Below are 55,722 nucleotides of genomic sequence, written 5' to 3'. Positions count from 1 at the left end.
CGAGGATGATGTCGGCGCCACCCTGCTGGGCTACACCGTCAAGGCGGACGTCGGCGGCAAGATCGCGCAACTCGGTAGCCGGCTGATCGATTCCACGGCCCGCAAGCTCGCCCAGCAGTTCTTCAGCAACCTTGCCAACCAATTGTCCCATCAAACCGCCTCGGCGTGAACAGACAATCTGGCGGTACGTATATCGACGTGAGGCGGCGAGACGGCGCTGCCGAAGTGCCGATCCTTCGGCAGCGAGGCGGCGCACGCATTCAATCGAGCGGCCTTGCGATGTCGCTGCCCGCCCGCGAGAGGTCGTTCGCTTCTGCAAGTCGATCGCCACAAAGGGCGCGGGGCCGCTGTCGGCCCCCTTGTGGCTGTTCACCAAGTCGCAGATGTCGCCCCAATGGATGATCCCCTGCGGGGAAGAAAGCTGGCAGACTGGCGTCATTGTCGAGGGGCCTCGCGACGAGTTGGACCAAGGGGCCAGCCGACCGGATTCTCAGTTGGGTTCAGAATTTCGGATCGAGACCGAGGCTGAGCGTCGAGACCGTCGCTATGCGCCCACACCCTCGCACAGACGGGCTGCGACGGCCGCATAGTGCCTGACATGCTCTCAGAAAAAGTCGGGGCGACGGCGCGGCTTTGTTCGAAGCGTGCAAGCAAGACGCGGAAGCTGTCGGACGTGGCCAAGGATTTCGACGCCGACATGAACCGGTGTCGAAAAAAAAGCAGTCAAACTAGGCTGCGAAGACCGTCAAACCGGAAAATCGGCGCAACGACATGACCGCGCAACCGGATAATAGGACAATATGTTGGAATGGTGCCCAGGGGCGGATTCGAACCACCGACACGCGGATTTTCAATCCGCTGCTCTACCAACTGAGCTACCTGGGCTTTTCTGTCTCCGCGACCGGCGCCGCCGAGATGTCCGGAGGCGCATCGCCTCTCGGAAAGCGGGTGCGTTATAGCACGGGAATTCGGGCTGTCCAGCGGCCTTTGAAGGGAATTTGACGCCGCCGGCCGACGCCGGCGTTTCGGTCCCAGTCAGGCGTCCCGCGCGTCGGTTTCGGGCGCGCCGTCCTCGTCGTCCTCTTCGCGCACCGGAATGGCGTAGGCGCCGGTCAGCCAGCGGCCGAGGTCGACGTCCTTGCAGCGCGCCGAGCAGAAGGGATAGGCATCGCGCGTCGACGGCCGGCCGCATTCGGGGCAGGGGCGTTTCGGCCTCAGCGGGGTCACGGTCGCACCGCCCTCGGTCACCGGACGGTCATCCCCGCGCCCCGGACAGCCAATTGAAATGCACCTGGTAGCCGTCGCCGTTGAGCAGCGCCACCGTCTCGTAGAGCGGCAGGCCGACGACGTTGGAGTAGGAGCCGACCAGCTTGACGACGAAGGTGCCGGCAAGCCCCTGGATGGCGTAGCCGCCGGCCTTGCCGCGCCATTCGCCGGACGCGAGGTAGCTTTCGAGTTCCTCGCGGCCGATTCGCTTGAAGCGCACGCGGCTCTCGACCAGCCGCAGGCGCACCTTGCCGGACGGGGTGACCAGGCAGACGCCGGAATAGACGCGGTGGGTGCGGCCCGACAGCAACTGCAGGCTGTTGGAGGCCTCGTCGATCATCTCGGCCTTGGGCATGATGCGCCGTCCCAGCGCGACCACGGTGTCGGCGGCGAGCACGAAGGAGGGCTGGTAGTCGGCCTCGCTCTTCAGCGAGGCGAGCGCCTTGTCGGCCTTCTCGCGGGCGAGCCGCTTGGCGAGCGAACGCGGGTGCTCCGAGCGCTGCGGCGTCTCGTCGATGTCGGCCGGCAGCAGCCGGTCGGGCTCGATGCCCGCCTGCTGCAGAAGCTCGATGCGGCGCGCCGAGCCCGAGGCAAGCACAAGCTTCTGGAAAACGCTCATCCGGTTACCTGATCAGACCCGAGGTGGGACCCGTGCCTACTTGAAGCGATACGTAATGCGGCCCTTGGTCAGGTCGTAGGGGGTCATCTCGACCAGTACCTTGTCGCCTGTCAGCACGCGGATGCGATTCTTGCGCATGCGGCCGGCCGTGTGAGCGATGATCTCATGCTCGTTTTCGAGCTTCACCCGGAACATTGCGTTGGGCAGCAGCTCGGTGACCGTTCCAGGGAATTCAAGGACTTCTTCCTTCGGCATTCTTTACCTTCGTTTGGACAAGATTTTCCGGCGCCCCGTCCGGAATTTGCGCGGAACCTATATGATTGTCGCGGCTTTGTGAACAAGCTTAATGCCCGCCGGCCCCGACCGGTAGCGGACCGAAACGTTCGCCGATGCGCGCCTTGAGCCGATCGAGCATGTCCCGGTAGGCCGCCAGCTTCTGCTCGCGCGACCCTTGCGTCGCCGTCGGGTCGGCCGTCGGCCAGTACTCGACGTCGACGGCAAGCGTCCGGGTCAGCTCGAGGGCGGCGTGATGCGCCTCGGGCGACAGCGTCACGATCAGGTCGAAATAGTCGTCCTCGAGATCGTCGAGCGTGCGCGGCGTGCGCTCGGCGACGTCAAATCCGGCTTCGGCGAGAACCGCGTCGACAAAGCCGTCGGGTTCGCCGACATGCACGCCGGCCGAGGCGACGAAGGTCGAGCGCGGCAGCGCCGCGCGCGCCAGACGCTCGGCCACCGGCGAGCGCACCGCGTTCATGCCGCAGAGGAAAAGCACCGAGCGGGGCAGGCGGGATGCCGTGGTCATCCGCGCCAGTGCAGCACGCAGACGAGGGTGAACAGCCGCCGGGCGGTGCCGAAGTCGACGTCGATCTTGCCCGCGAGCCTGTCCTGCAGGGTCTGCGAACCCTCGTTGTGAAGACCGCGGCGGCCCATGTCGATCGCCTCGATCTGCGACGGCGTGGCGCTGCGGATCGCGTCGTAATAGCTCTCGCAGATCATGTAGTAGTCCTTGACGATGCGACGGAACGGCGTCAGCGACAGGATGTGGGTGACGACCTCATCGCCGTTCTCGCGGGTCACGGAGAAGACGAGCCGCGACTCGGCCAGCGACAGCTTGAGCCGGTAGGGGCCCTCGCCGGCGTCGTTGACCGGGCGAAAGCTGTTCTCCTCGATCAGGTCGAAGATGGCGACGGCGCGCTCGTGCTCGACATCCGGCGTCGAGCGGCCGATCGTGTCGTCGAGTTCGACGTCGATCAGGCGCGCGCGCTGCGGATCGGCCCCGGTCATGGTTTACATGTTGAGACGGATGGAGACGGAACGGCCATGCGCGTCGAGGCCCTCGGCCCGGGCGAGCGCGATCGCCGCGGGCGCCAGCGCGCGCAGCTGCTCGGGCCCGAGCTTCAGCACCGAGGTGCGCTTGACGAAGTCGAGCACCGACAGCCCCGACGAGAAGCGCGCCGAGCGCGCGGTCGGCAGGACGTGGTTCGAACCGCCGACATAGTCGCCGATCACCTCGGGCGTGTGGCGGCCGAGGAAGACGGCGCCGGCGTTGCGGATCCTGGCAAGCAGCCCCTCGGCGTCGGCGACGGCGAGTTCGAGATGCTCGGCGGCGATGCGGTCGACAAGCGGGGTCGCGGCGAAGAGATCGTCGACGAGGATGATGGCGCCGAAGTCGCGCCAGCTCGCGGCCGCCGTTTCGGCGCGCCCCAGCGACTTCAGCTGGCGCTCGACGGCCGCCTCGACCTGCCTGGCGAAACCGGCGTCGTCGGTCATCAGGATCGACTGCGCCGAGACGTCGTGCTCGGCCTGCGCCAGGAGGTCGGCGGCGATCCACTCCGGGTCGTTGTCGCGGTCGGCGACGACGAGCACCTCCGAGGGACCGGCGATCATGTCGATGCCGACGGTTCCGAACACCTGGCGCTTGGCGGCCGCCACATAGGCGTTGCCCGGCCCGACGATCTTGGCCACCGGGCGGATCGTCTCGGTGCCGTAGGCGAGCGCGGCGACGGCCTGGGCGCCGCCGACGCGATAGATTTCCGTGACGCCGGCGAGGTCGGCGGCGACCAGCACCAGCGGGTTGATGACGCCGCGCGCCGCCGGCACGACGATGACGATGCGCTCGACGCCGGCGACCGCGGCTGGAATTGCGTTCATCAGCACCGAGCTCGGATAGCTCGCCGTGCCGCCGGGCACGTAGAGGCCGACGGCCTCGATCGCCGTCCAGCGCGAGCCGAGCTCGACGCCGGCCGCGTCGACGTAGCGGTCGTCGCGGGGCATCTGCCGCTCGTGGTGCGAGCGGATGCGGTCGCGCGCGAATTTCAGGGCGTCGACCGTCGCGGGATCGGCTTCCTGGTGGGCGCGGGCGATGTCGTCCTTCGACACGGCGATGCCGAGCGCGGCGAGGTCGCCGCCGTCGAACCGCCTCGTATAGTCGACCAGCGCCGCGTCGCCCTCGGCGCGCACCCGGGCGATGATGTCGCGGACGGTCGCCTCGACATCGGGCGAGGCCTCGCGCTTGGCGCCGAGCAGGGCGGCGAAGCGCGCCTCGAAATCCGGTTGCGCCTGGTCAAGCGTGACGGCCATGCGTTCAGTCCTTGTGCGCGGGGCGGGCGGAAGCGCCCCATGCGCCGCCGAGATCGGAAAGCCTGGCCTCGATGCACTCGACGTCGAGCCTGATCGTGCCGCCGCCGGCGAAGACGAGGTCGATCGTGCCTGCCGGCGCGTCGGTCGCGGCGTAGGTGACGGCGAGCAGCGACAGCACCTCGTCGGGCTTGCCGCGCGCTATGCCCGCCTGCTTGACCGAAAGCACGCGGCCGAAATGCAGCATGCTGTTGCGGCGCTCGGGCTGCGGCTGCGCGAGGCTGGCATCCTTTTCCCAGGCGAAGCGGTACATCGGCACCACGAACTGCCTGGACGCCGCGATGAAGTCGAGGTCGCCGACCTTCATCACCGCGTCCTGCACATGGGCGGAGACGATCTTCAGGTCTTCCTCGTCAAGGGCGAGAAGCTTGAGCAGGTCCATGGCCTTGCGCCTGTCGGTTCGGTTTCGGCCTAGTTAGGCGGTCTTTGCGGGGCGCGCAACCGGGAGCGGCGCTTGATCCCGTCCCACCAGGCGCCTGACCTCGGCCTTGATCTCCTCGCGGTAGGTTTCCATGATCTCGCGGTCGAGCGGCACGCAGGGCGGGTAGACGAGCAGCGGCAGCCAGTAGCGCGTCTGGTCGCGGACGCCGGCGCAAACGCCGTTTCGCCGGCAGGCGCCCTCGCGACACGCGCGGTGGTTGCCGAGACCGGTGCAGATCCGCTGGCAGAGGCCGAGCCAGACGGCGTGCGCGCAGGTGAATCGCTCGAAGCAGCGCCGGTAGATCGCATATTGCTCGTCGGTCTCGTGCGGGCGGCGCCTGGCCAGATGGAGGTCGAGGCGCGGCCATTCGGCCGCGGGCCGCACATGAAGGTAGTGTTGCGGCGCGCCCGGCGCGTAGTCGTTTCGCGACCAGGCCGCCTCCACGTCGGTGTCCGCGGCGAGGGTCTCGTCGACCAGCACGGGCCGCAGCCCGGCGGGAAAAGGGTTGCCGAGGCGCGACCGGGCGGGGCTCGACTGGTCGGGGCGCGAGCGGCTGGGAGCGGGCTTCTTGTCTTTCCGTCCTGGCGAATGCACAAGCGTCTCCGTTGCCGCGCCCGGAACCCGAGCCGGGCCTTGCAGGTGGTTCTTGCCCATGACTTGCTATCAGACACGGCTTCGCCGGTCGGGCGTCATGGGTAGTCCGGGAAGACGGGCAGCCGCGGGGTCGCCAGTCTAGATTTTCATGCGACCTCGCGGCCGCCCGTCCGGCGATTTCCGTCCGCGTCCGTTCCGCTCCGCCTTCGATACACTCTGCCTCCGGCTTTTTGGCCTTCCGGCATCGGCCTCTCCGGCTATGTGCTCGTCCAGCACGCGCCGCCCGTAGTGGCGGCAGGGGAACCCAGGACGCGGCCTCCCCGGGCGGCAGGTCTCGTCAACCCGCCACCGGAGGCGCCGGTCCTTCCCCGCTGTCGAACGACTCCGGAGCGTTCCCGGCAGGAAGGACGGGACGGATTATGCGGGAGGTTTTTGGGGTGTGGATAAAGGTGGGGCGATTTTTTTGGGGGTGGCGGCTATCCTGCTCCCCTGGCGCCGCGCGCTATACCTCCCGAGAATGGAGCGCGGAGCTTGATCGGGCCTTTACACAGGACCGAACGTCGGAATGCGGTGTCACGACCGAAAACCGTAGATCAATCGATCAACCAAGCAGACCGCCTTGCGATATGCTGTCCGGTACGGGTCCTGTTTAAAATTGCCAGAATTGGCGTGAAGGAACTGACGAAGTTCGTGCGGATCGATTTCTCGGGGAGGTTGGAACGGAACCATCAGAAGTGCCTCGATAGGGTCAGTGGCCTTCTCGATAATCGCTTTGGTTGACAGGCCTGCAAAGGACGACTTAAAGCGCTTTCCGTATGATGGCAGCGTATAATCTGCTTTTCGCAACTTCTCGACGACCTTCTTGGCTCCTTCGTAGCTCGACGCTGCCAGTTCCTTCTCAGATCGAATTTTCGCAGCGTGCAGATACCGGAAGACTGGAATGAACGTGCGGTTCGATCTGGCATAGGCCGGAAAAGCGGAGCCGAGTAGGTCGGAAGCGTCGAATTTCGATTTGGTCTGGAGGCAATCGACGAATACTTCGTCAGGCGAAACTCCTGCATAGCCCTTCTTCGCCAGAGCACTTTCAGCTGCCTTGTCGACTTTCTTGCCTAGGTCTTGCTGACGCTGGGCAACACCAACTCCGACCACGAATTCTACCGACTCCGCAGATCCGATCTCGTCATAGTCTACGACCGCGATCTTTTTCTCGCTGTCGACGGGCGCATGCACCAACTCATACAGCTGTTCCTTGAAGAAACGTAGGACCCTTGCTGGCATCTTCCTCTTCGACTCGGATAGCGCCGCGTAGATCTCACCGAAATCCGTAAACTTCGCCACCATCATCGTCACACTGAACTCGCCAGATTGTATCGTCGTCTTTTCAATGACCGGCTGCTCATCGCCATCAGTGCGCTGAATGAAAATGAGGTTCTGCTGAAATGTGTCGATCTTGTGCTGGGGCAAACATCTTGCGATTGAAGATATAAGCGCGCGGATATGAGGATCTGTGATCGAGTATCCGAAAAAAATTATCGGATGCTCGACAAATATTGTTACCAGCTTTGCTGCGAGGTACGGGTTTCTCGCGTTAAATTCAGCGTAGTCTTCAGCTGTTAGAATCAAGCTTCGAGGGTCGCTCGCGGATCCGTGGATCTTGTAGATCTCTCCAATCGACTGTGGGTTTGAGAAGAGCAGCTCCTCCTGACCAATGAAGACTTTGTAGTCCGGGAAAAGCTCCTCAAGAAAGAAGTCCCAGTTCGTGGTGATCACCCCGTCCACGGCGATCTTGGACAATGCAGCGATCTCGCCGCCGAATTCAGAGTTGCGCGCATCCTCCAGCGAATACTGGCTAAGATATTTAGCAATCTCGACCTTCAAGGCGTCGGCACTGCCCTTTATAAGGCCTGCGAACTGCGACCGACTGTCGGCCATGTCGGGCGCAGACCACCACCATTCGTTGTAATCTTGTGCCATGTTTGATGCGGCTTTGGGCAGATCGCCGTTGGCCTTCGATATATAATAACCGAAATCTCGAATTGGCTCGCAAAAGCGCTGTAGGAGTCCTGCCCAATCGCTTAGGCCCAGATAGCGCCGCGAGAAGCCCGAGCCTATGAAGAGGAACGGAGCCGCAGGATGTTTCTGCAGGATAGATTGCAACTCTTCAATAGGACGAGCCACATCGATTCTCTATTATTTCGCCGAGGCAGTCCTGCCACAAAATCCGCTCACCACCAAAGTCATTTGCGTTGTACGACAGCTCTCGAACGGTGCTTCTTAGAGAAATTCGAAGCTGGGGATCGAGTTGACAGACGCGGCTGACGGTGATTTGGCGCCAAGCTGGAGCACCCCTCATCCGTCCTCGCTCTCGCTTCGCTCGGCTAGGCCACCTTATCCCTCAAAGGGGAGAAGGAAGGGAACGCGCATCGCAGCCACAATCGCGGCGAAGCTGCTATGAAGGACGCTTCCCGTGATTCTCCCGTGCCTTGCCGATGCCCGCCCTCGAAATCCTCAAGACCGTCTACGGCTACGATGCCTTCAGGGGACCGCAGGCCGACATCGTCGCGCATGTGATCGCTGGCAACAACGCCTTCGTGCTGATGCCGACGGGCGGCGGCAAGTCGCTCTGCTACCAGATCCCCGCCATGGTGCGGCCCGGCATGGGGCTGGTCGTTTCGCCGCTGCTGGCGCTGATGGCCGACCAGGTGGCGGCCTTGCGCCAGGCCGGGGTGAGGGCCGCCGCGCTCAATTCGGACCTGCCCGGCGACGAGCGGCGCGCGCTTTGGCGCGCCATCCATGGCGGCGACCTCGACCTGCTCTACGTCGCGCCCGAGACGCTGCTCAGGCCGGGCGTGCTGGAGCAGCTGGACGGGGTAAGACTGTCGCTGATCGCCATCGACGAGGCGCACTGCCTGTCGCAATGGGGGCATGATTTCCGGCCGTCTTATCGCCAGCTCGACGCGCTGGCGGAACGCTTTGCCGGCACGCCGCGCATGGCGCTGACGGCGACCGCCGACGAGCCGACGCGCCAGGAAATCCTGTCGCATCTCGACATCGACGAGGCCGACGCCTTCATCGCCGGCTTCGACCGGCCCAACATCCGCTACGCCATCGAGGAGAAGGACAATCCGCGCGCCCAGCTGAAGGATTTCCTGAAGCGGCACGAGGGCGAGAGCGGCATCGTCTACTGCCTGTCGAAGCGCAAGACCGAGGAGACGGCCGCCTGGCTGCAGGGCCTCGGCTACGACGCGCTCGCCTATCACGCCGGCATGGACAAGGCCGCGCGAGAAGCCAACCAGGCGCGCTTCCAGCGCGGCGAGGCGGTCGTCATGGTCGCCACCATCGCCTTCGGCATGGGCATCGACAAGCCGGACGTGCGCTTCGTCGCGCATCTCGACCTGCCGGGCAGCATCGAGGCCTACTACCAGGAGACCGGGCGCGCCGGGCGCGACGGGCTGCCCTCCGACACGCTGATGCTCTACGGCTCCGAGGACGTGGCGCTGCGCAGCCGCTTCATCGAGGAATCGGACGCGCCCGAGCAGCGCAAGCGCATGGAGCGCCAGAAGCTCGACGCGCTGCTGGGGCTGGCCGAGACGGCCGACTGCCGGCGGCGGGTGCTGCTGTCCTATTTCGGCGACCATGCCGGGCCGTGCGGCAATTGCGACACCTGCGCCGAGCCGCCAAAGCTGTTCGACGGCGGAATCGCGGCGCAGAAGGCGCTGTCCTGCATCTACCGCACCGGCGAGCGCTTCGGGCAGGCCTATGTGGTCGACGTGCTGCTCGGCGTCGAGAACGAGCGCATCGCCCAGTTCGGCCACGACCGCATCTCCACCTTCGGCATCGGCCGCGAGCACGACAACCGCACATGGCGGGCGATCCTGCGCCAGCTGATCACACTGAGGCTGGTCGAGGTCGACCTCGCCGGACATGGCGGCCTGTCGATCGCGCCCGCCGGCCGCGATTTCCTGCGCGACAAGCCGGCGCTGATGCTGCGCGTGCCGCCGCCGCCGCGCGCAAGGCGTGGCAAGGTGGCGCGCGGCGCCGCGCAGGCGGCCGTCGGCGAGGCCGACCAGGACCTGTTCCAGGCGCTGAGGCAGAAGCGCACCGAGATCGCGCGCCTGCAGAACGTGCCGCCCTACGTGATCTTCCACGACAGGACGCTGGTCGAGCTGGCGGCGGCAAGACCGTCGTCGCGCGCCGCGATGGCCGAGGTATCAGGCGTCGGCGATGCCAAGCTCGACCGCTACGGCCCGGCCTTCCTGGCGGTGATCGCCGAGCACGCGTGACGACGCGGCGGGCTTTGCCCGCGGTTCGATCGGGGAGGGGACGGGGGCCTTCCGGGCGGTCAGCCGGAGAGACGCTCGACGATGGCGCCGCAATTGCCGAGCTTTTCCTCGAGGCGCTCGAAGCCGCGGTCGAGGTGGTAGACGCGGCTGACCGTGGTCTCGCCTTCCGCCGCGAGGCCGGCGATGACCAGCGACACCGAGGCGCGCAGGTCGGTCGCCATGACGGGCGCGCCCTTCAGCCGGGAGACGCCGTCGACGATCGCCGTCTGCCCGGCGAGCGAGATGCGCGCGCCGAGCCGCGCCAGCTCCTGCACGTGCATGAAGCGGTTCTCGAAGATCGTCTCGGTGATCCTCGACTGGCCGTTGGCCATCGTCATCAGGCCCATGAACTGCGCCTGCAGGTCGGTCGGGAAGCCCGGGAAGGGCTCGGTCGCGACATCGACGGCGCGCAGGCCGTTGCCGTTGCGCCTGACGCGGATGCCGTCGTCGACGGCGGTGATCTCGGCGCCCGCGTCCGACAGCGTGCCGAGCGCGCGCTCGAGCAGGTCGGCGCGCGCGCCCTCGAGCACGACGTCGCCGCCGGTCATCGCCACCGCCATGGCGTAGGTGCCGGTCTCGATGCGGTCGGGGATGACGCGGTGGCGCGCGCCCGACAGCGAATCGACGCCCTCGATGGTGATGGTCGAGGTGCCCGCGCCGGTGATCCGCGCGCCCATCGCGTTCAGGCATTCGGCGAGGTTGACGATTTCCGGCTCGCGCGCGGCGTTTTCAAGGACGGTCTCGCCCTTGGCCAGCGACGCCGCCATCAGAAGCACATGGGTGGCGCCGACGGAAACCTTCGGGAAGACGTAGCGGTTGCCGGTCAGCCGGCCGTTCTTCGTCCTGGCGATGACATAGCCGCTCTCGACGTCGAGATCGGCGCCGAGCGCCTGCAGGCCGTCGAGGAACAGGTCGACCGGGCGCGTGCCGATGGCGCAGCCGCCCGGAAGCGACACCTTTGCCTCGCCCATGCGGGCGAGCAGCGGGCCGATCACCCAGAAGGACGCGCGCATCTTGGAGACCAGCTCGTAGGGCGCGGTGGTGTCGACGATCTGGCGGGCGGTGAAGTTGATGGTGCGCGAATAGCCTTCCTGCTGCTTCTCGCGGCGGCCGTTCACGGAATAGTCGACGCCGTGGTTGCCGAGGATGCGGATGAGCTGCTCGACGTCGGCCAGGTGCGGGACGTTCTCCAGCGTCAGCGTGTCGTCGGTCAGCAGCGAGGCGATCATCAGCGGCAGCGCGGCGTTCTTGGCGCCGGAAATCGGAATGCGGCCGTTGAGCTCGTTGCCGCCCTTTACCCTGATGCTGTCCATGGCGATGTCCCCCGCCGGCGCTCCGGCTCTGGTCTGAACGGCCCCTCTAAACCATCGTCTCAATCGGTTCAAGGAACAGCTGATGCACGTTTGCCGGCGCCGCGGGCCGGCGCCTCGTCACTCCTCGGCGTCCGCTTCCGGCCTGTCGGCCACGCCGAGCCCTTCCGGCCGCTCGTCCGCCCCGCCGGTGCGCCGCGAGCGCGCCTGCGCCTTGCGGCGCTGGAGGTTGGCGCGCAGCTCCTCGGCCAGCCGGGCCTTGCGGTCGCTCTTGCCCGCCGCACCCGCGCCGGTCGCGTCGCCTGCCTTCACCATGTCACGCTCCACATGCGCCGAGACTAGCGGGCGTGGCGGCCTGCGTGAAGGGCAGGCGTGCCGATCCGGGCCCGCGGCGGCAATTGGCTCTCCGTGATGTCCTGCATCGCCGCGCTTTGCGCTGGCTTTGCTCCTCGCGTTGGCGCCTCAAGGGCCGCTACGCGTGGATGGCCGTCCAAAATGGTGACCGGCCCACCTGGCTTGTTGCCAACCGCCGCGAGGAATGATATTAATATTGGAATGATGTGAAGATAACAACAATGTGCACGAATCTGCAGCAGGCTGCATCCGATTTGTGCTGACTGCGATGTTCAGGCGCTGGGGCCCAGACGTAAAGCCAAAACCCGAGGGTGAGGGGGGATTGGCTGTGGGTTTCCTTCAGATGCCGAAGGTTGTGCGACCGAGCGCGGACGCTCAGTCGCGTTGGAGGAACAGGCGCCCTTTCGCGTTCAGGCTTCGTGCCGCGAGCGGGAGGGCCGTTTGAACAGGAACGCAGGGAGGAGAAGTATTGGATCAGCTGCTGCAGCACCTCGTCAATACGATCATCATGGGAGGTACGTATGCCCTTCTCGGCATCGGACTGACCCTGATCTTCGGCATCATGAGGATCGTGAATTTCACGCATGGCGAACTCTACGCGTTCGGCGCGTACATGATGTACTTCTTCGCCACCATCATCGGCATGAACTTCTTCGTCTCGATCGCCTTCGCCATCGCCGCAGGCATGGTGCTGGGCGCGATCATCGAGTTCACGCTGCTGCGCCCAAAACGCGGCGCCGACATCGACACGACGATGCTGATCATGATCGGCGCGTGGATCGTCATGCAGAACCTGGAGCATCTGAGCTGGGGCGGCATCGCCAAGTCGATCAATTCGCCGCTGCCTGAGGCGCCGCTCGTAATCGGGCCGGTGTCGGTCTCGTGGCTGCGCGTCATGGTGCTGATCATCGCGCTGATCCTGATCGCGGCCACCTACATCGTCATCAACCGGACGAAGATCGGCAAGGCGATGCGGGCGACCTTCCAGGACAGCAGCACGGCCGCGCTGATGGGCATCAACATCAATGCCATCTACACGATGACCTTCGGCTTCGGCTCGGCCCTGGCCGCCGCCGCCGGCGCGCTGCTCGGACCGGTCTTCGTGGTGACGCCGACGATGGGCGACCTGGCATCGCTGAAGGCGTTCGCGATCGTCATCCTCGGCGGGCTCGGCAACATCACGGGAGCGGCCATCGGCGGCTTCATCCTGGCTTTCGCCGAGGAGATCGGCGCCGGATACATCTCGTCCGGCTACCGCGACGCGATGGGCTTCGTGATCATCATCATTGTTCTTCTCTTCAAACCCACGGGTCTGTTCGCCCGGGCGGAGCGCGTCGGATGAAACAGGTCTTTCCCTTTGTCGCGCTTGCGTTCTTCGCAACCGTGCCGCTCTGGCTGCAGGACCAGTACTATCTGCACACCCTCGTCGTTGCCGGCATCTTCATGCTGGCCGCGATGAGCCTCAACCTGCTGCTCGGATACACCGGGCAGCTCAGCCTCGGTCATGTCGCCTTCTTCGGCATCGGCGCCTATGTCAGCGCGCTGACGTCGCTGGGCTTCAGCCTCTCGGTGTTCGGCTTTCAGATCACGCACGAGCCCTGGCCCGCCTTTGTCGGGCTCATCCTCGGCGCGATGGCCGCCGGGCTGTGCGGCTACCTGATCGGCAAGCTCGCCTTCCGGGTGCGCGGCGCCTATTTCGTCATCGTCACCATCAGCTTCGCCGAGGTGGTGCGCCTCGTCTCGCTCAACTGGGTCGAACTGACGAACGGGCCGCTGGCCCTGCCCGGCATTCCGCCGCTCACGCTCGGCTTCGAATGGACGGGCTATGTGACGCTGTGGGGCAAGGCGCAGAACTACTATCTGGTCCTGGTCCTGATCGCGCTCGCCTATCTCCTGATCAAGCGGCTGGTTGAGTCGCCCTATGGACGGGCCATGATCGCGCTGCGCGAGAACGAGACGCTGGCGGTGTCGGTGGGTATCAGCGTGACCAAGTACCTCGTCCTCGCGGCCATCTTCTCCGGCGCGCTGGCCGGTCTCGCCGGCGGTCTCTACGCCCATTACATCCAGATCATCGATCCCATGATCTTCATGTTCCTGAATACGGTGACGATGGTCATCATGGTGATCACGGGCGGCAAGGGCACCCTGGCCGGTCCGCTGGTGGGCGGCCTGATCTTCGGTCTCGCGCCGGTGTTCCTGCGCAACTATGTCGGCCCCGAGGTCCAGTGGATCCTGTACGGCGTCCTGATGATCCTCGTCGTCTTCGTTCTGCCCGAAGGCATCGTTCCGGCGATCGAGCGCTGGTTCAACCGTGCTGCCAAGCCGAACCGCAAGAACGGCTCGGCAGGCAGCAAGATCGAGCAAGGCGGTTCGACGCTGGCCATGGCAGGTTCGGGAAAGGTCAACTCGTGATGAATGCACACACCCAACCATCCGGACCGATCCTGGCGGTCGAGCATGTGGCCGTGCATTTCGGCGGCCTGGTGGCGATCTCGGACATGAGCTTCGAGGTGCGCGAGGGCGAACTGGTCAGCCTGATCGGCCCGAATGGCGCCGGCAAGACCACGGCCTTCAACGTGATCACCGGATTCCACAGGCCGACAAAGGGCCATGTGAGCTTCCGCGGAACCTCGCTCGATGGGCTGAAGCCGCATGAGGTGACCGGCCTCGGCCTGGTGCGCACCTTCCAGCGCACCAGCGTGTTCGAGAAGATCTCGGTGTTCGAGAACGTGCTGATCGGTCTCCACCGGCGCACGGCGCCAAACCTGCTCGGGACGCTCCTGGGGCTGCCCGGCGAGCGCAAGGCGGAGGCCGCGCTGCGCGAGCAGGCGTGGGAGATACTGCGCCTCGTCGGCATCGAGCATGAAGCCGACGAAATGGGCGGCAGCCTGCCTTACGGCGACCAACGGCTGCTGGGCGTCGCCCTGGCGCTGGCCGCCGACCCGCGCGCGCTCCTCCTGGACGAACCGGTGTCCGGCATGAATGCGTCGGAAACCGGCCGCTTCATCGACCTGCTCAACCGGCTGAAAGCCAAGGGCATGACGATCCTGCTCGTCGAGCACGACATGCCGATGGTGATGAAGATCTCAGACCGCATCGTCGTGCTCAACTACGGGCGCATCATCGCCAACGGCACGCCTTCCGAGATCCAGAACGACCCCGAAGTGATCGCGGCCTACCTGGGAGGAGGTGTCAAGAATGCTTGAGATCAAGAATCTCGTCTGCCGATACGGCAAGGTGACGGCGCTCGACGGCGTCTCGCTGAAGGTGGACAAGAAGCAGCTGGTGGTGCTGGTCGGCGCCAACGGCGCGGGCAAGAGCACGACGCTCAGGGCCATTTCCGGCCTCGTGCCGGCGGCCTCCGGGCAGATCATCTTCGACGGCGAGGACATCACCAGCATGGCCGCCGGCCGCATCCTGGCGAAGGGCATCGCCCATTGCCCGGAGGGGCGGCGCGTGTTCGGTGAAATGTCCGTTCTCGAAAACCTGGAGATCGGCGCCTATCTGCGTCGCGACGCGAAGGGCATCGCCGAAGATCTCGACCGCGTGCTCGCGCTGTTCCCGCGCCTGGCAGAGCGGCGCAAGCAGGTGGCCGGTACGCTGTCGGGCGGCGAGCAGCAGATGCTGGCCATCGGCAGGGCGATGATGTCGCGACCGAAGCTGATCATGTTCGACGAACCGTCGCTCGGACTTGCGCCCAACATCGTCGAGCAGACCTTCTCGATCATCCAGGGCATCCGCGAATCGGGCACCACCGTGATGATGGTCGAGCAGAACGCCTTTGCCGCGCTCGACATGTGCGACTACGCCTATCTGCTCGAAGCGGGCTCGATGGTGCTTGAAGGGAAGGGCGAGGAGCTGATCAAGAACCCGCATGTGCGGGAAGCGTATCTGGGGGCCGGGGTACACGCCTGATACCACGCGCGGCGCGCCTGCGCGCCCCCACACCGCTGCAAGCCATTGGCCCGAAGACCTCCGGTTTTCGGGCCCTTGCGCGTTGGTGGTGGACAATTCCCGTGCCACCTGCAATTTTATTTGCACTATCTTACTAAACATAGTATGTTTCGAGTAGGCTGATCGATGGCATCCCGGTCGCGCAAGCAACCGCCGCCGATCGCTCTCCAGAAACGAGTGAGGTAGGAAACTTATGGCTGACACGTCGAAACCCGTCATCGGCATTATCGGGGGAACCGGAGACCTGGGATCGGGCCTCGCCCGCGCCTGGGCGAATGCCGGATATGCGGTGGTGATCGGTTCGCGCTCGGCCGAGAAGGCCGCGGATGCGGCGGCGCAGCTGGGCGCCGGCGTTCGTGGACTGACCAATGTCGGGGCCGCGGAAGCCGCCGACATCGTGATTCTCGCGGTGCCGTTCTCCAACCACGCGGCTTCGATCGAGGAGATCCGCGGCGCCGTGCAGGGCAAGATCCTCGTCGATGCGGCGGTGCCGCTCGTCCCGCCGAAGGTTTCCAGGGTTCAGCTGCCGGAGGAGGGATCCGCGGCGCAGATCGCGCAGGACCTGCTGGGCGAGGGGGTGCGTGTGGTCTCCGCCTTCCACAACGTGGGCGCGGCGAAGCTGCACAAGGGCGGCCGCGCCGATTGCGACGTGCTGGTTTTCAGCGACGACAAGGATGCCCGCGACCAGGTGATCACGCTTGCCGGCGCGGTGGCCAATCGCGGCGTGGGCGGCGGTTCGCTGGCCAACTCGGCCGCCGCCGAAGCGCTGACCTCGGTGCTGATCTGGATCAACCGCCAGTACAAGGTGCTCGGCGCCGGCATTGCCATCACCGGCCTGGAAGACGCGGCGCAGGCCTGAGACCGTGCAGCCCGTTTCCCTTCATGCGCTGGCCGGAATTCCGCTGATCGAGCCTGGCGACGACCTCGCCACGATCATCGGAGCGGCTTTGCGCGACAACGGGCTGGCGCTGGCCGACGGCGACATTCTGGTGCTGGCGCAGAAGATCGTGTCCAAGGCCGAAGGCCGCTACGTCAACCTGGACGATGTCACCCCCTCGGCGAGGGCGCGGGAACTGGCCGCCGAACTTGGCAAGGACCCGCGCCATGTCGAGGTGGTGCTCGGCGAATCCGACGAACTGGTCAAGGTCGGCCAGCACGTCATCGTCGCCGCGCACAAGCTCGGCCTGGTCATGGCCAATGCCGGGATCGACGAATCCAACATCAGCCACGGCGAGGGCGGCGGGCGCGTGCTGCTCCTGCCGCGCGATCCTGACGGCTCGGCGGCGGCGCTGAAGGCCCGGCTCGACGCCGCGCACGGCGTCTCGGTCGGCGTCGTCATCAACGACAGTTTCGGCCGCCCCTGGCGCAACGGCGTCGTCGGGGTGGCCATCGGCGCCGCGGGCATTCCGTCGCTGGTCGACCGCGTCGGCGCGGTCGACCTGTTCGGTCGCGAACTGAAGGTGACGGAGATCGCGACCGCCGACGAACTGGCTTCGGCCGCATCGCTGCTGATGGGGCAGGCCGCCGAGGCCATGCCCGCAGCGCTCATTCGCGGCTTTCGCTCGACAGCGCCGGAACGGCCAGCCGCGGCGCTCATCCGCGACAGGAAGCGGGACATGTTCCGATGACCGCGGCTGCCTCGACCATCACGACGAAGGGGCGCGTGGTTGCGCTGTGCGGCGGCGTCGGCGGCGCCAAGCTGGCGTTCGGGCTGGCGCGCATCCTGGGCGACCGGCTGACCGTCGTCGTCAACACCGGCGACGATTTCGAACATCTCGGCCTGCACATATCGCCCGATCTCGACACGGTGCTCTACACGCTTTCGGGGCTTGCCAACCGGGAACTGGGCTGGGGGCGCGGCGACGAGAGCTGGAACTTCATGAGCGTGCTGGAGGATCTCGGCGCGGAGACCTGGTTCCGGCTCGGCGACCGTGACCTGGCGCTGCATGTCGAGCGCACGCGCCAGTTGCGCGCCGGCGTTCCGCTGACCGGGATCATCGCCGCGTTCGCGAAGCGCTTCGGCATCGAGGCCGAAATCCTGCCGATGAGCGACGAAAAAGTGAGCACGACGGTGGTGACCCCGGAAGGCGCCTTGCCCTTCCAGCGCTACTTCGTCGAACGCCGATGCGCGCCGGTCGTGCGCGAGATCCGCTTCGACGGCGCCGACAAGGCGCAGCCGACGGCGCAGGTTCGCGCGGCGCTTGGCGATCCCGGGCTCGAGGCGGTCGTCATATGCCCCTCGAACCCGTTCCTCAGCATCGACCCGATCCTTGCGGTGCCGGGCATGCGGCGGCTGCTGCAGGACGCCGGCGCGCCGGTCGTCGCGGTGTCGCCCATCATCGGCGGCAAGGCCGTCAAGGGGCCGACCGGCAAGATCATGGCCGAACTCGGCCTGGCGGCGACGAACATGGCGATCGGCGATCACTACCGGGGCCTGGTCTCGGGCCTCGTCATCGACAGCGGCGATGCCGCAGAGCGCGGCGCGATCGACGGGCCGACCCATGCCACCGCCACACTGATGTCGACCGACGACGACCGCGAGAGGCTTGCCCGCGAGGCGCTCGGCTTCGCGCTGCGGCTGGCCGCGGCGAAGGCGGCGGCGACATGAGCGGCTACTGGGCCATCGTTCCCGTCAAGCGGCTCGACCGGGCGAAATCCCGCCTGTCGCTGCTGCTGGGCGCGGCCGAGCGACGGGAACTCGCCGATGCGATGTTGCGCGACGTGTTCGACGTGCTTGTCGCTTCCGAACGGCTGAGCGGGATCGTCGTCGTCACCAACGATGCGCAGGCGATGCAGCTGGCCAAGGGGATCGGCGCCGCGGTGGTGCCCGACCGGCTGGAGGCGGGCACCAACGAGGCGGTGCGGCAGGGGCTCGAATGGCTCCTCGGCCGCGAATGCGACGGCGCCATCGTCGTGCCGGGCGACGTGCCCTTCTTGAGCCCGGCGGAGGTCGACGCCGTCGCCGAAGCGCTCGACGCACACGCCCTGGTGCTGGTGCCGGCCCTGCGCGACGGCGGCACCAACATGCTCGGCATCAGGCCGTCCAACCTGATGGAGACGGCGTTCGGCCCGGACAGTTTTTCGCGTCACCTGGCGCTGGCGCAAGCCGCCGGCATCGCGCCGTGGGTGCTTCACCTGGAAGGCGCCGGGCACGACATCGACGTTTCATCTGATCTGTTCTGCAGCGCCGAAGGCGGCGCCGCGACGCGCACGCGGGCGTTTGTTCGACGCCTGGCGCAAGACAACCCCGTGCCGGCGACGGCATGGCTGAAGGAGGAGTTGCAGCCATGACAGCGCAAACGCTGCTGAAGGACTTTCCGCTCGACCGGCGGCTCGATCGCCACCAGGCGCTGGGCCTGATCGACATCGCGGACCTCGAACCGCTGCTTGCCGCCGCCGCGCAGCGGCGCGACGCGGCGCATGGCGACCGCGTTTCCTATTCGCGCAAGGTCTTCATTCCGCTGACCCAGCTCTGCCGCGACGTCTGCCACTACTGCACGTTCGCGCACCCGCCGCGCAAGGGCGAGAGGGCCTTCCTGACGCGGGACGAAGTCCTCGCGATTGCCGTGGCGGGCAAGCGGGCAGGCTGCAAGGAAGCGCTGTTCACGCTGGGCGACAAGCCGGAGCTTCGCTACCGCATCGCGCGGGAGGAACTCGAAGCGCTGGGACACAAGACCACGCTCTCCTACCTGGCGGAAATGGCCGACCTGGTCTGGCGCGAGACCGGCCTGCTGCCGCATCTCAACCCCGGCCTGCTCGACGACGAGGATTTTCGCGCGCTGCGCCCGGTGTCCATATCGCAGGGCATCATGCTCGAGACCATCTCGGAGCGGCTGTGCGGCAAGGGAAAGCCGCACCACGGTTCGCCGGACAAGATTCCGGCGGCGCGCATCGACACCATGAAGCGCGCCGGCGAGCACGCGGTCCCGTTCACCTCGGGAATCCTGATCGGCATCGGCGAGACGCGCGAGGAGCGCATCGATTCGCTGCTGGCCCTGCGCGACCTGAACGATGCGCATGGGCACATCCAGGAGATCATCGTGCAGAACTTCCGGCCGAAGCCGGGCACGCTGATGCACGATGTGGACGCGCCGACCCTCGACGACCACCTGTGGACCATCGCCGTCGCCCGGCTGCTGTTCGAGCCGGAGATGAACATCCAGGCGCCGCCCAATCTCAGCCCGGGCGCGCTGCAGCAACTCGTCGGCGCCGGCATCAACGACTGGGGCGGCGTCTCGCCGGTCACTCCCGATCACGTCAACCCGGAGGCGCCCTGGCCGCATCTGGAGGAACTGGCACGGGCGACGGCCGGGGCGGGCAAGCTTTTGACCGAGCGGCTGGCGATCTACCCGTCCCACGCGCGCCATGCGCTGAAATGGGTCGACCAGAAGATGCGCACGCCACTCTACAACCTGATCGACGCCGATGGCTGGCCGCGCAGCGACAGCTGGTGCCCCGGCCGCCAGGACGCGCCGCCTGCCGCCGACGCCGCGCTGGTAAAGCCCCCTATACCGGCAAGGGCGCGGTTCGACATCCAGGCGATCCTCGACAAGGCGCAGGACGGCGCGCTGCTCGGCGAGGCCGAGATCGTGCGCCTGTTCCGGGCACGCGGCAACGATTTCTCCGCCGTCTGCCAGGCCGCCGACGAACTGCGCCGCCGGGTGAACGGCGACGTGGTCAGCTACGTCGTCACGCGCAACATCAACTATACGAACATCTGCTACTTCAAATGCCAGTTCTGCGCGTTCTCGAAGGGCAAGCTCAGCGAGAACCTGCGCGGCCGTCCCTACGACATCGGCATGGACGAGGTGGCGCGCCGGGTGAGCGAAGCGTGGGACCGCGGCGCAAGCGAAGTGTGCATGCAGGGCGGCATCCACCCCTCCTATACCGGGCAGAAGTACCTGGACATCTGCGAAGCGGTGCGCGGCGCGGTGCCGCAGATCCACCTGCATGCCTTCTCGCCGCTCGAAGTGTCGCAGGGCGCGCAGACGCTCGGCCTGCCGGTCGCCGAGTTCCTCGGCCGCCTGCAGGCGGCGGGCCTGAAGAGCCTGCCCGGTACGGCAGCCGAAATTCTCGACGACGAGGTGCGCGAGCATCTGTGCGCCGACAAGATCAACACGCAGCAATGGCTCGACGTGATGCGCGCAGCGCACGGACTCGGTCTGCGCTCCACGGCGACGATCATGTTCGGCCACATCGACCGCTACGAGAACTGGGCGCGCCATCTGATGCGGGTGCGCGACCTGCAGATCGAGACCGGGGGCTTCACCGAGTTCGTGCCGCTGCCGTTCGTGCACATGGAAGCACCGATCTATCTGAAGGGCCGCTCGCGGCCCGGCCCGACCTTCCGAGAAGCGGTGCTGATGCACGCGGTGGCGCGGCTCGCGCTCAATCCGCACATCACCAACATCCAGGCGTCGTGGGTGAAGCTCGGGCCGGAAGGCGTGCGCCATTGCCTGAACGCCGGCGTCAACGATCTCGGCGGCACGCTGATGGACGAAAGCATTTCGCGTTCCGCCGGCGCCAGCTTCGGTCAGGAAATGACGCCGCAGCAAATGGAACGGATGATCGTGTCCGCAGGCAGGCTGCCGCGCCTGCGCAATACGCTCTACGGCAATGCCGGCGCGGAGATTCGCGAGCGTGCCTTTGCCGCGGCAAGCGCCCGCGAGGCGGGTGCGCCTGTGCTCCAGGTCGGCGGGGTCCACTAGAGGTCCGTCCTGGGCCGTTCCCTGACCGGGCCGAATAGATACGTGAAGTCAACGATTTAGAGGGCCGCCGCGCATCCTGATGGTGTGCGGCGGCCCAATTTTTCCCGCGCCAGAAGGGCTGTGGCAATTCTTATCATCAAGTAGACATACTATTATTAGTATGATAGTCTCACTTGGCTGCTGAGGAATGGCGGCCAAGGAGGAGCAGGGTGTCATGGCAGAGACGCGGAACGGATTTGTCGACAGGGCCGAAGTGGTCGATGCCGCCATACGCCTGTCCGCCGTCGAGCGGACGCGCGCCTCGCGGCTGGTCCTGCCGACCTTTGCCGAGCTTGCCGGTCTCGCACCGTTTCCGGCCCGGGCGCTTGAGCGCCTGGAGGGCGTCGATCCGGACAGTCCCGATCCGGCCAATCTCTGGCGAGTGCACTGGTTCAATGCCGCCGACAGGCGCAGCCGCACCGGTGTTCCCGCGAGCGTCACCCTGCCGCCGGCGCTGACGGGCGTTTCCGCCCCGATCGTGGTGCTCCTCGGATCGCATTTCCCGATGATCGGCGCCCACAAGGTCCTGCCGGCCTATGCCGGGCTGGTCAGCCTGCTGGTCACCGGACGCTTCGATCCGGCGCGCCACCGCGCGATCTGGCCGTCGACCGGCAACTACTGCCGGGGCGGGGTGGCGATCTCGCGCATCCTGGGCTGTGACGGCGTCGCCGTTCTCCCGGAGGGCATGAGCCGCGAGCGCTACGACTGGCTGGAGCGCTGGATCACCGACCCGTCGCACATCGTGCGCACGGTCGGCACGGAGAGCAACGTCAAGGAAATCTATGACAAGTGCCATGAACTGGCGCTGGACGAGCGGAACGTCATCCTCAACCAGTTCTCCGCCTTCTCCAACTACATGGCGCACCACGTGGTGACGGGAACCGCCTGCGATGCCGTCTATGCGGCGCTGCCTGGCAAGACCGACCGCACGAGGCTTGCCGCGTTCGTTTCGGCAACCGGCTCGGCGGGCACCATTGCCGCGGGCGACCGCCTGAAGGCGCTTCACGGGACGCGCATTGCCGCCGTCGAGGCGCTGGAATGCCCGACCATGCTGGAGAACGGTTATGGCGAGCACAACATCCAGGGCATCGGCGACAAGCACATTCCGCTGATCCACAACGTGATGAACACGGATTTCGTGATCGCCGTCTCGGACCAGGTGACCGACCGGCTGAACCTGCTGTTCAGCTGCGATGAGGGCAGGGCCGCGGTGCTGCGCCAGACCGGCCTCGACGCCGACGCGATCGCCGCGTTTTCGGAAATCGGCATCTCGGGCTTCGCCAACATCGCCGCGGCGATCAAGCTTGCCCGCCACATGAACTATGGCCCCGACGACGTGATCATGACGATCGCCACGGACAGCGCGCGCATGTATGCGACCGAGGCCGACGGCGCGCGGCGCAAATTCTTCCCCGACGGGTTCGGCGCGGCCGAGGCCGACCGCGTGTTCCTGGGCGACCTCGCCGGCCTGACGACGCAGCACGTGCTGGAACTGGACCAGGGCGAGCGGCGGCGCATCTTCAACCTCGGCTACTACACCTGGGTCGAGCAGCAGGGCGTCGAGATCGACGATTTCGACCGGCGCAAGGATCAGGCGTTCTGGGACGGCATTGCTGCCTCCGCGCCGGCCTGGGACCAGTTAATCAACGAATTCAACGCCGAAGCCGGCTTGAACTGACGCGCGTCGGTGTAGCGCCGGACGAAAAGGAGAGTGTTTGTGCATGAAGCCCAGGTAGAGCCCTATGACAGGCTCAGGGAGAAGATGGCGGGCCGCGACAGGAGCCTGCGCGAGAAGGTCATGTCTCTCGAGGAGGCGGGCTCCTTCGTCCAGGACGGGATGAAGGTCGGCGTCGGCGGCTCGACAATGTCGCGCACGCCGATGGCCATGATCTGGCAACTGATCCGGCAGAAGCGCAAGAACCTGTCCTGCTCGCGGGCGATCGTCTCGACCGATGGCGACCTGCTGTTCGGCTCCGGCGTGTCGGACCACATCATCACCAGCTGGTTCGCGCAGGGAATCCTGTGGGGCCTGTCGAAGGTGTTGCGCCATCACGTCGAGAAGGAAGGCAAGAACTACGAGGAATGGAGCCACATGGGCGTCGGCATGCGCTTCCGCGCCGGCGGCATGGGCGTACCCTTCCTGCCGATGCGGGCGATGCTCGGCTCGGACGTGCTGGGACAGCGCCCGGAAGGCAAGCAGATCGACTGTCCGTTCACCGGCGAACGCCTGCTGCTGGTGCCGGCGCTCAATCCGGACGTTGCGCTGATCCACGTCCAGCGCTGCGACGCCTACGGCAATGCGCAGATCGACGGCCTGCAGTTCATGGACATCGACCTGGCGCTTGCCGCCGACCGGGTGATCCTGACGACGGAACGGATCGTTTCCAACGACCAGATCCGCCGCGCGCCCGACCAGACCAAGATCCCGTTCTTCTGCGTCGATGCGGTGGTGGAGGTGCCCTACGGTTCCGCGCCGCACGAGTGCTACGGCCTCTACGAGCCGATGATGAAGCACATGGAAGCCTACGTGAAACAGGTCAATGCGGACCCGATCGAGGGAATGCAGGCCTATCTCGACAAGTATTTCCACGGGCCGAAATCGTGGAACGACTACCTCGCCCTGATCGGCTTGGAGGAACTTCTCGAGGCAAGCCAGCGGGGCCGGAGCATCTACAATGACTGAAGCACGAAACTACACGGCAGCCGAAATCCTGCCGATCCTCAGCGCGCGGCAGCTGCGCGACGGAATGGTGGTGTTTGCGGGCGTAGGCACGCCGCTGCTCGCCGCGACGCTCGCCCAGCGCCTCAACTGCCCGCGGCTGACGATCCTGTTCGAGGGCGGCGTCGTCGGCGCCTTCGTCGAGCCGGGCAAGCTGCCGCCCTCGACCAACGACCAGCGCTGCACGCGGCGCGCCAACATGGTGCTGGGCAGCTCGGACGTGCTGCTCCTGCTGCAGCGCGGCTATGTCGACCTCGGCTTCATGGGCGGCGCTCAGATCGACCAGTTCGGCAACCTGAACTCGTCCTTCATCGGCGATCCGGCTGCGCCGAAGACGCGCCTGCCGGGCACCGGCGGCGGCAACGACATCTCCAGCCTGACCAACATGATCGTCGCCATGAAGCACGAGAAGCGCCGCTTCGTCGAACATGTCGACTTCATCACCAGCCCCGGCTTCATCCGCGGCGGGACCAGCCGGCGCGACAGCGGCCTGCCGGCCGGCGGCATGTTCCGCGTGATCACCGAGCTTGCCGTCTTCGGCTTCGACGAGACCACGCGGCGCATGAAGGTGCTGGCGCTGAACCCCGGCGTCACGCGCGAGGAAGTCCAGGACAACACCGGCTTCACACTCGATTTCGACGCCGAGATCGCCATCACCGAGCCACCAACCGAAACCGAACTGCGGGTCCTTCGGGAACTCGATTCCGAACGCCTGTTCATCGCCTGACAATTCGGGCCTGACTTTTCTGGAGGTAAATGAATGACTGAACTGTCCAACACGTTCGGCGTTGCCGCACGCAATTTCAAAGCCTACCCCGAGATGCCGAACGCGCGCGAGCTCGTCGACTACGGCGTGTGGGTGGAGGAACTCGGCTACGATTCCGTCTGGGTATGGGATCACATGCTGCTCGGCGTCGACCCGAACTTCCCGATCATCGATTCGCTGACGGTGCTGACCGGCATCGCGGCGCGCACCAAGAAGATCAAGATGGGCACGGGCATCCTGGTGCTGCCGCTGCGCAATCCGGTGGCGCTGGCCAAGCAGCTGTCCAGCATGGACCAGCTGTCCGAAGGCCGCCTCGTCATGGGCATGGCGTCGGGCTGGTACAAGCGCGAGTTCGACGCGGTCGGCGTCCCGTTCAACCAACGCGGCAAGATCATGGACGAGAACCTGGAGATCATGCGCCGCCTGTGGACGGAAGAGCAGGTCACGGGCGAATACATGAACCACAACATCTCCAAGGCGGTCATGTATCCGAAGCCGTTCCAGAAGGAGATTCCGATCCTGATCGGCGGCTATGTCGACAGGGTGCTGCAGCGGGCGGCGACCGTCGGCGACGGCTGGCTGACCTATTTCTACCGCGCCGAGGACTTCAAGAAGTCCTGGGACAAGATCCGCAACTTCGCGACGGAGGCGGGCAAGGATCCCGACACGCTGAAGAACGCCTCGCAGCTGCCGATCATGATCGGCAAGTCGAAGCAGGCGGTCGAGGCCGACATGATGGACTGGCTGAACAAGGAATGGGACTTCCCCGAGCACAGCGACTGCACCCGCGAGAGCGCCGTCATGGGTTCGGTGGACGAATGCGTCGAGCAGCTGCGCGCGCACATCGACGCCGGCGTCCAGAAGATCATCTTCGTTCCCTACAAGTACCAGCGCGAGCAGGTCGAGACGATCGCCAAGGAGATCATCCCGCGCCTCAAGGCCTACAAGGCAGGCTGACCAGTATTTCCGCCGTCCGGAAACGGGCGGCGGATCCCGTCCATTCGAATGCGGAAGAATTTCATGACCGACCCGAACCGCCAGAAGATCATCGACAAGATCGACGCTTCGCGCGACCACGCCGTCAAGCTGCTGCAGGACATGGTGACCATTCCCAGCGTGACCGGCGACGAAGCCGCCATCCAGAAGTTCATGCATGACTACCTGGCCGGCGTCGGCCTCGAGGTCGACATGTGGGAAACCGACTGGGAGGAACTGAAGAAGCACCCCGGCTACCGGCCGGTGGCGCGCGGCTATGAAGGCCGTCCGAACATCGTCGCCACGCTGAAGGGCACGGGCGGCGGCCGCTCGCTGCTGCTGAACGGCCACACCGACGTGATCCCCGTCGGCGACGGCGAGGGCTGGAGCGACAATCCGTGGTCGGCGTCGATCAAGGACGGTCGCATCTACGGCCGCGGTTCCTGCGACATGAAGAGCGGCGTGGCGAGCCACGTGCTTGCCGTGCAGTACCTGAAGGAACTCGGCCTGACGCCGAAGGGCGACGTGCTGATCAACATCGTCATCGACGAGGAGGTCAGCGGCCACGGCACGCTCGATACGGTGATCCGCGGCTACAAGGCGGATGCCGGCATTTCGGGCGAGACCAGCGACCTGCACGTGCAGCCCGCCTGCATCGGCCGCATCTGGTTCGAGATCGAGATCCAGGGCAAGCCGGCCGGCGTGCAGCAGCGCTATCTCGGCATCAGCGGCATCGAGCTGGGCTACAAGATCTGCAAGGCCGTCCAGGAACTGGAGGACGAGCGCGTTGCCACCGTCACGCACCCGCTCTATCCGAGCGCCATCGATTCGCTGCCGTGCCTGATCGGCAGCTTCCAGGCCGGCAACTACCCGAGCGCCTTCCCGGCGACGGCGCTGCTCAAGGGGTCGATCGGCACGGTGCCGAGCGAGGACCACGAGGGCGTCAAGCAGAGCCTCGTCGACAAGATCGCCGCGGTGGCCGCCACGGACCCGTGGATGAAGGACCATCCGCCGGTCGTCCGCTTCGTCGGCTACGACGCGCAGGCCTCCGAGATTCCGCGCGACCATTCCATCGTCGAGACGGTGTCGCGGACCTACACGGAAGTCACCGGCAAGCAGCCGACCATCAGCGGCCGGCAGGGCGCGGCCGACACGCGCTTCCTGAACCAGTACGGCGAGACGCCGACCGTCATCTTCGGTCCCGGCTCGACGGCGGTGATGCACGCCAACGACGAATATGTGTCGATCGACGACTACATAACCTCGATCAAGGTGATGGCGCTGTCGATCTACGACTGGTGCAACAGCGAGGCGCAGAAGGCGTCCTGACCGCGCCTTCGATGCAGGCTGCAAAGCGAAAGGCGTCGCCATGGGCGGCGCCTTTTTCATTGGGGTGACAGGCGACGGAATTGTGTCTATTGATTCTATCTTACTATAAATAGGTTGACTGCAAGATAGGTTTACGTCAGATTGGAATTGCATCCGGGGACGATGCGCCGGCTACCGGCTTCGCCTCCGGGTCCATCAAGGAGAACATGGTCATGCATATTGCGGTTTTGACCGACGGCGACACACGGGTCGCGATCACCCCCGAAACGGTCCGGAAGTACGAAGCGCTGGGAGGCAAGGTCGTGGTGCAGGGCGGTGCGGGCGCGCGCGCCGGCATCTCCGACAGCGATTTCGAGACGGCGGGTGCGCGTGTCGTGCCGGACGCCGCGGCGGCGGTTCGCGACGCCGACATCATCCTGGCGGTCGGGCGTCCCGAGGACACGGTGATCCGAGCCTGCAAGCCGGGCGCAGCGCTGTTCGCGACGATGGACCCGCATCAGGCGAACGGGTCGCTCGAGGTGATGGCCGGGGCAGGGGTCAGCGCCTTCGCGATGGAGCTCATGCCGCGCATCACGCGGGCGCAGTCGATGGACGTGCTGTCGAGCCAGGCGAGCCTCGCCGGCTACCGCGCCGTGATCGACGGCGCCGCCGAGTTCCCGCGCCTTCTGCCGATGATGATGACGGCCGCCGGCACGATACCGGCCGCGCAGATCTTCGTCATGGGCGCAGGCGTGGCAGGCCTGCAGGCGATCGCCACGGCGCGCCGCCTCGGCGCTTCCGTTTCGGCCACCGACGTGCGGCCCGCGACGAAGGAACAGGTGGCGTCGCTCGGCGCCAAGTTCGTCGCCGTCGAGGACGACGAGTTCAAGGCGGCGGAGGCCTCCGGCGGTTATGCCAAGGAAATGTCGAGGGAATACCAGGCCAAGCAGGCCGAACTGGTCGCCGCGCACATCGCCAAGCAGGACATCGTCATCACCACGGCGCTGATCCCCGGACGCGCCGCGCCGCGCCTCGTCACCAGGGCGATGATCGACAGCATGCGCCCCGGTTCCGTCCTGGTCGATCTCGCCGTCGAGCGCGGCGGCAACATCGAGGGATCGCGGCCGGGCGAGGTCGTGGATGCCGGCCGCCGCATCAAGATCATCGGCAATTCCAGTATCGAGAAGATCGGCACGACGGCGTCCAGCCTCTACGCCCGCAACCTCTACAGCTTCGTCTCCACGCTGATCGACCGCGACAAGCCGGCGCTTGCCATCGACTGGGACGACGAACTGGTCAAGAGCACCAACCTCACGCGTGACGGGGCCATCGTCCACCCGGCCTTCGGCGGCGCCAAGCCCAACTGACGCGGCGGCGGCCCCGGCCGGCGTGATGCCGGCCGCCGGACCGCCGGCGCAATCTGGAGATCGTCCATGACGTCCACCGCAATCATCCAACTCTTCGTCTTCCTGCTCGCCGGCTTTGTCGGCTTCCAGACCATCAGCCGCATTCCGCCGCTGCTGCACACGCCGCTGATGGCGGCGACCAACGCCATCTCCGGCATCTCGCTGGTTGCGTCGCTGGTGCTGGCCGGCGCCGACCAGGGCCTGCTCAGCACCGTGCTCGGCACGATCGCGGTCGGCTGCGCCACCGCCAACGTGGTCGGCGGCTTCCTCATCACCGACCGCATGCTGGCCATGTTCAAGCCGGCGCGGCTCGAAGCCAAGGAGCAACCCAGCACATGATCGCCACCGGCATCCAACTCGCCTATCTTTCCTCGGCGGCGCTGTTCGTGCTGGCGCTGCGCGCGCTCGGCCAGCCGACGACGGCGCGGCGCGGCATGCAGATGGCCGCCTTCGGCATGCTTGTCGCTGTCTGCGCCACGCTCGTCGACCAGCGCATCGTCAGCTACGAGTGGCTGATCGTCGGTCTCGTCGCCGGCGGCGTGATCGGCTATCCGCTCGGCATGTGGGTGCCGATGACGGCCATGCCGCAGCGCATCGCCTTCAGCCACGCGTTCGGCGCGCTTGCTGCGACGCTGGTCGGCGTCGGCGAATACATGCACGGATTTCACGAGGGCACGCTGACCTATGGCAAGACGGTTGCGCTCGGCTTCGAGGTGTTCTTCGGCGCACTGACGGTGACCGGCAGCCTGATGGCCTTCGGCAAGCTGCAGGAACTGCTGCCGGGCGCCCCGATCACCTTCCGCGGACAGAACGTCTTCAACCTGTCGCTGTTCGCGATCGGCGTCATCTGCCTGGTCTGGCTGGTCGTCTCGCCCTATGACACCGCGTTCTTCGTCGCCATCCTGGCCATCGGCCTCGCCGTCGGCGTCCTGATGGTCCTGCCGATCGGCGGCGCCGACATGCCGGTGGTCGTCTCGCTGCTCAACTCATACGCCGGCCTGGCGGCCGTCGCGACGGGCTTTGCCCTCGACAACAACATCCTGATCGTCGTCGGCGCGCTCGACGGAGCCAGCGGCTTCATCCTGTCGATGGCCATGAGCAAGGCGATGAACCGCTCCTTCGCGAACGTCCTGTTCGGGGCCTTCGGGGCGGAAGCCGGCGGGCCGGAGGCGACGCAGGCCGGGGCATCCGGGGAGATGGTCGGGATCGATGCCGACGATGCGGCTCTGCGGCTGGCATTCGCCCGGCGCGTGATCATCGTCCCCGGCTACGGGCTGGCGGTTGCGCAGGCGCAGCATCAGGTGCGCGAGCTTGCCGACCTCCTGGAAAAGCGCGACGTCGACGTGCGTTTCGCCATCCATCCGGTCGCCGGCCGGATGCCCGGCCACATGAACGTGCTTCTGGCCGAGGCGGGCGTGTCCTACGACAAGCTGTTCGACATGGAGGACATCAACGAGCGGTTCTCCGACGCGGACGTGGCGCTGGTGATCGGTGCGAACGACGTGGTCAACCCGGCCGCCCGCACCAACCGCAGCTCGCCGATCTACGGAATGCCGATCCTCAACGTGCAGGACGCAAAGAGCGTCATCGTGCTGAAGCGCGGCCGTGGCAAGGGCTTCTCCGGCGTCGAGAACGACCTGTTCGTTTCGCCGAAGACGAACATGCTGTTCGGCGACGCCAAGCAGTCGATCACGCAGCTTTGCGTGGAGGTGAAGCAGGCCTGACATGCTCCGGTGCGGGCATGCGTCCGCACCGGATCCGGCCTGGGCGAGATTGCCGCAATGATCTCCAGGCCAGTGTCATGCTATCATCCTAGTAATAGTCTGATATGAGGTTTGAGCGATGACGATCGCGCGCAATCGTCGAGCCGGATCTGTCGGGAGCAGGAGGAATTGAACATGGCTGCACAGGGCGTCACCGACCCCAAGGCGGACGGGCAGGGGGTCGGGGCCTCGCTCCTGCGCAAGGAGGACGACAGGCTCCTGCGCGGGCGCGGACAGTTCGTCGCCGACATCCGGCTGCCCGGCCTGAAGGACGTGGCCTTTGTGCGCTCGCCGCTTGCCCATGCGCGCGTCAATGGCGTTCACGTGCCGGATGCGCTGCGGGATCGCGTCGTCCTCGCCGGGGACCTGAAGGACGTGAAGCCGATCCGCGCAGTCTCCGGGCTTGCCGGCTTCAAGCCCTCCGACCAGCCGGTGCTGGCTTTCGAGAAGGTGCGGCAGGTCGGCGAACTGCTCGCCATGTGCGTTGCCGATACGCGCGCCAAGGCGGAAGACATGATCCAGGCGGTCGAGTTCGATCTGGAGGAACTGCCGGCTGTGCACGACATGCTGGCCGCGCGAAAGCCGGGTTCGGCGCTGCTGCACGAGGAATGGGGCGACAACGTCTTTCTCGAGACCTTCGTCGACGTGAATTTCGAAGCGGCGCTCGACGCGCCGATCAAGGTCACGCGCGAGATCTCCACGGCGCGGCAGAGCATGGCGCCGATGGAAGGACGCGGGACGGTCGCCGTCTGGGACAACCGGATGGAGCAGCTCGTGCTCTACACCGGCAGCCAGATGCCGCACATCGTGCGCACCGGGCTCGCGGAGTGCCTCGGGCTTGGCCAGCACCAGGTTCGCATCGTCTCGCCCGACGTCGGCGGCGGGTTCGGCTACAAGGGCATCCTGCTGCCGGAAGATATCTGCCTTGGCTGGTATGCCATGCGCTGCGGCCATCCGGTGCGCTGGATCGAGGACCGCCGCGAGCACCTGACGGCAGGCGCCAACTGCCGCGAGCATCACTACATCATCACCGGCTATGCGGATCGCGACGGCAAGCTGCTCGGCGTCGACTGCGAGGCGACCGTCGATTCGGGCGCCTATTCATCCTACCCGTTCTCCGCTTGCCTGGAGGCGGCGCAGGTCGCGAGCATCCTGCCCGGACCCTATGACTTTCCCTCCTATCGTTGCCGCACATGGTCGGTCGCGACCAACAAGTGCCCGATCCTGCCCTATCGCGGCGTGGCGCGTACCGGCGTCTGCTACGCGATGGAACTGGTGATGGACGCCATCGCCCGCGAGGCCGGCCTCGAGCCGCACGAGGTGCGGCTGAAGAACCTGGTGCGGCCCGAACAGATGCCGTTCGACAACATCACCAAGAAGCATTTCGACAGCGGCGACTATCCAGAGGCGCTCCGTCGCGCCATGGCGGCAATCGACCTGCCGGCGATCCGCGCCCGGCAGCGGGAGGGTGAGCCGGACGGCCGGCTGATCGGCGTCGGCCACGCGATCTATTGCGAGCAGGGCGCGCATGGCACGTCCGTCTATGCGGGCTGGGGCATTCCCATGGTGCCGGGCCACGAGCAGGCAACGGCGCGCATGACGCCCGACGGGGGCCTGGAGTTGCGGGTCGGGGTCCACTCCCACGGCCAGAGCATGGAAACGACGCTTCCGCAGGTCGCCCATGAGATCCTCGGCATCGACGTCGCCAAGATAAAGCTGGTGCACGGCGACACCGAGTACACGCCCTATTCGACGGGCAGTTGGGGATCGCGCTGCGCGGTCATGGCCGGCGGCGCGGTGGCAACCGCCTCGCGCGAGATCGCCAAGCTTGCCAAGGGCATCGGCGCCCATCTCCTGCAGGCCAGGCCGGACCAGGTGGAACTGGTCGACGGCCGCGTGGTCGGACCTTCGGGAAGCGTGTCGCTCGCCGAGATCGCGCACACCTGGTACCGACTGCCGCAGAACCTGCCCGACGGCGTCGATCCGCGCGGCCTAGAGGCGACCATCGGCCACAAGCCGGTGCGCGACAGCGGCACCTTCAGCTACGCGGCGCATGCCGTGGTCGTCGCCGTCGATCCCGAAATGGGCGACATCGAGATCCTCGACTACGTGATCGTCGAGGACGGCGGCAAGCTGATCAACCCGATGGTGGTCGACGGGCAGATCTATGGCGGCCTGGCGCAGGGTATCGGCACCGCGCTCTACGAGGAGATGAACTTCGACGCCTCCGGCCAGCCGCTTGCCTCGACCTTCGCCGACTATCTGCTGCCGGGACCGACAGAGGTGCCGGCGCCGCGGCTCGATCACATGGAGACGCTGGCGCCCTACACGGAGTTCGGCGTCAAGGGCCTCGGCGAGGGTGGGGCCATCGCGCCTCCCGCCGCGCTCGGCAACGCCGTCAACGATGCGTTGAAGGGGCTGGGCGTCGAACTGACGCAGACGCCGATGACGCCGCGCCGGGTGCTCGAGGCCATCGGCAAGGCAGGCAGGCTGGCCGCTGCCGGGCACGCAAGCGCGCAGGGAGAACTGGTTTGAAGCCCGTCAATTTCGACTATGCGCGGCCAAGCGACGTGGCCGACGTGCTGCCGCTGATCGCCGACGACAGCCGCACCGTGAAGATCATGGCCGGCGGACAGTCGCTCGGGCCGATGCTCAACATGCGGCTGGTGCAGCCCGACCTGGTGGTCGACATCACCGGTATCGAGGAACTGCGGCAGGTGGAGGAAACCGCCGACGCCATCGTCATCGGCGGCTGCATCACGCATGCGGACATCGAGGACAGGCGCGTGCCGGACGTGACTCGCGGCGCCCTGCCGGCGGTCGCCGCCGGCATCGCCTACCGCGCGGTGCGCAACCGCGGCACCATCGGCGGAAGCATCACCCATGCCGATCCCTCGGCCGACTGGATATCGATCCTCTCGGCGCTGGGCGCGACGGTGACGCTGCGTGGCTCGGGGAGGAGCCGCAGCGTCGCCGTCGAGGACTACATGCTGGGGGCGCTGGAAGCCGATCTCCGGCCCGGCGAGATGCTGGTTTCGGTCACGGTTCCCAGGCTCGGCGCCGCCGCCCGCTGGGGCTACTACAAGAGTTGCCGCAAGACGGGCGAATTCGCCCATGCCATCGGCGCGTTCCTGGTCGATCCGGATCGGGACGTCAGCCGCGCCGTTTTCGGCGCCACGGAAAGCCGACCGATCGTGGTGGCCGACGCGCGGCGGCTCCTCGGCGAGGCGGCGTCGAAGGGGTCGAGCGGCGATTTCGACAGCTGGCTGGCGGCGGAGATGCTCGACGCCGGAGGAATGAGCGATCCGGTCGATCGCCAGATTCACGTCGTCGCGTTGCGGCGTGCCATTCAGCAGGCAGGTTCGGCATGAGCATGATCCATCTCACAATCAACGGAAAGCCGGTCGACGCGGCCTGCGAGCCACGCACCCATCTTGCCGACTTCCTGCGCGAGACGAATGGCCTGACCGGCACGCATATCGGTTGCGAGCACGGCGTCTGCGGCGCCTGCACAATCCTGGTGGACGGCGTTCCGACGCGTTCCTGCATCACCTTCGCGGCAGCCTGCGAAGGCGCCGAAGTGACGACGGTCGAGGGCCTCGACGACGACGAGATCGCGACGGAACTCAGGGCCGCGTTCTCCAGGGAGCACGGGCTGCAGTGCGGCTATTGCACGCCGGGCATGCTTGTTTCCGCACGTGACGTGGTGCTGCGGATGGATGCGCCGAGCGAGCACGACATCCGGGTCGTGATGAGCGGCAATCTTTGCCGCTGCACCGGCTATGTGGGCATCGTCCGGGCGATCCAGGGCGTCGTCGCGGACCGGCGCGCACGCGGCATCGCAGCCATTCCGGGCGGCGGGCGCGCCCGCCTCGGCCCTGCCGGATCGGGCAACGCCGCGACGGCAAGGGCGGCGGCGGGCCAGGCCAGTACCGGCGTAGTGCCAGCGGCCAGAGCGGCCGGCCAGCCGCGCGCCGCCGCGCGCAAGGACGACAACTGGAAGCCGCAGACCACGTTCGAGCAGAGCTTTGCGGTGGCGCATCCCGCCGACGTCGTGTGGGACTTCTTCGGCAGGGTCGATGAAGTCGCCGCCTGCCTGCCCGGCGCGTCGCTCGACGGGCCGCCGCAGGACGGTCATGTGGAAGGCCAGATCAAGGTCAAGGTCGGGCCGATCTCGGCCGAGTTCCATGGCGCGGCCGACATCACCCGGGACGAGGCGACCCGCACCGGCACCATCGACGGGACGGGCAACGACAAGCGCAGCAATTCCGCGACGCGGGGCCAGATCCGCTATGCGGTGAAGGAAGCCGGCCAGCCTGGACAGACGCGCGTCGACGTGTCGATCGGCTTCACGCTGTCGGGGGTGCTGGCGCAGTTCAGCCGGTCCGGCCTCGTGCAGGATGTGGCGAACCGGCTGATTGGCGTGTTCGTCCAGAACCTGGAGGCCAGGCTTGCGCACCAGGCCGGCGGCGGCAGCGCCGATTCCGCGCCGGTGGCCGCCGAATTCAACGCCGGCTCGTTGATGTCTTCGGTCATTGTCGGCCAGTTCAAGCAGCTGTTCGCGCGGCTCTTCCGGCGCAACTGACCGGCCGGCAAGGTATGAACGAAAGCGCGTCGCCGATCAGGCGGCGCGCTTCTCCATATTGACTGCGACCATCTGTGCACAAATACTGCATGACCCTGCGGAACATCCATCGCAGGTTGCGGGTGCATCTTTCATCAATTCAATGCAAAGGACGCGAATGCCGGGCCCCGGCACTGGTACTTTCATTCTATCTACCGTACATATAGACCATGAAAAAACTTTCATCCCTTTATGATCGCAGCAGGATTCCCCTCTACATCCAGGTCGCGTCGGTGATGCGGCAGCGGATCGAGACGGGGCACTGGCTGGAAGGCGACAAGATTTCGACGCTGGAGGAGCTCGAGGCCGAGTTCGGCGTGGCTCGCGTCACCATTCGCCAGGCGATCGAGTTGCTGCGCGACGAGGGCCTGGTCAATGCCCAGCAGGGACGCGGCACCTTCGTCTCGGGCAAGCCCAAGCACAATCGCTGGCTGAACCTGGCGAACGACTTCGAGACGATGGTTTCGCTGGTCAAGGACAACGTCCTCGAGCGGGTTCACATCGAGGAGAACGTGGTCCTGCCGGAACTCGACGAGAACGAGGGAACGGCCGCCGCCGAGTACACCTTCCTGCGCAGCGTCCAGCACAATGACGGCGAGCCGTTCTCGGTCGTCAACCTGCATCTGCCGCAGGATCTGTTCGCGCGCGACCGGCAGCGCTTCACGCATGGGGCGGCGCTGCCGATCATCGTCGACATGAAGGAAGTGAAGATCGTCCATGCGTACCAGACGCTGACCATCGGGGTGGCCGATCCGGAAACCGCCGAACTGCTGAAGATCGGCCTCGGCGAGCCGACCGCCGATTGCAGGCTTGTCCTGGTGGACGACAGGGGCATCGCCATCTACGTGGCCAACATCCACTATCACAAGGATTGCTTCGCCCTGCGCGTCGATCTTCTCAACCAGAAGCCGGCCGGCAAGGCGGCGCGCGGGCTGGAGACCGCCTGAAGCAGGCGGCAGCGTGCCGGGAGGGGGCGCCTCCCGGCCGCCAGGTCATGCCATCTCGAGAAGTCTTGCGGGCGCGGTGCCGACGATCGCCTCGTAGCGGCCCTGGTCGGTGGCCCCCTCCGTATTGATGACGAAGATGCGCGACTGCGCGTCGATGCCGAGCCTGGCCCGCATGTCCGGATCCGCGACCGCCGTCAGGAAGCCCCCGAGTCCGGCGCCGCCGCTCTCGCCGGCGACGACCGCGGGGTCGCCGGCGGCGGGGCGCGCCAGGCGCCGCATGGTCGCCGCGGCGTCTTCCTCGCCGATGGTCATGAAGTCGTCGGCCTTGCGCGACAGGATGCGCCAAGCGACGAGCGAAGGCTCGTAGCATTCGAGCATCGCCATGATGGTCGGTTCGTCATGCGCGACCTTGACCGGATGGCCGGCCCTGGCGGTCTCGAAGATGCAGGCGGCACGGTCCGGTTCGACGACGATGAAGCGCGGACGGTCGCTGCCGTAGAGGATGTCGAAATGCCCGGCGACGGCCGCCGCCAGGCCGCCGACGCCGGCCTGCACGAAGACATGGGTCGGCGTCTGCGGCAGGGCTTCCGCCGCTTCGCTCAGCATCGACGTGTAGCCCTGCATGACGAGCGCGGGGATGCGCTCGTATCCGGGCCACGACGTGTCGGAAACGACGAGCCAGCCCATTTCGGCGCAGCGGCGTTCGGCTTCGGCGACGGAATCGTCATAGGTGCCTTCGACACGGATCATCTCGGCGCCGAAGGCGGCGATCGCCGCGACGCGCTCGTCCGATACGCCCGAGTGCACGAAGATGGCGGCCTTGGCGCCGACCAGCTTTGCGCCGGCCGCCACGGATTTTCCGTGGTTGCCGTCGGTGGCGCAGCCGAACGTCATGCGGGCGGCGACCGCGCGCACGGCGGGCGATTGCAGTTCGGCGATATCGACCGGCTGGCCCAGCTTGCGCCCGGCCTCCTCCAGCACCAGGCGGATGACGGCATAGGAGCCGCCGAGCGCTTTGAAGCTGTTGAGGCCGAGGCGGTGGCTTTCATCCTTGAGATGGATGGATGCGACTCCCGTCTCGCGGGCGAGGCCGGCCAGCGAATGCAGCGGGGTCGGCTTGTGGTTCGGACGATAGGTGAGGAAGCGCGAGACCATCCTGGCCCCCGCGACGCTCAGCGTCTCAGCGTCGGCCGGCTCCAGCGGCAGGCCGTGGTCGGGATGTTTGTTGGCGATCAGCACCGCATTCTCCTTGATGTTGGCTTGCGAAATTCTATTGCGTTTGCACAGCGCTATTGCTTCTATCTCAGGCTCGTAATCGAAAGAATTTTGCAATTCCGAGGCGCATTATGGGAGATTCGTCAGAGGGCGGCCGACTCGATTCCTTCGACCTGGCGATCCTGGACATCCTGCAGAAGGACAATGGCACGCCGCAGCGGGTGATCGGCGAGCGGGTCAACCTTTCGCCGGCGGCCGTGCACCGCCGGATTCGCCGGATGCAGGAGGAGGGGGTCATCGTCGGCAATTTCGCGGTCGTCGATCCGCTGCGGGTCGGGCTTCCGCTGACGATCGTCGTGGAGGTGCATGTGGAGAGCGAGCGGCTGGACCTGCTCGACGCCGCCAAGCGCAGCTTTGCCGCGGACCCGCAGGTGCAGCAATGCTACTATGTGACCGGCGAGGCGGATTTCGTGCTGATAGTCACCGTGCCCTCGATGAGCGCCTACGACGCGCTGACGCGGCGGCTCTTCTTCGGCAACAACAACGTCAAGCGATTCCGGACGCTGGTGGTGATGGACCGCATCAAGGCGGGGCTCGCCGTGACGCTGGACAACGCCTAGTCCGGTTCTTCGTCTCCCCACATCGTCGCGTTGTTGCTGGGGGGCGCGCGGGCCGGCGAGCGCACCCGACCGCCAGACGAAAAAAGGACCCGGCCAGGGGCCGGGCCAGAGGGTGGGAGATCTGTTCCGCCGGCGCGCCTGACGAGCGCGGCCGACGGACTGCGGCGCCGGATCAGGAACCGGCGGGCTCGATCTTGCCGTCGACGATCTTGATGAGCGTGCCGTTGGTCATGTACTGGCCGCTTTCACGCCCCTCGGGGCCGTCCTTGGTGAAGGTCACCGTGCCGTTCAGCGCGGGGACTTCGACCTGCCAGAAGGCGTCCTTGATCGCTTCCGGCTCGGCCTTGCCGGCCTTCTCGATGGCTGCCTTGATGACCTGGATACCGTCGTAGCCGCGATAGCTTTCCGTCAGGCCGGCCTTGTTGTGGCCGGCTTTCATCCAGGCTTCGATGAAGGCCTTCGCCTGTTCGGGATGCGCGGTCTTTTCCGGGAACCAGGGGGCGAAGAACACCATGTGCTGGGTGTTGTTGGCGGCCGCGCCGGCCTGGTCGATCAGCTGGTCGGGATTCTGCGAGCCGCCGGTGGTGACGATCTGCTTGGTGATGCCGAGAGCGGCGGCCTGCTTGAGGAGGAGGGTCAGCTGCTCGACCGCGGTCGTGACGATGATGGTGTCGGAATCCGACGCCTTGATCTTGGACAGCTGGGCGCTGAGGTCCTGCGCGCCCTGATCCATCATTTCGGTCAGGCCGACGGAGATGCCTTCCTTGCCGAGCGCTTCGGAGAAGTCCTTGACGGTGCCGATGCCCCAGTCGTTGTTGATGGCGAGGAAGTCGACCTTCTTGATGTTGAGCTGCGGCAGGTACTTCTTGAACAGCTCGGCCTCGACCCAGGACGGCGGCGAGATGCGGAACACGTAGGGATTGCCCTGCTTGGTGATCTTCGACGACGACGACGTCTCGACCAGCATCGGCACCTGGTACTGCATGAGCTTGGGCATGGCGGCGAGGGTCAGGCTGGAGCCCCAGGCGCCCATCATCACGGGAACCTTGTCGCTGACGATGAGCTTCTCGGCCACCGCCGCCGCTTCCGTCGGATTGCTCTTGTTGTCTTCGATGACGAGCTCGAGCTTCTCGCCGAGGACGCCGCCGTTGGCGTTGATCTCCTCGACGGCAAGCTTGGCGCCATCAACGATGTAGGTGCCCGAGGCGGCGAACGGGCCGGTCAGCGGCTGGTTGACGCCGATCTTGATGGCATCGGCGTAGGCGAGGCTCGATACCGCCAGCAGAAGCGAGGCGGTAAGCGCCGTAAGGCGTGCGGACTTGACCAATGTTTTCTCCTCCAGAGTGATTCAGCTACACTGCTCGGACGTCACTGGCGACAAGGGCTGTTGGTTGTAAATTGCCTCGCCATTGTAGGGACAGGAACCAGCAGTGTTCATATTGTACTAACATTAGTATGATAATGCAAATGCAAAATCCACGATCACGTGCGGGCAGGGGCGACCGGTTCGCAGAGCGCCGGAGCACGGAGCCTGACGGACATGCCGCCGGCTACAATCGCTGTGTCGCCGGGAGCGAGCGGCGACCCGGCGCGCGCCGACGGCCGTTGCCTCGTCGATGCGGCGCGGTCGCGCCATTTCTCGACCGCTCCACAGTGTCGCGCGGGACGCCTTGCAATCGTTGGGCGTTGCGGTTATCAGAGCGCGCGTTGCTGCCGTAGCTCAGTGGTAGAGCACTCCCTTGGTAAGGGAGAGGTCGAGAGTTCAATCCTCTCTGGCAGCACCATTCCTGCCTCAGCTTCAGTGTGTCGATCAGTTCACGCCGGCCGCATGGAAGGGTCGTCCAGAAGATGCGCGCTTGCAAACCGACGCCCATAGAATGGTCTGCGGGCCGCATGTCCGCTGGCGAGCAGGGCGCATAAGCATGAAATACCGTCCAGAGGTGGATGGCCTGCGCGCCGTCGCGGTTCTGCCAGTCCTCTTCTTTCACGCCGGCTTCACTCTCTTTTCAGGGGGATTCGTCGGCGTCGATGTCTTTTTCGTCATCAGTGGCTACCTGATCACGAACATCATCGTGGCCGATCTGTCCGCCGGGCGGTTTTCGGTGTGGAGCTTCTACCTGAGGAGGCTTCGCCGGATCGCTCCGGCCCTCCTCGTCATGTGCGCGGCAACCATCCCGTTCGCATGGGTGTGGATGCTTCCGTCCGAATTCAACGACTATTCGAAGAGCCTCTACACAACGGCGCTTTCCGTTTCGAACTTTCATTTCTGGCAGAAGGCAGACTATTTCGCCGCACAAGCGGAGCTGATGCCGCTCCTGCACACCTGGTCGCTGGGTGTGGAGGAGCAATTCTACATCGTGTTTCCGCTTCTTCTGATCCTGTTCGGACGGTTTCGACTGCCGGCGGTCGCGTTGCTCGCGATATCGAGCTTCCTGCTCGCGCTGGTTCTTGGCCCCATTGCGCCAGCCGCAAACTTCTACCTGTTGCCAACCCGCTTCTGGGAACTTGCGATCGGATCGGTTGTCGCCATGTCGGCGATCCAGCCGAGAGGGCGCGCGATGGCCGAGCTTTGCGCCACGGGAGGCCTGGTGCTGATCGTCCTGTCCGTACTTCTTCTCGACGGAGATGGGCATTATCCGGGCTGGTATACGCTTCCCTCCGTACTTGGAACGGCGATGTTCCTGGCCGTCGGCGACCCGCGAACCTTCGCGGCCCGGTTGCTCTCATGGTCGCCGTTGGTCGCCGTCGGACTGATCAGCTACAGCGTCTATCTTTGGCACCAGCCTCTGTTCGCCTTTGCGCGCATTCGGCTCATGGGCGACGTGTCCGACGCCATTTATCTGTCGCTAATCGCCCTGACCTTCGCGTTCGCCTACGCATCATGGCGCTGGGTCGAACAACCCTGCCGCAACCGTGTCGTCGTCGACACGCGCAAGATTGTCATCGGTATTGGCGCGGCGTGCGCGCTGACAATCGCCATCGGCCTGATCGGTGACCTGACCAACGGCCTTGGCCAGACGAGAGGCGCTACCGCGCAGGCGGCGGGCATCAGCGAACGGATGCGCATCAACTTCGGTCTCAGCGCCGATTGCGAGGGGAAACTTCCGGTGCCCGACACGTGCACGACGAGCGGAGAGCCGGAAATTCTCGTGTGGGGCGATTCCTTCGCCATGCACCTGGTGCCCGGAATCGTCGCATCCAACCCCGCCGCCGGAATTGCGCAGTTCACCAAGAGCGCGTGCGGCCCGTTCTTCGGGATTGCTCCGATACCTGCCGGCTATCCCCGCGACTGGCCGGAAAGGTGTCTCAGATTCACGGAGGCGGTGAAGTCGTACGTCCGGAGCACGAAATCGCTGCGCTTTGCCGTCCTTGGCTCCCCCTTCCACGCCTACCTGGACGGCGACACCCAGCTCCTGGCCAGCGGCGAGAGGGTCTTGGGAGGACCGGAGTTGGCGCGCGCCCATTTCAAGGACACGTTGGACTTGTTGCGCGCCAACGGACTGACGCCGGTGGTCTTCATGCCGCCGCCCGTCGACGGACGTGAGATCGGAACCTGCCTGGCCCGTTCAGTGTGGCTGGGCATATCCTCGGAGCGTTGCAATCTCTCCCCGGAAGCCAGACATAAACGCGCCAAGGTGATGGAACTGCTGGATGGGCTCGGCGTCGCTGTCATCGATATCGCCGAAGTCCTTTGCGACGAGCGGGCGTGCAGCGCGAGGACAGGCGATGTACTGGTATTCCGCGACGGTGCTCACCTTTCCTACGAAGGGTCAGCCTATCTGGGGCGGCAGATGTCCTTCTACGACCGGATCGTCGCCGCCGAAGCCATCGACTAGGCATGCGGCGGGCGGTCCGTGCCGGGGGCACCGCCTCGCCGACGATGCGCCTGGCGCAAGCCTGGCACCGTGGGGAATTTCAGACGTGTGCTCTTCGCCTGCAAGGCAAGCGGTTGCGGCCTCTGCAATCCCACTCGGCGCTACTTGATGAGCACATTGATCGAGTAGCCGACGGTCTTGCCGGCGTCCCGATCGTTTCCCATCAGGTACACGCGGATGGCCCAGTCTCCGTCGGAGGGCACTGTTATCTCGGCTCGACTATCATCGTCCGTGCTCCCGACGTAGGGGCCGCCGTAATCCTGTCCCGCCGGCAGGATGTTGAAATACGCTGAACCATGGCCATTGGTCCCGGTAACAGCCAGCGAAACGACCATGGTTTGCCCGCCACGGGCGCCCAGAACGTAGTCGATAAACTCATGGCCCTTGATCGTGCCGTTGATCTCGCTGCTCGTTGAGCCGGGCTCGAACCTGATCCTCACGCTCTCCTGAGCCGACACCTGCCCGCCCCAGAGGCAACCCAGTATTGCGATTGTGGTAGGCAGTGCGAGTTTTTTCACCAGAGGTTTCCTCCTGTTCCGAAATGGTGGGCTGCCGGTTTCACCTTGGCACGCCGGTTCTTCCAAGCGCCATGGCGCGCAAAAGCCAAAGTATCGCGAGGTTGACCAAGGGTGCAGCCGCGGCGAGCCACGGCCAAAAGCGTTCCGGAAGTGCGTCCACGAACCGGTTCCACGGAAGACCCAAAGGAATGAGGAAAACGCCGGAAAGCGGATCGCGATCGGCACCCAACAAGCCGAACGTGCCGATCAGGTAGACGGCCAGTGCGAGCGCATAGAGCGCCGCAAAGGCGATCAGGGCAAGAGACAGCAAGCGCGCCATCGCACCTTCACGCTCGGAATCCGCCACGCATCTTTGCGCCTTCAAGCGTTCGCTAGAGCGCGCCCTCGTTCGTCAGTGACATCGGACGCGATGTCGAGCCGTCCTTGTAGGCGATGCATTCCCAGGCCGCCTGCTGTTGACCGACAGCCACGATCACCTTGGTGCCCGCCTCCGAGAACTCCGATGAACCGACGGACGCCTGCGCGTTGCCGGTTTCCTTCTTCACGGCGTTCAGGCACGCCTGCCGTGCCGCTGCCTCGGCCGAATTGCCGGCAGGGGTGGCGGGCGCGGTGCTATCGGAGGTTTCGCAACCGGCCAGCGCCGCCAGTGCAACAAATGCCAAGCTTGCCATGATTTTCCGAGGCTGGTTCATCGCTTCCCCTTCTTCCCCTTCCCGGGTGATATGACGCCTANGATTGCCTTGATGACCAGCAGCAGGATTACCGCTCCGACGACCGCAGCGATGATCTGACCAAGGACGCTGCCACCGACAGGGATGCCGATCATCGGAAACAGCCATCCGGCTATGTTGGCGCCGACGATACCAATGACGATGTCACCCAACAGACCGTAGCCGCTTCCTTTGACAACCAGGCCGGCAAGCCAGCCGACAATCGCCCCAAACACAACCAGAATGAGCAGGGCAATGATCAGGCCCATTCCCGTGCCTACCGCGTTTTCCATTGTCGAGACCCTNTGCCGCTGCCTCGGCCGAATTGCCGGCAGGGGTGGCGGGCGCGGTGCTATCGGAGGTTTCGCAACCGGCCAGCGCCGCCAGTGCAACAAATGCCAAGCTTGCCATGATTTTCCGAGGCTGGTTCATCGCTTCCCCTTCTTCCCCTTCCCGGGTGATATGACGCCTAGTCCTAGAGGTTGCCTTCGTTGGTTTGCGACATGACTTCCTGAACGGCGCCGTCATTGGAGACAAGGCAGCGCCAGGGAGCCTGCTGCTCGCCAACGCCGATCATCACCATCGAGTTTGCTTCCGAGAACTCCGAACTCAGGACCTTCGCGTCGGCGTTTCCTGTCTGGCCCGCCACGGCAGCCAGGCAGGCGTCGATGGCCTTCTGGGATACATCCGAAGCCGGTTGCTGCTCTTCGGGGACGCCGTCGCCGTCGTTGCCCTGGAAGGAAAGCTCGGCAACGGTGCCGTCACTCGACACGAGACACCGCCACGGCGCCTTCTGTGCGCCGACTTCGAGCATGACCAGCGTATTCGCTTCCGAGAATTCGTTGCTCGCAACGGCAATGTCGGCTTCGCCGGTCTCCTTTTTCGCGGCGGCGAGGCAGGCATTGTTGGTGACGGTCTCGGTGTCAGCGGCAGTTTGCTGCGGCTTCTGATCGGTCGCTGCCGGCTGCTCCGCGGCGGGCGCACTGGTCTGCGGCGCCTCGGATTTCGCTTCGGGCGCCTTCGAGGCTTCCTGCGAGCAGCCCGCAACAAACAGGGCAAGCGATGCCATGACGACGACAACGGTGTTCCTCATGCCGTTTTCTCCATCGGTTCGCCGGTCGTGCTTTCGACCTGAGCGCCAATCTTAGGCCTTATCGGGTCCGACATAAATCCTGGCGGGTTCGACAGGCCACCGGTGCCGAAACCGTCGCCGCCCGTCCGCTACCAGTACCGGTCGTGCCAGCGGCGCGGGCGCTGCTGTTCGGCCGCGGCGTAGCCGATCGCCAGGCCGGCGATCAGGCCGAGCAGCCCGCCGAACAGCATGCCGGCGGCGCCGGGATGGTTGCGGATCGGCTGGACGACCGCGTCTGCGGCGCGCCCGGCGCCCTCGGCGATGTCGCCCGCCCGCTGCGAAAGCGCGGCCTTCAGGTTGGACAGTTCGCGGCGGAGATGGGCGATCTCGGCGGAAAGCTCGTCGCCGGATGTCCGTGTGTTGTCTGCCATGGCGTGGTCTCTCTGCAGTGAGGGATTTCGACGAAACGGCGAAAGGCGCGCCAAGGTTCCGTCGCGGCCGGAAATTGCGCCGATGCGGTGGCAGTCCCTGCGTGGCCCTTGGCGACGCGCACCGAGCGGCGCGGTCGCGGGAGCCGACATGCGCACGCGACCGCTGCGTCAGCCGTTTCCGGGCTTTTCAATCCTCCCGCTTTTCGGCAGTGTGGCCGCTCGTTGAAAATGGGAGAGCGGAATGAAGACCAGTTTTGCAGCAACCGCGATCGCGCTTGCGCTCGGAATGTCCAGCGCAGCCTTCGCCGAGCCGGTCAAGGTCGGCATGATCACCACGCTGTCGGGCGGCGGCGCGGGCCTCGGCGTCGATGCGCGCGACGGCTTCATGCTGGCGCTCAAGCTGTCGGGCACCAAGGACATCGAGGTGGTCACCGAAGACGACGCGATGAAGCCCGAGCTCGCCGTGCAGATCGCCGACAAGATGATCCAGAGCGACAAGGTCGACGTGCTGACCGGCATCATCTGGTCGAACCTCGCCATGGCGGTGGTGCCGAACGCGGTCGCCCAGGGCAAGTTCTACATCTCGGTCAACGCCGGTCCTTCGCCGCTCGCCGGCGCGAAATGCGACAAGAACTACTTCAACGTCGCCTACCAGAACGACAACTTCCATGAGGCCGCCGGCAACTACGCCGAGACCCAGGGCATCAAGAAGATGTTCATCCTGGCGCCGAACTACCCGGCCGGCACGGATTCGCTGAACGGCTTCAAGCGCTACTACAAGGGCGAACTGGTCGGCGAGGTCTACACCAAGCTCGGCCAGACCGACTATGCCGCCGAGATCGCGCAGATCCGCGCGTCGGGCGCCGAATCGGTGTTCTTCTTCCTGCCCGGCGGCATGGGCATCGCCTTCATGAAGCAGTACGCGCAGTCCGGCGTCGGCATTCCGGTCATGGGCCCGGGCTTCTCGTTCAGCCAGGACGTGCTCGCCGCCATCGGCGACGCCGCGCTCGGCGCGAAGAACACGGCGTCCTGGTCGCCCGACCTCGACAACCCGAAGAACAAGGAATTCGTGGCCGCCTTCAAGGCGGAATACAACCGCCTGCCGTCGACCTATGCGGCGCAGGCCTTCGACACCGGCACGCTGCTGGCGGCGGCCGCCGCCAAGGCGGACGTCAAGGACGCCGACGCCTTCCGCGCCGCGCTCGCGGCCGCCGACTTCGATTCGGTGCGCGGGAAGTTCAAGTTCAACACGAACCACCACCCGATCCAGGACTTCTACGTGCGCGAAGTGATCAAGGACGGCGACGGCGTGCTGACCAACAAGATCATCGCCACCAGCTTCACCGACCACCAGGACGCTTACGCCGCGGAGTGCAAGTTCTAGGGCTTCCTTCTCCCCGTTATCGCGGGGGGAAGGCGCCGGCGGGCGGGGAGGGCCAGCGCGCATGTCGCGCCCGGACGCTCTTCCGCCGCAGGCGCCGCCCGTCACCCCTTGCCTCTTCCCGTGAAGGACGGGGAGAGGGCTTTGCCTCCGTAGCTCTTCACGACCGAGTTGAACTTGCAAACAGCCCTTTTGATCGAACAACTGCTGAACGGCGTCCAGTTCGGGGTCATGCTGTTTCTGATGGCGGCTGGGCTGACCCTGATCTTCGGCGTGATGGGGCTGATCAACCTGGCGCACGGCTCGTTCTTCATGGTCGGCGCCTTCGCCTGCGCGGCCGTCGCTGCCGCGACCGGCTCGTTCTGGCTCGGCCTCGCCGCCAGCCTGGCGGCGGCGGCCGCGCTCGGCGCCATCGTCGAGATGACTGTCATCCGCCGGCTCTATGCGCGCGACCACCTAGACCAGGTCCTGGCGACCTTCGCGCTGATCCTGATCCTCTCGGAGGGCACGCGCTGGCTGTTCGGCTCGTTCCCGCTCTACCTGAACATCCCGCCCGAACTCGGCGGCGCGGTCGAACTGCCCGGCGGCGTGTTCTATCCGGTCTATCGCCTCGCCATCATCATCGCCGGCCTCGGCGTCGGCGTCGGCCTCTACTTCCTGATCGCCCGGACGCGGCTCGGCATGCGCATCCGCGCCGGCGAATCCGACCGCGAGATGATCGGCGCGCTCGGCGTCGACATCGGCACGCTATACACCGTCGTGTTCGCGCTCGGCGCCGCGCTCGCCGGCTTTGCCGGCGCCATGGTCGGCGCGCTGCAGTCGGTGCAGGTCGGCATGGGCGAGCCGGTGCTTATCCTCGCCTTCGTGGTCATCGTCATCGGCGGCATCGGCTCCATCAAGGGCGCGTTCGTCGGCGCGCTGCTGGTCGGCGTCACCGACACCATGGGCCGCGTGCTCTTGCCGCCCATGCTCGCCGCGGTCATCGGGCCGGCCCAGGCGGCCGGCATCGGCGCCGCGCTCGCCTCCATGTCGATCTATGTCGTGATGGCGCTGATCCTGGCGTTCCGGCCCCAGGGCCTGTTTTCGGCGCAGGCCTGACGATGTCGCGCGAAGCCGCCTTCAACGCCGCGCTGGCCATCCTGCTCCTGGCCGTTCCGCTGGCCGCCTACGCGCTCGACGAGCCGTTCTACGTCGCGCTGGCGACCCGCATCGCGATCCTCGCGCTCGCGGCCGCCGGCCTCAATCTTGCGCTCGGCCTGGGCGGGCTGGTCTCCTTCGGCCACGCCGCCTTCTTCGGCGTCGGCGGCTACGTCGCCGGTATCCTCGCCGTACACGCCTTCAACGCCGAACCGCTGTTCGGCCTGTTGCCGGCGTCCGACCAGATGCCGGTCGTCTGGCTGGTCGCCGCGCTGCTGTGCGCGGCCGTCGCCCTGCCGATCGGCGCGATCAGCCTTAGGACTAGCGGCGTCTACTTCATCATGATCACGCTGGCCTTCGCCCAGATGATCTACTACTTCGCGATCTCCTGGCCCGCCTATGGCGGCGAGGACGGCCTGTCGATCACGGTGCGCAACGCCTTTCCCGGCCTGTCGACCGCCAACCCCGCCGGCTTCTTCGTCGTCTGCTACGTGCTGCTGATGGCCGTGCTCGCGCTGATCTGGCGGATCGCCAATTCGCGCTTCGGCTTGGCGCTGCAGGCGGCGCGACAGAACGAGAAGCGGGTCGCCGCCGTCGGCATCAGGCCGTTCCGCGTCCGGCTGGCCGCCTTCGTCATCTCCGCGGTCATCACCGGCGTCGCCGGCGCGCTCTATGCAGACCTCAACCGGTTCGTCAGCCCGTCGATGATGTCGTGGCACATGTCGGGCGAACTCATCGTGCTGGTCATCCTCGGCGGCACCGGCCGGCTGTTCGGCCCGGTCGCCGGGGCGATCCTCTACGTGCTGCTCGAATTCGCGCTCGGCGGCGTCACCGAACGCTGGCAGCTCTTCCTCGGCTTCATCCTGCTCGGCGTGGTGCTGTTCGCGCGCGGCGGGATCGTCGGGCTGGTGGCGGGCAAGGTGCGCCATGGCTGAGCCGGTCCTCGACATCCGCGACCTCTACAAGAGCTTCGGCGGCCTGAAGGCGACCGACGGCGTCAGCCTCGATCTCAGGCCGGGCGAGATCCACGCGCTGATCGGCCCGAACGGCGCGGGCAAGACGACGCTGATCCACCAGATATCAGGCGCGCTCCGGCCGAACGCCGGCTCGATCCGCTTCCTCGGGCAGGACGTCACCGGCCTCGACGTCGCCGCGCGGGCGCGCCTCGGCCTCGGCCGCACCTTCCAGATATCGTCGCTGGCGATGGACTTTTCGGCGCTGCGGAACGTCATGCTGGCGGTGCAGGGCCGCCAGGGGGCGAGCTTCCGCTTCTTCCGAAACGTGATGAGCGACGCGACCCTCACCGAGCCGGCGATGGCGGCGCTCGGCCGCGTCGGGCTTGCCGGCCGCGCCGCGGTTCCCGCGTCGGAACTTTCGCATGGCGAACGCCGCCAGCTGGAAATCGCGATCGCCCTGGCGCTGGGATCGAAGGCGCTGCTGCTCGACGAGCCGATGGCCGGCATGGGCCAGGAGGGATCGCGCGCGCTGACCGGCCTGCTCGACGCGCTGCGCGCCGAAACGCCGATCCTGCTGGTCGAGCACGACATGGACGCCGTCTTCGCGCTGGCCGACCGCATTTCCGTGCTGGTCTACGGGCGCATCGTCGCCAGCGGGACGGTCGCCGAAATCCGCGGCAACCCCGACGTGCGCAGCGCCTATCTGGGAGAGCGGGCATGACGCTTCTCCAGGTCTCCGCCATCGAGACGTTCTACGGTCCGAGCCAGGCGCTGTTCGGCGTCGACCTCGAGGTCCGCAAGGGTGAGGTGGTCACGCTGATGGGCCGCAACGGCATGGGCAAGACGACGACGATCCGTTCCGTCTGCGGCATGACGCAGGCGCGCGCCGGGCGGATCGTCTTTTCCGGCCGCGAGGTCGTCGGCCTGCCGTCGCACCGCATCGCCCGGCTCGGCATCGGGCTGGTGCCGGAAGGGCGGCGCTGCTTTCCGAACCTGACGGTGCGCGAGAACCTGGTCGTGTCGGCGCGGCCCGGCCGCTGGACGCTCGATGCCGTGCGCGAGCTGTTTCCGCGCCTCGGCGAGCGCATGGCGCAGTATGCCGGCACGCTGTCGGGCGGCGAGCAGCAGATGCTGGCGATCGGCCGCGCCCTGATAACCAATCCCAGCCTGCTCATCCTCGACGAGGCGACAGAAGGGCTGGCGCCGATCATCCGCGACGACATCTGGGCGGCGATCCGCAGGCTGAAGCGCGAGGGCGAGGCGATCCTCGTCGTCGACAAGACGATGGACGAGGTGCTCGACGTCGCCGATCGCTGCGTCGTGCTGGAACGCGGCCGCACGGTCTGGGCCGGCGTTCCCGCGGAACTGACGCCCGACCTCCAGGATCGCTACCTCGGGGTGTGAGCGACGGCGCTGGACGCGCGGAAAAATGCAGGGCAACTTGCGCTCCGCCCGGAGACGAAATGTTGCCGGAGCAGACCGCAACGACAAGAATTCCAAACGTGCAGCCGCGAGCGAAGAGATGACCAACCTTGTGATTCGGCCCCTCGAGCAATCCGACCAGGCCGACTGGCGCAGGTTGTGGACCGCCTATCTCGAATTCTACAAGACGACTGTTGCCGAGGCGGTCTACGAGACCACCTGGCGGCGTCTTTTCGATCCCGGCGCATACGAGCCGAAAGGTTTTCTCGCCATCGCCGACGGCAAGCCGGTCGGCCTCGTGCACTATCTCTACCACCGCTCCTGCTGGTCCGAGGTGAACAACTGCTACCTGCAGGATCTGTTTGCCGACGAATCGGCGCGCGGCACCGGCGTCGGCCGGGCGCTGATCGAGGCGGTGCAGGCCGAGGCGGCGAAGGCCGGCGTCAGCAACGTCTACTGGATGACGCACGAGACCAACGAGACGGCGCGCCGCCTCTACGACCGCGTCGCCAGGCGAACCGGCTTCATCGAATACGACCTGCTGCCTGGCTGAGCCGTCGCGGACGCGACGGCGGGCGAAGGGCTCAGAACACGACTGCGAAGCGGCCCTGCGCGCGTCCCGCGCGCAGGTCGGCCAGCGCATCGCTGACATCGCCGAGCGCTATCTCCGCGACGTGCGACGCAAGCGGCTCCTGCTCGTGCAGCGCGAGCAGGTCGTGCATCTGCGCCCGGGTCCCGACGCTGGTTCCGGTGACGGTGACGCCGGTCGACGCCAGCCATTCCTGGCTGATCGCGACGGGCTCCGCGACCATGGCAGCGGCAACGATGCGCCCGCGCGGCTGCACCGCCGAGATCATGGCGTCCCAGCTGGCCGGGGTCGGCGCGAAATTGATGCAGCTCGCGACCTGGTCCTGCGGCGGCCAGGCCGTCGCCAGGCCCGCGTCCGCGACCTTGGTGTCCACGGCGCCGAGCGACGTGGCGCGGTCGAGCTTTCCCGCGTCGCGATCGACCGCCACCACCCTGGCGCCGCGCCGCCGGGCAAGCTGGATGGCGTATTGGCCAAGCCCGCCGCAGCCGAAGATCGCGCAGCATTCGCCGTGCTTCACCTGCGCACGCTCGATCGCGCCATAGGCCGTCACGCCGGCGCACATCAGCGGCGCCAGGCCGGATGCCGCGCCGGCCGGGACGCGGAAGGCGAAGCGCGCATCGGCGACGACATATTCGGCGAAGGTGCCGGCGACGTCGTAACCATGCGCGCGCTGCGACTGGCAGAACGATTCGGCGCCGTCCAGGCATTCGGCGCACTCGCCGCAGGTGTCGTGCAGCCAGCCGATCCCCGCACGCTCGCCGGGGTTCCAGTCCTGCACGTCCGGCCCGACCGCCGCAACGACGCCGATCCCCTCATGGCCGAGGATGAACGGGGACGGCGCGCTCGCCGGGGGCATCTCGCCACGCCAGACATGGACGTCGGAGTGGCAGACCCCGCTCGCCTCGAGCCTGATCAGGATCTGTCCCGGACCAGGCTCGGGGCGCGGCACGCGCGTGAGGCGAAGCGGCTGCCCGTATTCTTCCAGCACCGCTGCCAGCATGAGTTCCGACATGAAGGATGCAACTCCCGGCCCAGATGACGATCCGCCGCTTCGCAGCGTCTTCACCCGGGCGAGGGAGCCGGCATGGCGCGACCGCACAATCTCCCGGGCCGGCCAGTGTTCCGTCCGGTCCTCGCCCTGTCAAGTAAAGGTACCCGGTTCGTCGCAGTTGGCGGAGCCGCGGAAACAGCGCCGTTACCGCGAGCGCGCGCCGGGGCACGAAACCGCAACATGGCGGGGATTCAATCGGCCTGTATCGGAATGCGATGCCGCGGCGACAACCGTTCTCGTCGGCGCGGCGGCCAACGGACTGCTTGAGGCAATGCTTACCAAAAAGGGCAAATACGGGCTGAAGGCCCTGGTCTATCTCTCGAACCTGCCGCCCGGACAACTCGCCGTCGTCGCGGACATCGCGGCGAAGAACAAAATCCCGAAGAAGTTCCTGGACACCATTCTCGGCGAGCTGCGCAATGCCGGCTTCGTCCAGAGCCGCAAGGGCAAGGACGGCGGCTACAGCCTTGCCCGCCCGCCCGGCGAGATCAGGATCGGCCATGTGGTGCGCGTGCTGGACGGCCCGCTGGCGCCGATCGCCTGCGCCAGCCGCAGCAGCTACCGGCGCTGCGAGGACTGCGACGAGGCGACCTGCCAGGTTCGCCGCATCATGATGCAGGTGCGACACGCCGTCGCCGACCTCCTCGACAACCGCAGCCTCGCGGCGATGCGCGACGCCGCCAACGACGACAGGGCGACGGGCCTGCGCCTGCAGCTGTGACCGCGCGCGCAGGCTCCTGGCATAGAACCAAAGTCTAAGACGGGGCCGCGACGCCTTTGCCGGCTAAGCAAAGCGGTGCAAACGCTGCGTCTTTGCCGGTTTCGCCTTGCCGCATCCGATGGTGCAACGTCACGCCCCCGACACAAAACGATTGTCCGCCTGTCACAATCGACGGATACTCCCCTCCGCGAACCCTTCAGCTCGCCAACAAAAACGGGAGAGAAATGATGAAATTTCAGGCCCTTTCGGCCGGTACGGCCATTGCATTCAGCCTGCTGTCCTCGACGTCGGCCTTTGCCGTCACCGAGATTTCCTGGTGGCACGCGATGACCGGCGCGAACAACGAGGTCGTCGAGACGCTGTCGAAGGAATTCAACGAGAGCCAGAGCGAGTACAAGGTCGTTCCGGTGTTCAAGGGCACCTATCCCGAGACGCTCAACGCCGGCATCGCTGCCTTCCGGGCCAAGCAGCCTCCCCACATCATGCAGGTCTTCGACGTCGGCACCGGCGTCATGATGGGCGCCGAAGGCGCGGTCAAGCCGGTCGCCGAAATCCTCTCGATGGGCGGCAAGGCGTTCGACAAGAGCCAGTACCTGCCGGGCATCGTCGCCTATTATTCGAAGCCGGACGGGACGATGCTGTCCTTCCCGTACAACTCGTCCTCGCCGGTCCTCTATTACAACAAGGACATCTTCCAGAAGGCGGGCCTCGACACCGAGAACCCGCCCAAGACCTGGCCCGAGGTGTTCGAGGCCGCCAAGAAGATCAAGACCTCCGGCGCGGCGTCCTGCGGCTACACCTCGACCTGGCTGACCTGGATCGGGCTTGAGAACTTCGCCGCCTGGAACAACCTCCAGTACGGCACCAACGAGAACGGGCTCGGCTCGACCGATTCCCAGCTGACCTTCAACACGCCGATGTTCGTCAACCACTTCCAGCAGATCGCCGACCTCGCCAAGGACGGCACCTTCAAGTATGGCGGGCGCACCTCCGAGGCCAAGCAGATCTTCCTGGCCGGCGAATGCGGGCTGTTCACGGAATCCTCCGGCGGCCTCGGCGACATCGTGAAGTCCGGCATGAACTACGGCATCGGCCAGCTTCCCTACTATCCCGACGCCGAGGGCGCGCCGCAGAACACCATCCCCGGCGGCGCCAGCCTCTGGGTCTTCGGCGGCAAGTCGGACGAGGAATACAAGGGCGTCGCCGCCTTCTTCGAGTTCCTGTCGCAGACCGAGATCCAGTCGCGCCTGCACCAGGTATCGGGCTACCTGCCGGTGACGATGGCCGCCTACGAGGCGACCAAGGCGTCGGGCTTCTACGAGAAGAACCCGGCCCGCGAGATCCCGATCCAGCAGATGCTCGGCAAGGCGCCGACCGCCAATTCCAAGGGCGTGCGCTTCATCAACCTGCCGCAGCTGCGCGACATCCAGAACGAGGAGTTCGAGAAGATGCTCGCCGGCGAACAGACCGCGCAGCAGGCGCTCGACAACGCGGTCACCCGCGGCAACGCCGCGATCCAGGAAGCGATCGGGAACTGAGCAAGTCCGGCTCGGGAGCGTGATCCGTTTCACCCGCCTCCGGCCTGCCGGCCATCTCCCCCTCAAGGGGGGAGATTGGCTGGCATCGTCGCTTTCGCCAATCGCCTACGCTGAAGGCTTTGTACTTTCGCTGAAACTGCCGATTTCCTCCCTCGAGGGGGAGATGGCCGGCAGGCCGGAGGGGAGCGTCGTCGGGCGCTTGCCTCGGTCATTGCCGCGCATCGGAGCGGCCATTTGACCCCGCGCGTCGTCTTTCCGAACAAGGTGCTGCCCTACCTGCTGATCGCGCCGCAGCTGGCCATCACGCTGGTCTTCTTCTACTGGCCGGCGAGCCAGGCGCTCTACCAGTCGCTGCTGAAGGAGGACCCGTTCGGCCTCAAGTCGCGCTTCGTCGGGCTCGACAACTTCCGGCGCGTGATTGCGGACCCGAACTACGTGAACTCGGTCGAGGTCACGGCGGTGTTCTCGGTCGCCACGGCCTTCATCTCGATGGCGGTGGCGCTGCTGCTCGCCGTCATGGCCGACAAGGTGATCCGCGGCCGCAACGTCTACCGCACGCTGATGATCTGGCCCTATGCGGTGGCGCCGGCGATCGCCGGCATGCTGTGGCTGTTCCTGTTCAACCCGTCGATCGGATCGCTCGCCTACCTGCTGCGGCACTTGGGCATCCACTGGGACCCGCTGCTCAACGGCCCGCAGGCGATGACGCTGGTCGTCTCGGCGGCGGCATGGAAGCAGATCAGCTACAATTTCCTGTTCTTCGTCGCCGGCCTCCAGGCGATCCCGAAGTCGCTGATCGAAGCGGCGGCCATCGATGGCGCCAGGCCGACCAAGCGCTTCTGGACGATCGTCTTCCCGCTGCTCGCGCCGACCACCTTCTTCCTGCTCGTCATCAACACGACATACGCCTTCTTCGACACCTTCGGGATCATCCACGCCGTCACCGGGGGCGGTCCCGGCAAGGCGACGGAAACGCTGGTCTACAAGGTCTACAATGACGGCTTCGTCAACCTGATCCTGGGCGACAGCGCTGCGCAGTCGGTGATCCTGATGGTCATCGTCATCGCACTGACCGCCATCCAGTTCCGCTACGTGGAGAAGAAGGTCCACTATGGCTGACGTCGCCGCGCAATCCGGCGCATCCGCTCCGGCGTCCGCCCATCCCGGTCGGGCCGAGGAGGACGCCATGCTCGGCGTCAGCCGCACCTCGCGCTATGTCGCGCATGCCATCCTCATCCTCGGCATCGTCATCGTCGCCTTCCCGATCTACTACACCTTCGTCGCCTCGACGCATTCGCTGCAGACGATCCTGCGCCCACCCCTGCCGCTCCTGCCGGGCGACCGGTTCTGGGAGAACTATTCGGAGGCGCTGTTCGGCGGCGTCGGGCGCATCGGCGGCGTGCCGGTGTCGACGCTGCTCTTCAACACCACCGTGGTGGCGCTCGGCATCGCCGTCGGCAAGATCGTCATCTCGATCCTGTCGGCCTATGCCATCGTCTTCTTCCGCTTCCCCTTCCGGATGACCTTCTTCTGGCTGATCTTCATCACGCTGATGCTGCCGGTCGAGGTGCGCATCCTGCCGACCTACAAGGTGATGGTCGACCTCGGCCTCATCGACACCTATGCCGGGCTGATCGTGCCGCTGATCGCATCGGCGACCGCGACGCTTCTGTTCCGCCAGTTCTTCATGACCATCCCGGGGGAACTGGTGGAGGCCGCGCGCGTCGACGGCGCCGGCCCGTTCCGCTTCTTCAGGGATATCCTGCTGCCGCTCTCGCGCACCAACATCGCGGCCCTTTTCGTCATCCTCTTCATCTACGGCTGGACGCAGTATCTGTGGCCGCTGCTTGTCACCAACGACAACCAGATGAACACCATCGTGATCGCGCTGAAGAAGATGATCTCCTTCGCCGACGCGGACACCGAGTGGCACCTGGTCATGGTGACGGCCATGCTCGCCATCGTGCCGCCGATCATCGTCGTGCTGCTGATGCAGCGCTGGTTCGTCAAAGGCCTGGTGGAAACGGAGAAGTAAGCGCGTGGCAACCGTCGACCTTGACGACGTCAGAAAAGTCTATCCCGGCCGTGTCGAGGCCGTGAAGGGCGTCTCGATCGCCATTCCCGACGGCAAGCTTTGCGTGCTGGTCGGCCCGTCCGGCTGCGGCAAGTCCACGCTCCTGCGCATGATCGCCGGGCTGGAATCGATCACGGAGGGCTCGGTGTCGATCGACGGCAAGGTGGTGAACGCGATCGGCCCGACCGAGCGCGACATCGCCATGGTGTTCCAGAACTACGCGCTCTATCCGCACATGAAGGTCTACGACAACATGGCCTACGGCCTGCGCAACCGCGGCACGCCGAAGGACGAGATCGACCGCCGGGTGCGCGCCACCGCCCGGACGCTGGAGCTGGAACACCTGCTGGAACGGCGGCCGCGCGAACTGTCCGGCGGCCAGCGCCAGCGCGTCGCCATGGGCCGCGCCATCGTGCGCAACCCGAAGGTGTTCCTGTTCGACGAGCCGCTGTCGAACCTCGACGCGAAGCTGCGCGGCCAGATGCGCGTCGAGATCAAGAATCTGCAGCGTTCGCTCGGCGTCACCAGCGTCTACGTCACGCACGACCAGCTCGAGGCGATGACGCTGGCCGACATCCTGGTGGTGATGAACGCCGGCCGGGTCGAGCAGGCCGGCGATCCGCTCGACATCTACGAGAAGCCGGCCTCGATCTTCGTCGCTTCGTTCATCGGCGCGCCGC

General features: G+C 66.1%; 56 protein-coding genes and 2 tRNA genes (2 of these 58 only partly in view). 37 read left to right on the top strand and 21 right to left on the bottom strand.

The features are described from left to right. On the top strand, positions 1–169 hold the final stretch of the coding sequence (locus ABUE31_RS17725) for an SRPBCC family protein (RefSeq protein WP_367725013.1). It extends 290 nt beyond the left edge of the window; the window shows 169 of its 459 coding nt (coding positions 291–459); its start codon lies beyond the left edge, outside the window; its stop codon occupies positions 167–169. Positions 170–809: 640 nt separating this feature from the next. Here the strand turns inward: ABUE31_RS17725 and ABUE31_RS17720 are convergent. From ABUE31_RS17720 to ABUE31_RS17675, 10 genes are all read right to left on the bottom strand, one after another. After that, positions 810–885: transfer RNA gene (locus ABUE31_RS17720), tRNA-Phe, on the bottom strand. Positions 886–1,035: 150 nt separating this feature from the next. Then, complete coding sequence (gene yacG / locus ABUE31_RS17715) at positions 1,036–1,248, bottom strand: DNA gyrase inhibitor YacG (RefSeq protein WP_367725012.1); 213 nt, start codon at positions 1,246–1,248, stop codon at positions 1,036–1,038. A 7-nt stretch (positions 1,249–1,255) separates the two neighbouring features. Continuing rightward, positions 1,256–1,885 carry a Maf-like protein gene (locus ABUE31_RS17710; protein ID WP_367725011.1) on the bottom strand — a complete coding sequence of 210 codons (630 nt, stop codon included), beginning with the start codon at positions 1,883–1,885 and terminating at the stop codon, positions 1,256–1,258. 36 nt (positions 1,886–1,921) lie between these two features. After that, a complete protein-coding gene (gene infA, locus ABUE31_RS17705; RefSeq protein ID WP_019172992.1) occupies positions 1,922–2,140 on the bottom strand; it encodes a translation initiation factor IF-1 in 219 nt (72 codons plus the stop codon). A gap of 88 nt (positions 2,141–2,228) precedes the next feature. Continuing rightward, entirely contained in the window at positions 2,229–2,687 is a 459-nt protein-coding gene (locus ABUE31_RS17700) for an arsenate-mycothiol transferase ArsC (RefSeq protein ID WP_367725010.1), read from the bottom strand. Then, the gene (locus tag ABUE31_RS17695) at positions 2,684–3,169 is read right to left on the bottom strand and encodes a UPF0262 family protein (RefSeq protein ID WP_367725009.1); all 486 of its coding nucleotides are present in this window, start codon (positions 3,167–3,169) and stop codon (positions 2,684–2,686) included. Before ABUE31_RS17695 ends, ABUE31_RS17700 begins: the two co-directional genes overlap by 4 nt. A 3-nt stretch (positions 3,170–3,172) precedes the next feature. Continuing rightward, complete coding sequence (gene hisD / locus ABUE31_RS17690) at positions 3,173–4,465, bottom strand: histidinol dehydrogenase (RefSeq protein WP_367725008.1); 1,293 nt, start codon at positions 4,463–4,465, stop codon at positions 3,173–3,175. Between the two features lie 4 nt (positions 4,466–4,469). Beyond that, complete coding sequence (locus ABUE31_RS17685) at positions 4,470–4,904, bottom strand: DUF2948 family protein (protein WP_367725007.1); 435 nt, start codon at positions 4,902–4,904, stop codon at positions 4,470–4,472. 33 nt (positions 4,905–4,937) lie between these two features. Further along, positions 4,938–5,597, bottom strand: coding sequence for a hypothetical protein (locus ABUE31_RS17680; protein WP_367725006.1), 660 nt, complete (start codon positions 5,595–5,597; stop codon positions 4,938–4,940). Positions 5,598–6,110: 513 nt separating this feature from the next. After that, positions 6,111–7,715 carry an SIR2 family protein gene (locus tag ABUE31_RS17675; RefSeq protein ID WP_367725005.1) on the bottom strand — a complete coding sequence of 535 codons (1,605 nt, stop codon included), beginning with the start codon at positions 7,713–7,715 and terminating at the stop codon, positions 6,111–6,113. Positions 7,716–8,026: 311 nt separating this feature from the next. Here ABUE31_RS17675 and recQ point away from each other — a divergent pair, with 311 nt between their 5' ends. Next, a complete protein-coding gene (gene recQ / locus ABUE31_RS17670; protein WP_367725004.1) occupies positions 8,027–9,820 on the top strand; it encodes a DNA helicase RecQ in 1,794 nt (597 codons plus the stop codon). A 59-nt stretch (positions 9,821–9,879) separates the two neighbouring features. Here the strand turns inward: recQ and murA are convergent, their stop codons facing one another. Together murA and ABUE31_RS17660 are read right to left on the bottom strand one after the other, a co-directional pair. Next, positions 9,880–11,172, bottom strand: coding sequence for a UDP-N-acetylglucosamine 1-carboxyvinyltransferase (gene murA, locus ABUE31_RS17665; RefSeq protein ID WP_367725003.1), 1,293 nt, complete (start codon positions 11,170–11,172; stop codon positions 9,880–9,882). Between the two features lie 117 nt (positions 11,173–11,289). Continuing rightward, a complete protein-coding gene (locus ABUE31_RS17660) occupies positions 11,290–11,484 on the bottom strand; it encodes a hypothetical protein (RefSeq protein ID WP_367725002.1) in 195 nt (64 codons plus the stop codon). A 508-nt stretch (positions 11,485–11,992) separates the two neighbouring features. On the opposite strand from ABUE31_RS17660, the gene ABUE31_RS17655 reads away from it, so the two are divergent. From ABUE31_RS17655 to ABUE31_RS17555, 21 genes are all read left to right on the top strand, one after another. Beyond that, positions 11,993–12,865 (top strand): branched-chain amino acid ABC transporter permease, encoded by an 873-nt coding sequence (locus ABUE31_RS17655; protein ID WP_367725001.1) that lies wholly within the window; start codon positions 11,993–11,995, stop codon positions 12,863–12,865. After that, positions 12,862–13,935 (top strand): branched-chain amino acid ABC transporter permease, encoded by a 1,074-nt coding sequence (locus ABUE31_RS17650; RefSeq protein WP_367724999.1) that lies wholly within the window; start codon positions 12,862–12,864, stop codon positions 13,933–13,935. The genes ABUE31_RS17655 and ABUE31_RS17650 overlap by 4 nt, the downstream gene beginning before the upstream one ends. After that, positions 13,935–14,729 (top strand): ABC transporter ATP-binding protein, encoded by a 795-nt coding sequence (locus ABUE31_RS17645; protein WP_367724998.1) that lies wholly within the window; start codon positions 13,935–13,937, stop codon positions 14,727–14,729. Before ABUE31_RS17650 ends, ABUE31_RS17645 begins: the two co-directional genes overlap by 1 nt. Next, entirely contained in the window at positions 14,722–15,438 is a 717-nt protein-coding gene (locus ABUE31_RS17640; RefSeq protein ID WP_367724996.1) for an ABC transporter ATP-binding protein, read from the top strand. The genes ABUE31_RS17645 and ABUE31_RS17640 overlap by 8 nt, the downstream gene beginning before the upstream one ends. Positions 15,439–15,670: 232 nt before the next feature. Then, on the top strand, positions 15,671–16,336 hold the full coding sequence (npdG, locus tag ABUE31_RS17635) for an NADPH-dependent F420 reductase (protein WP_367724995.1): 666 nt from the start codon (positions 15,671–15,673) through the stop codon (positions 16,334–16,336). A gap of 4 nt (positions 16,337–16,340) precedes the next feature. After that, positions 16,341–17,105, top strand: coding sequence for a coenzyme F420-0:L-glutamate ligase (gene cofE, locus ABUE31_RS17630; RefSeq protein WP_367724994.1), 765 nt, complete (start codon positions 16,341–16,343; stop codon positions 17,103–17,105). Continuing rightward, complete coding sequence (gene cofD, locus ABUE31_RS17625; RefSeq protein WP_367724993.1) at positions 17,102–18,085, top strand: 2-phospho-L-lactate transferase; 984 nt, start codon at positions 17,102–17,104, stop codon at positions 18,083–18,085. The genes cofE and cofD overlap by 4 nt, the downstream gene beginning before the upstream one ends. Further along, a complete protein-coding gene (gene cofC, locus ABUE31_RS17620) occupies positions 18,082–18,768 on the top strand; it encodes a 2-phospho-L-lactate guanylyltransferase (RefSeq protein ID WP_367724992.1) in 687 nt (228 codons plus the stop codon). The genes cofD and cofC overlap by 4 nt, the downstream gene beginning before the upstream one ends. Next, positions 18,765–21,185, top strand: a complete 2,421-nt coding sequence (cofH, locus tag ABUE31_RS17615) for a 5-amino-6-(D-ribitylamino)uracil--L-tyrosine 4-hydroxyphenyl transferase CofH (RefSeq protein ID WP_367724991.1) — start codon at positions 18,765–18,767, stop codon at positions 21,183–21,185. The genes cofC and cofH overlap by 4 nt, the downstream gene beginning before the upstream one ends. Before the next feature lie 214 nt (positions 21,186–21,399). Further along, on the top strand, positions 21,400–22,902 hold the full coding sequence (locus ABUE31_RS17610) for a pyridoxal-phosphate dependent enzyme (RefSeq protein WP_367724989.1): 1,503 nt from the start codon (positions 21,400–21,402) through the stop codon (positions 22,900–22,902). Positions 22,903–22,986: 84 nt separating this feature from the next. Beyond that, positions 22,987–23,907: a CoA transferase subunit A gene (locus ABUE31_RS17605; protein ID WP_367725042.1), complete on the top strand. Its 921-nt coding sequence runs from the start codon at positions 22,987–22,989 to the stop codon at positions 23,905–23,907. Continuing rightward, on the top strand, positions 23,900–24,670 hold the full coding sequence (locus tag ABUE31_RS17600; protein ID WP_367724988.1) for a CoA-transferase subunit beta: 771 nt from the start codon (positions 23,900–23,902) through the stop codon (positions 24,668–24,670). The genes ABUE31_RS17605 and ABUE31_RS17600 overlap by 8 nt, the downstream gene beginning before the upstream one ends. A gap of 33 nt (positions 24,671–24,703) precedes the next feature. Continuing rightward, on the top strand, positions 24,704–25,666 hold the full coding sequence (locus tag ABUE31_RS17595; RefSeq protein ID WP_367724987.1) for an LLM class flavin-dependent oxidoreductase: 963 nt from the start codon (positions 24,704–24,706) through the stop codon (positions 25,664–25,666). Positions 25,667–25,729: 63 nt separating this feature from the next. Beyond that, positions 25,730–27,013, top strand: coding sequence for an ArgE/DapE family deacylase (locus tag ABUE31_RS17590; RefSeq protein WP_367724986.1), 1,284 nt, complete (start codon positions 25,730–25,732; stop codon positions 27,011–27,013). Positions 27,014–27,225: 212 nt separating this feature from the next. Next, positions 27,226–28,359, top strand: coding sequence for an NAD(P) transhydrogenase subunit alpha (locus ABUE31_RS17585; RefSeq protein WP_367724985.1), 1,134 nt, complete (start codon positions 27,226–27,228; stop codon positions 28,357–28,359). A gap of 66 nt (positions 28,360–28,425) precedes the next feature. After that, positions 28,426–28,737, top strand: a complete 312-nt coding sequence (locus ABUE31_RS17580; protein WP_367724984.1) for an NAD(P) transhydrogenase subunit alpha part 2 — start codon at positions 28,426–28,428, stop codon at positions 28,735–28,737. Continuing rightward, complete coding sequence (locus tag ABUE31_RS17575) at positions 28,734–30,122, top strand: NAD(P)(+) transhydrogenase (Re/Si-specific) subunit beta (protein WP_367724983.1); 1,389 nt, start codon at positions 28,734–28,736, stop codon at positions 30,120–30,122. The genes ABUE31_RS17580 and ABUE31_RS17575 overlap by 4 nt, the downstream gene beginning before the upstream one ends. Positions 30,123–30,296: 174 nt before the next feature. Beyond that, entirely contained in the window at positions 30,297–32,696 is a 2,400-nt protein-coding gene (locus ABUE31_RS17570) for a xanthine dehydrogenase family protein molybdopterin-binding subunit (RefSeq protein ID WP_367724982.1), read from the top strand. Continuing rightward, positions 32,693–33,532: an FAD binding domain-containing protein gene (locus tag ABUE31_RS17565; RefSeq protein ID WP_367724980.1), complete on the top strand. Its 840-nt coding sequence runs from the start codon at positions 32,693–32,695 to the stop codon at positions 33,530–33,532. The genes ABUE31_RS17570 and ABUE31_RS17565 overlap by 4 nt, the downstream gene beginning before the upstream one ends. Then, complete coding sequence (locus ABUE31_RS17560; RefSeq protein WP_367724979.1) at positions 33,529–34,746, top strand: xanthine dehydrogenase family Fe-S subunit; 1,218 nt, start codon at positions 33,529–33,531, stop codon at positions 34,744–34,746. The genes ABUE31_RS17565 and ABUE31_RS17560 overlap by 4 nt, the downstream gene beginning before the upstream one ends. Positions 34,747–34,955: 209 nt before the next feature. Then, the gene (locus ABUE31_RS17555) at positions 34,956–35,732 is read left to right on the top strand and encodes a GntR family transcriptional regulator (RefSeq protein ID WP_367724978.1); all 777 of its coding nucleotides are present in this window, start codon (positions 34,956–34,958) and stop codon (positions 35,730–35,732) included. A 45-nt stretch (positions 35,733–35,777) separates the two neighbouring features. Here ABUE31_RS17555 and ABUE31_RS17550 read toward each other — a convergent pair whose 3' ends face one another. Next, positions 35,778–36,971, bottom strand: a complete 1,194-nt coding sequence (locus ABUE31_RS17550) for a diaminopropionate ammonia-lyase (RefSeq protein WP_367724977.1) — start codon at positions 36,969–36,971, stop codon at positions 35,778–35,780. Positions 36,972–37,078: 107 nt separating this feature from the next. Here ABUE31_RS17550 and ABUE31_RS17545 point away from each other — a divergent pair, with 107 nt between their 5' ends. Continuing rightward, positions 37,079–37,567, top strand: coding sequence for an Lrp/AsnC family transcriptional regulator (locus ABUE31_RS17545; protein ID WP_367724976.1), 489 nt, complete (start codon positions 37,079–37,081; stop codon positions 37,565–37,567). 172 nt (positions 37,568–37,739) lie between these two features. Here the strand turns inward: ABUE31_RS17545 and ABUE31_RS17540 are convergent, their stop codons facing one another. Then, positions 37,740–38,894: an ABC transporter substrate-binding protein gene (locus ABUE31_RS17540; protein WP_367724975.1), complete on the bottom strand. Its 1,155-nt coding sequence runs from the start codon at positions 38,892–38,894 to the stop codon at positions 37,740–37,742. Between the two features lie 382 nt (positions 38,895–39,276). On the opposite strand from ABUE31_RS17540, the gene ABUE31_RS17535 reads away from it, so the two are divergent. Both ABUE31_RS17535 and ABUE31_RS17530 read left to right on the top strand, forming a co-directional pair. Further along, positions 39,277–39,351: transfer RNA gene (locus ABUE31_RS17535), tRNA-Thr, on the top strand. A gap of 138 nt (positions 39,352–39,489) precedes the next feature. Then, positions 39,490–41,403 carry an acyltransferase family protein gene (locus ABUE31_RS17530; RefSeq protein ID WP_367724974.1) on the top strand — a complete coding sequence of 638 codons (1,914 nt, stop codon included), beginning with the start codon at positions 39,490–39,492 and terminating at the stop codon, positions 41,401–41,403. Positions 41,404–41,543: 140 nt separating this feature from the next. Here the strand turns inward: ABUE31_RS17530 and ABUE31_RS17525 are convergent, their stop codons facing one another. The 6 genes from ABUE31_RS17525 to ABUE31_RS17500 form a co-directional block, all read right to left on the bottom strand. After that, positions 41,544–41,960, bottom strand: coding sequence for a hypothetical protein (locus ABUE31_RS17525; protein ID WP_367724973.1), 417 nt, complete (start codon positions 41,958–41,960; stop codon positions 41,544–41,546). A 40-nt stretch (positions 41,961–42,000) separates the two neighbouring features. Further along, the gene (locus ABUE31_RS17520) at positions 42,001–42,306 is read right to left on the bottom strand and encodes a hypothetical protein (RefSeq protein WP_367724972.1); all 306 of its coding nucleotides are present in this window, start codon (positions 42,304–42,306) and stop codon (positions 42,001–42,003) included. A 25-nt stretch (positions 42,307–42,331) separates the two neighbouring features. After that, positions 42,332–42,652, bottom strand: a complete 321-nt coding sequence (locus ABUE31_RS17515) for a hypothetical protein (protein ID WP_367724971.1) — start codon at positions 42,650–42,652, stop codon at positions 42,332–42,334. Next, positions 42,649–42,939, bottom strand: coding sequence for a GlsB/YeaQ/YmgE family stress response membrane protein (locus ABUE31_RS17510; RefSeq protein WP_367725041.1), 291 nt, complete (start codon positions 42,937–42,939; stop codon positions 42,649–42,651). Before ABUE31_RS17510 ends, ABUE31_RS17515 begins: the two co-directional genes overlap by 4 nt. 206 nt (positions 42,940–43,145) lie before the next feature. Continuing rightward, the gene (locus ABUE31_RS17505; RefSeq protein WP_367724970.1) at positions 43,146–43,739 is read right to left on the bottom strand and encodes a hypothetical protein; all 594 of its coding nucleotides are present in this window, start codon (positions 43,737–43,739) and stop codon (positions 43,146–43,148) included. Positions 43,740–43,891: 152 nt separating this feature from the next. Continuing rightward, a complete protein-coding gene (locus ABUE31_RS17500; RefSeq protein ID WP_367724969.1) occupies positions 43,892–44,173 on the bottom strand; it encodes a hypothetical protein in 282 nt (93 codons plus the stop codon). Positions 44,174–44,414: 241 nt separating this feature from the next. Here ABUE31_RS17500 and ABUE31_RS17495 point away from each other — a divergent pair, with 241 nt between their 5' ends. From ABUE31_RS17495 to ABUE31_RS17470, 6 genes are all read left to right on the top strand, one after another. Then, the gene (locus ABUE31_RS17495; protein ID WP_367724968.1) at positions 44,415–45,557 is read left to right on the top strand and encodes an ABC transporter substrate-binding protein; all 1,143 of its coding nucleotides are present in this window, start codon (positions 44,415–44,417) and stop codon (positions 45,555–45,557) included. 174 nt (positions 45,558–45,731) lie between these two features. After that, entirely contained in the window at positions 45,732–46,652 is a 921-nt protein-coding gene (locus ABUE31_RS17490) for a branched-chain amino acid ABC transporter permease (protein ID WP_367724967.1), read from the top strand. 2 nt (positions 46,653–46,654) lie between these two features. Further along, positions 46,655–47,626, top strand: coding sequence for a branched-chain amino acid ABC transporter permease (locus tag ABUE31_RS17485; protein WP_367724966.1), 972 nt, complete (start codon positions 46,655–46,657; stop codon positions 47,624–47,626). Then, positions 47,619–48,368, top strand: a complete 750-nt coding sequence (locus tag ABUE31_RS17480) for an ABC transporter ATP-binding protein (RefSeq protein WP_367724965.1) — start codon at positions 47,619–47,621, stop codon at positions 48,366–48,368. Before ABUE31_RS17485 ends, ABUE31_RS17480 begins: the two co-directional genes overlap by 8 nt. Further along, on the top strand, positions 48,365–49,051 hold the full coding sequence (locus ABUE31_RS17475) for an ABC transporter ATP-binding protein (RefSeq protein ID WP_367724964.1): 687 nt from the start codon (positions 48,365–48,367) through the stop codon (positions 49,049–49,051). The genes ABUE31_RS17480 and ABUE31_RS17475 overlap by 4 nt, the downstream gene beginning before the upstream one ends. A gap of 118 nt (positions 49,052–49,169) precedes the next feature. After that, the gene (locus ABUE31_RS17470) at positions 49,170–49,622 is read left to right on the top strand and encodes a GNAT family N-acetyltransferase (protein WP_367724963.1); all 453 of its coding nucleotides are present in this window, start codon (positions 49,170–49,172) and stop codon (positions 49,620–49,622) included. A 31-nt stretch (positions 49,623–49,653) separates the two neighbouring features. Here the strand turns inward: ABUE31_RS17470 and ABUE31_RS17465 are convergent, their stop codons facing one another. Next, positions 49,654–50,670, bottom strand: a complete 1,017-nt coding sequence (locus ABUE31_RS17465; protein ID WP_367724962.1) for an alcohol dehydrogenase catalytic domain-containing protein — start codon at positions 50,668–50,670, stop codon at positions 49,654–49,656. Between the two features lie 310 nt (positions 50,671–50,980). Here ABUE31_RS17465 and ABUE31_RS17460 point away from each other — a divergent pair, with 310 nt between their 5' ends. From ABUE31_RS17460 to ugpC, 5 genes are all read left to right on the top strand, one after another. After that, the gene (locus ABUE31_RS17460) at positions 50,981–51,430 is read left to right on the top strand and encodes an RrF2 family transcriptional regulator (RefSeq protein WP_367724961.1); all 450 of its coding nucleotides are present in this window, start codon (positions 50,981–50,983) and stop codon (positions 51,428–51,430) included. A gap of 227 nt (positions 51,431–51,657) precedes the next feature. After that, entirely contained in the window at positions 51,658–52,968 is a 1,311-nt protein-coding gene (gene ugpB / locus ABUE31_RS17455) for a sn-glycerol-3-phosphate ABC transporter substrate-binding protein UgpB (protein ID WP_367724960.1), read from the top strand. A 234-nt stretch (positions 52,969–53,202) separates the two neighbouring features. After that, a complete protein-coding gene (ugpA, locus tag ABUE31_RS17450) occupies positions 53,203–54,087 on the top strand; it encodes a sn-glycerol-3-phosphate ABC transporter permease UgpA (protein WP_367724959.1) in 885 nt (294 codons plus the stop codon). Positions 54,088–54,154: 67 nt separating this feature from the next. Beyond that, positions 54,155–55,003: a sn-glycerol-3-phosphate ABC transporter permease UgpE gene (gene ugpE, locus ABUE31_RS17445; protein ID WP_367725040.1), complete on the top strand. Its 849-nt coding sequence runs from the start codon at positions 54,155–54,157 to the stop codon at positions 55,001–55,003. 4 nt (positions 55,004–55,007) lie between these two features. Beyond that, positions 55,008–55,722, top strand: the 5' portion of a protein-coding gene (gene ugpC, locus ABUE31_RS17440) for a sn-glycerol-3-phosphate ABC transporter ATP-binding protein UgpC (RefSeq protein WP_367724958.1). Its footprint extends 323 nt past the window's final position; the window shows 715 of its 1,038 coding nt (coding positions 1–715); its start codon is at positions 55,008–55,010; its stop codon lies beyond the right edge, outside the window.

Origin of the sequence: Mesorhizobium marinum (genome assembly GCF_040813675.1) — a bacterium.
GTDB lineage: Bacteria > Pseudomonadota > Alphaproteobacteria > Rhizobiales > Rhizobiaceae > Mesorhizobium_K > Mesorhizobium_K marinum.
Note: the sequence above shows the minus strand (reverse complement) of the source record. Positions and strands in the feature narration are given on the sequence as shown.

What these genes read in the sequence shown, in the direction of transcription:
- ABUE31_RS17710 (WP_367725011.1), bottom strand. Translation starts at nt 1,885, where the DNA reads ATGAGCGTTTTCCAGAAGCTTGTGCTTGCCTCGGGCTCGGCGCGCCGC.
- infA (WP_019172992.1), bottom strand. Translation starts at nt 2,140, where the DNA reads ATGCCGAAGGAAGAAGTCCTTGAATTCCCTGGAACGGTCACCGAGCTG.
- ABUE31_RS17700 (WP_367725010.1), bottom strand. Translation starts at nt 2,687, where the DNA reads ATGACCACGGCATCCCGCCTGCCCCGCTCGGTGCTTTTCCTCTGCGGC.
- ABUE31_RS17695 (WP_367725009.1), bottom strand. Translation starts at nt 3,169, where the DNA reads ATGACCGGGGCCGATCCGCAGCGCGCGCGCCTGATCGACGTCGAACTC.
- hisD (WP_367725008.1), bottom strand. Translation starts at nt 4,465, where the DNA reads ATGGCCGTCACGCTTGACCAGGCGCAACCGGATTTCGAGGCGCGCTTC.
- ABUE31_RS17685 (WP_367725007.1), bottom strand. Translation starts at nt 4,904, where the DNA reads ATGGACCTGCTCAAGCTTCTCGCCCTTGACGAGGAAGACCTGAAGATC.
- ABUE31_RS17680 (WP_367725006.1), bottom strand. Translation starts at nt 5,597, where the DNA reads ATGGGCAAGAACCACCTGCAAGGCCCGGCTCGGGTTCCGGGCGCGGCA.
- recQ (WP_367725004.1), top strand. Translation starts at nt 8,027, where the DNA reads ATGCCCGCCCTCGAAATCCTCAAGACCGTCTACGGCTACGATGCCTTC.
- murA (WP_367725003.1), bottom strand. Translation starts at nt 11,172, where the DNA reads ATGGACAGCATCAGGGTAAAGGGCGGCAACGAGCTCAACGGCCGCATT.
- ABUE31_RS17660 (WP_367725002.1), bottom strand. Translation starts at nt 11,484, where the DNA reads ATGGTGAAGGCAGGCGACGCGACCGGCGCGGGTGCGGCGGGCAAGAGC.
- ABUE31_RS17650 (WP_367724999.1), top strand. Translation starts at nt 12,862, where the DNA reads ATGAAACAGGTCTTTCCCTTTGTCGCGCTTGCGTTCTTCGCAACCGTG.
- ABUE31_RS17645 (WP_367724998.1), top strand. Translation starts at nt 13,935, where the DNA reads ATGAATGCACACACCCAACCATCCGGACCGATCCTGGCGGTCGAGCAT.
- ABUE31_RS17640 (WP_367724996.1), top strand. Translation starts at nt 14,722, where the DNA reads ATGCTTGAGATCAAGAATCTCGTCTGCCGATACGGCAAGGTGACGGCG.
- npdG (WP_367724995.1), top strand. Translation starts at nt 15,671, where the DNA reads ATGGCTGACACGTCGAAACCCGTCATCGGCATTATCGGGGGAACCGGA.
- cofD (WP_367724993.1), top strand. Translation starts at nt 17,102, where the DNA reads ATGACCGCGGCTGCCTCGACCATCACGACGAAGGGGCGCGTGGTTGCG.
- cofC (WP_367724992.1), top strand. Translation starts at nt 18,082, where the DNA reads ATGAGCGGCTACTGGGCCATCGTTCCCGTCAAGCGGCTCGACCGGGCG.
- cofH (WP_367724991.1), top strand. Translation starts at nt 18,765, where the DNA reads ATGACAGCGCAAACGCTGCTGAAGGACTTTCCGCTCGACCGGCGGCTC.
- ABUE31_RS17610 (WP_367724989.1), top strand. Translation starts at nt 21,400, where the DNA reads ATGGCAGAGACGCGGAACGGATTTGTCGACAGGGCCGAAGTGGTCGAT.
- ABUE31_RS17605 (WP_367725042.1), top strand. Translation starts at nt 22,987, where the DNA reads ATGGCGGGCCGCGACAGGAGCCTGCGCGAGAAGGTCATGTCTCTCGAG.
- ABUE31_RS17600 (WP_367724988.1), top strand. Translation starts at nt 23,900, where the DNA reads ATGACTGAAGCACGAAACTACACGGCAGCCGAAATCCTGCCGATCCTC.
- ABUE31_RS17595 (WP_367724987.1), top strand. Translation starts at nt 24,704, where the DNA reads ATGACTGAACTGTCCAACACGTTCGGCGTTGCCGCACGCAATTTCAAA.
- ABUE31_RS17590 (WP_367724986.1), top strand. Translation starts at nt 25,730, where the DNA reads ATGACCGACCCGAACCGCCAGAAGATCATCGACAAGATCGACGCTTCG.
- ABUE31_RS17585 (WP_367724985.1), top strand. Translation starts at nt 27,226, where the DNA reads ATGCATATTGCGGTTTTGACCGACGGCGACACACGGGTCGCGATCACC.
- ABUE31_RS17580 (WP_367724984.1), top strand. Translation starts at nt 28,426, where the DNA reads ATGACGTCCACCGCAATCATCCAACTCTTCGTCTTCCTGCTCGCCGGC.
- ABUE31_RS17575 (WP_367724983.1), top strand. Translation starts at nt 28,734, where the DNA reads ATGATCGCCACCGGCATCCAACTCGCCTATCTTTCCTCGGCGGCGCTG.
- ABUE31_RS17570 (WP_367724982.1), top strand. Translation starts at nt 30,297, where the DNA reads ATGGCTGCACAGGGCGTCACCGACCCCAAGGCGGACGGGCAGGGGGTC.
- ABUE31_RS17560 (WP_367724979.1), top strand. Translation starts at nt 33,529, where the DNA reads ATGAGCATGATCCATCTCACAATCAACGGAAAGCCGGTCGACGCGGCC.
- ABUE31_RS17555 (WP_367724978.1), top strand. Translation starts at nt 34,956, where the DNA reads ATGAAAAAACTTTCATCCCTTTATGATCGCAGCAGGATTCCCCTCTAC.
- ABUE31_RS17545 (WP_367724976.1), top strand. Translation starts at nt 37,079, where the DNA reads ATGGGAGATTCGTCAGAGGGCGGCCGACTCGATTCCTTCGACCTGGCG.
- ABUE31_RS17530 (WP_367724974.1), top strand. Translation starts at nt 39,490, where the DNA reads ATGAAATACCGTCCAGAGGTGGATGGCCTGCGCGCCGTCGCGGTTCTG.
- ABUE31_RS17515 (WP_367724971.1), bottom strand. Translation starts at nt 42,652, where the DNA reads ATGAACCAGCCTCGGAAAATCATGGCAAGCTTGGCATTTGTTGCACTG.
- ABUE31_RS17505 (WP_367724970.1), bottom strand. Translation starts at nt 43,739, where the DNA reads ATGGCATCGCTTGCCCTGTTTGTTGCGGGCTGCTCGCAGGAAGCCTCG.
- ABUE31_RS17500 (WP_367724969.1), bottom strand. Translation starts at nt 44,173, where the DNA reads ATGGCAGACAACACACGGACATCCGGCGACGAGCTTTCCGCCGAGATC.
- ABUE31_RS17495 (WP_367724968.1), top strand. Translation starts at nt 44,415, where the DNA reads ATGAAGACCAGTTTTGCAGCAACCGCGATCGCGCTTGCGCTCGGAATG.
- ABUE31_RS17485 (WP_367724966.1), top strand. Translation starts at nt 46,655, where the DNA reads ATGTCGCGCGAAGCCGCCTTCAACGCCGCGCTGGCCATCCTGCTCCTG.
- ABUE31_RS17480 (WP_367724965.1), top strand. Translation starts at nt 47,619, where the DNA reads ATGGCTGAGCCGGTCCTCGACATCCGCGACCTCTACAAGAGCTTCGGC.
- ABUE31_RS17475 (WP_367724964.1), top strand. Translation starts at nt 48,365, where the DNA reads ATGACGCTTCTCCAGGTCTCCGCCATCGAGACGTTCTACGGTCCGAGC.
- ABUE31_RS17470 (WP_367724963.1), top strand. Translation starts at nt 49,170, where the DNA reads ATGACCAACCTTGTGATTCGGCCCCTCGAGCAATCCGACCAGGCCGAC.
- ABUE31_RS17465 (WP_367724962.1), bottom strand. Translation starts at nt 50,670, where the DNA reads ATGTCGGAACTCATGCTGGCAGCGGTGCTGGAAGAATACGGGCAGCCG.
- ABUE31_RS17460 (WP_367724961.1), top strand. Translation starts at nt 50,981, where the DNA reads ATGCTTACCAAAAAGGGCAAATACGGGCTGAAGGCCCTGGTCTATCTC.
- ugpB (WP_367724960.1), top strand. Translation starts at nt 51,658, where the DNA reads ATGAAATTTCAGGCCCTTTCGGCCGGTACGGCCATTGCATTCAGCCTG.
- ugpE (WP_367725040.1), top strand. Translation starts at nt 54,155, where the DNA reads ATGCTCGGCGTCAGCCGCACCTCGCGCTATGTCGCGCATGCCATCCTC.